The organism is Streptomyces pyxinicus (genome assembly GCF_024753135.1).
In the GTDB taxonomy this organism is placed as follows: domain Bacteria; phylum Actinomycetota; class Actinomycetes; order Streptomycetales; family Streptomycetaceae; genus Streptomyces; species Streptomyces pyxinicus.
In genome coordinates, this window is the sequence record NZ_JANUGP010000006.1 from 230687 (window position 1) to 287249 (window position 56563).

52 protein-coding genes, 3 tRNA genes and 1 pseudogene (1 of these 56 only partly in view) are annotated in these 56563 nt (G+C 72.0%); 33 read left to right on the forward strand and 23 right to left on the reverse strand.

Translation table 11 applies throughout. The features are described 5' to 3' along the window. From gyrA to NX794_RS10925, 3 genes are all read left to right on the forward strand, one after another. A protein-coding gene (gene gyrA, locus NX794_RS10915) for a DNA gyrase subunit A (protein ID WP_258778145.1) crosses the window boundary here: on the forward strand, positions 1-41 show its end. 2554 nt of this gene lie to the left of the window's left edge; the window shows 41 of its 2595 coding nt (coding positions 2555-2595); its start codon lies off the left edge, out of view; the stop codon is at positions 39-41. Positions 42-59: 18 nt separating this feature from the next. Continuing rightward, entirely contained in the window at positions 60-770 is a 711-nt protein-coding gene (locus NX794_RS10920; RefSeq protein WP_258778146.1) for a DUF3566 domain-containing protein, read from the forward strand. Positions 771-858: 88 nt separating this feature from the next. Continuing rightward, a tRNA-Ile gene (locus tag NX794_RS10925) sits at positions 859-932 on the forward strand. Positions 933-1118: 186 nt separating this feature from the next. On the opposite strand, the gene NX794_RS10930 is transcribed toward NX794_RS10925, so the two are convergent. Further along, positions 1119-5195, reverse strand: a complete 4077-nt coding sequence (locus tag NX794_RS10930; protein ID WP_258778147.1) for an nSTAND1 domain-containing NTPase — start codon at positions 5193-5195, stop codon at positions 1119-1121. A gap of 564 nt (positions 5196-5759) precedes the next feature. Here NX794_RS10930 and NX794_RS10935 point away from each other — a divergent pair. Next, on the forward strand, positions 5760-5948 hold the full coding sequence (locus tag NX794_RS10935; protein ID WP_258778148.1) for a ferredoxin: 189 nt from the start codon (positions 5760-5762) through the stop codon (positions 5946-5948). A 103-nt stretch (positions 5949-6051) separates the two neighbouring features. On the opposite strand, the gene NX794_RS10940 is transcribed toward NX794_RS10935, so the two are convergent. Next, positions 6052-6822, reverse strand: coding sequence for a glycosyltransferase family 2 protein (locus NX794_RS10940; protein WP_428985888.1), 771 nt, complete (start codon positions 6820-6822; stop codon positions 6052-6054). 183 nt (positions 6823-7005) lie between these two features. Beyond that, positions 7006-7392, reverse strand: coding sequence for a DUF6344 domain-containing protein (locus NX794_RS10945; protein WP_258778149.1), 387 nt, complete (start codon positions 7390-7392; stop codon positions 7006-7008). A 350-nt stretch (positions 7393-7742) separates the two neighbouring features. Between NX794_RS10945 and NX794_RS10950 the strand changes: the two genes are divergently transcribed. Both NX794_RS10950 and NX794_RS10955 read left to right on the forward strand, forming a co-directional pair. Then, positions 7743-7871 carry a DLW-39 family protein gene (locus NX794_RS10950; RefSeq protein WP_003999697.1) on the forward strand — a complete coding sequence of 43 codons (129 nt, stop codon included), beginning with the start codon at positions 7743-7745 and terminating at the stop codon, positions 7869-7871. Positions 7872-8162: 291 nt separating this feature from the next. Next, the gene (locus tag NX794_RS10955; protein WP_428985889.1) at positions 8163-9491 is read left to right on the forward strand and encodes a hypothetical protein; all 1329 of its coding nucleotides are present in this window, start codon (positions 8163-8165) and stop codon (positions 9489-9491) included. Here NX794_RS10955 and NX794_RS10960 read toward each other — a convergent pair. Continuing rightward, positions 9455-10714 (reverse strand): serine/threonine-protein kinase, encoded by a 1260-nt coding sequence (locus tag NX794_RS10960; protein ID WP_258778150.1) that lies wholly within the window; start codon positions 10712-10714, stop codon positions 9455-9457. The genes NX794_RS10955 and NX794_RS10960 overlap by 37 nt on opposite strands. A 109-nt stretch (positions 10715-10823) precedes the next feature. Next, positions 10824-11372: a helix-turn-helix domain-containing protein gene (locus NX794_RS10965; RefSeq protein WP_258778152.1), complete on the reverse strand. Its 549-nt coding sequence runs from the start codon at positions 11370-11372 to the stop codon at positions 10824-10826. Between the two features lie 184 nt (positions 11373-11556). On the opposite strand from NX794_RS10965, the gene NX794_RS10970 reads away from it, so the two are divergent. Next, positions 11557-11629: transfer RNA gene (locus tag NX794_RS10970), tRNA-Ala, on the forward strand. A 95-nt stretch (positions 11630-11724) separates the two neighbouring features. Here the strand turns inward: NX794_RS10970 and NX794_RS10975 are convergent. Next, complete coding sequence (locus NX794_RS10975; protein ID WP_258778153.1) at positions 11725-12141, reverse strand: TlpA family protein disulfide reductase; 417 nt, start codon at positions 12139-12141, stop codon at positions 11725-11727. A gap of 293 nt (positions 12142-12434) precedes the next feature. Between NX794_RS10975 and NX794_RS10980 the strand changes: the two genes are divergently transcribed. Beyond that, positions 12435-12893, forward strand: a complete 459-nt coding sequence (locus tag NX794_RS10980) for a DUF3515 domain-containing protein (protein ID WP_258778155.1) — start codon at positions 12435-12437, stop codon at positions 12891-12893. A gap of 208 nt (positions 12894-13101) precedes the next feature. Then, positions 13102-13806, forward strand: coding sequence for a Crp/Fnr family transcriptional regulator (locus NX794_RS10985; protein WP_258778156.1), 705 nt, complete (start codon positions 13102-13104; stop codon positions 13804-13806). Between the two features lie 345 nt (positions 13807-14151). Here the strand turns inward: NX794_RS10985 and NX794_RS10990 are convergent, their stop codons facing one another. Continuing rightward, on the reverse strand, positions 14152-14844 hold the full coding sequence (locus NX794_RS10990) for a DUF5324 family protein (protein WP_258778158.1): 693 nt from the start codon (positions 14842-14844) through the stop codon (positions 14152-14154). A 249-nt stretch (positions 14845-15093) separates the two neighbouring features. Here NX794_RS10990 and NX794_RS10995 point away from each other — a divergent pair, with 249 nt between their 5' ends. Both NX794_RS10995 and NX794_RS11000 read left to right on the forward strand, forming a co-directional pair. Further along, the gene (locus NX794_RS10995; RefSeq protein WP_258778159.1) at positions 15094-15624 is read left to right on the forward strand and encodes a peptidylprolyl isomerase; all 531 of its coding nucleotides are present in this window, start codon (positions 15094-15096) and stop codon (positions 15622-15624) included. A gap of 165 nt (positions 15625-15789) precedes the next feature. Next, positions 15790-16677 (forward strand): rhomboid family intramembrane serine protease, encoded by an 888-nt coding sequence (locus NX794_RS11000; RefSeq protein ID WP_258778160.1) that lies wholly within the window; start codon positions 15790-15792, stop codon positions 16675-16677. Positions 16678-16926: 249 nt separating this feature from the next. On the opposite strand, the gene crgA is transcribed toward NX794_RS11000, so the two are convergent. After that, positions 16927-17181 (reverse strand): cell division protein CrgA, encoded by a 255-nt coding sequence (gene crgA / locus NX794_RS11005; protein WP_258778161.1) that lies wholly within the window; start codon positions 17179-17181, stop codon positions 16927-16929. 151 nt (positions 17182-17332) lie between these two features. On the opposite strand from crgA, the gene NX794_RS11010 reads away from it, so the two are divergent. The 6 genes and pseudogenes from NX794_RS11010 to NX794_RS11035 form a co-directional block, all read left to right on the forward strand. Continuing rightward, the gene (locus tag NX794_RS11010; protein WP_258778162.1) at positions 17333-18157 is read left to right on the forward strand and encodes a DUF881 domain-containing protein; all 825 of its coding nucleotides are present in this window, start codon (positions 17333-17335) and stop codon (positions 18155-18157) included. A 220-nt stretch (positions 18158-18377) separates the two neighbouring features. Continuing rightward, entirely contained in the window at positions 18378-18539 is a 162-nt protein-coding gene (locus tag NX794_RS11015) for a hypothetical protein (protein WP_258778163.1), read from the forward strand. Beyond that, positions 18536-19174, forward strand: coding sequence for an aminodeoxychorismate/anthranilate synthase component II (locus NX794_RS11020; protein ID WP_258778164.1), 639 nt, complete (start codon positions 18536-18538; stop codon positions 19172-19174). The genes NX794_RS11015 and NX794_RS11020 overlap by 4 nt, the downstream gene beginning before the upstream one ends. Beyond that, the gene (locus tag NX794_RS11025) at positions 19171-20286 is read left to right on the forward strand and encodes a class E sortase (protein ID WP_258778165.1); all 1116 of its coding nucleotides are present in this window, start codon (positions 19171-19173) and stop codon (positions 20284-20286) included. Before NX794_RS11020 ends, NX794_RS11025 begins: the two co-directional genes overlap by 4 nt. Before the next feature lie 28 nt (positions 20287-20314). After that, positions 20315-21064, forward strand: coding sequence for a class E sortase (locus NX794_RS11030; protein ID WP_258778166.1), 750 nt, complete (start codon positions 20315-20317; stop codon positions 21062-21064). A gap of 124 nt (positions 21065-21188) precedes the next feature. After that, positions 21189-22841: pseudogene (locus NX794_RS11035) on the forward strand (IS1182 family transposase); the annotation flags it as partial. Between the two features lie 70 nt (positions 22842-22911). On the opposite strand, the gene NX794_RS11040 reads toward NX794_RS11035, so the two are convergent. From NX794_RS11040 to NX794_RS11070, 7 genes are all read right to left on the reverse strand, one after another. Beyond that, positions 22912-23775, reverse strand: coding sequence for an LLM class flavin-dependent oxidoreductase (locus tag NX794_RS11040; protein WP_258778167.1), 864 nt, complete (start codon positions 23773-23775; stop codon positions 22912-22914). 264 nt (positions 23776-24039) lie between these two features. Further along, complete coding sequence (gene pknB, locus NX794_RS11045; protein ID WP_258778168.1) at positions 24040-26049, reverse strand: Stk1 family PASTA domain-containing Ser/Thr kinase; 2010 nt, start codon at positions 26047-26049, stop codon at positions 24040-24042. A 170-nt stretch (positions 26050-26219) separates the two neighbouring features. Next, entirely contained in the window at positions 26220-27698 is a 1479-nt protein-coding gene (locus NX794_RS11050) for a peptidoglycan D,D-transpeptidase FtsI family protein (RefSeq protein WP_258778169.1), read from the reverse strand. Then, positions 27695-29119 carry an FtsW/RodA/SpoVE family cell cycle protein gene (locus tag NX794_RS11055; RefSeq protein WP_258778170.1) on the reverse strand — a complete coding sequence of 475 codons (1425 nt, stop codon included), beginning with the start codon at positions 29117-29119 and terminating at the stop codon, positions 27695-27697. Before NX794_RS11055 ends, NX794_RS11050 begins: the two co-directional genes overlap by 4 nt. Before the next feature lie 27 nt (positions 29120-29146). After that, entirely contained in the window at positions 29147-30643 is a 1497-nt protein-coding gene (locus NX794_RS11060; RefSeq protein ID WP_258778258.1) for a Stp1/IreP family PP2C-type Ser/Thr phosphatase, read from the reverse strand. Positions 30644-30783: 140 nt separating this feature from the next. After that, positions 30784-31317: an FHA domain-containing protein FhaB/FipA gene (locus tag NX794_RS11065; RefSeq protein ID WP_258778171.1), complete on the reverse strand. Its 534-nt coding sequence runs from the start codon at positions 31315-31317 to the stop codon at positions 30784-30786. Positions 31318-31327: 10 nt separating this feature from the next. After that, a complete protein-coding gene (locus NX794_RS11070) occupies positions 31328-32200 on the reverse strand; it encodes an FHA domain-containing protein (protein ID WP_258778172.1) in 873 nt (290 codons plus the stop codon). A gap of 483 nt (positions 32201-32683) precedes the next feature. Between NX794_RS11070 and NX794_RS11075 the strand changes: the two genes are divergently transcribed. The 4 genes from NX794_RS11075 (at position 32684) to NX794_RS11090 (ending at position 35771) form a co-directional block, all read left to right on the forward strand. Further along, a tRNA-Leu gene (locus NX794_RS11075) sits at positions 32684-32767 on the forward strand. A 232-nt stretch (positions 32768-32999) separates the two neighbouring features. Continuing rightward, positions 33000-34436, forward strand: a complete 1437-nt coding sequence (locus NX794_RS11080; protein WP_258778174.1) for a DUF2252 domain-containing protein — start codon at positions 33000-33002, stop codon at positions 34434-34436. 143 nt (positions 34437-34579) lie between these two features. Beyond that, positions 34580-35392, forward strand: a complete 813-nt coding sequence (locus NX794_RS11085; RefSeq protein ID WP_258778175.1) for a hypothetical protein — start codon at positions 34580-34582, stop codon at positions 35390-35392. Positions 35393-35441: 49 nt separating this feature from the next. Next, positions 35442-35771, forward strand: a complete 330-nt coding sequence (locus NX794_RS11090) for a rhodanese-like domain-containing protein (protein WP_258778260.1) — start codon at positions 35442-35444, stop codon at positions 35769-35771. A gap of 56 nt (positions 35772-35827) precedes the next feature. On the opposite strand, the gene NX794_RS11095 is transcribed toward NX794_RS11090, so the two are convergent. From NX794_RS11095 to paaA, 5 genes are read right to left on the reverse strand one after another with little or no spacing between them, the layout of a single operon-like run. Beyond that, positions 35828-36892 (reverse strand): 2Fe-2S iron-sulfur cluster-binding protein, encoded by a 1065-nt coding sequence (locus NX794_RS11095; RefSeq protein ID WP_258778177.1) that lies wholly within the window; start codon positions 36890-36892, stop codon positions 35828-35830. Beyond that, positions 36892-37419 carry a 1,2-phenylacetyl-CoA epoxidase subunit PaaD gene (gene paaD, locus NX794_RS11100; RefSeq protein WP_258778178.1) on the reverse strand — a complete coding sequence of 176 codons (528 nt, stop codon included), beginning with the start codon at positions 37417-37419 and terminating at the stop codon, positions 36892-36894. Before paaD ends, NX794_RS11095 begins: the two co-directional genes overlap by 1 nt. Further along, entirely contained in the window at positions 37413-38144 is a 732-nt protein-coding gene (gene paaC, locus NX794_RS11105) for a 1,2-phenylacetyl-CoA epoxidase subunit PaaC (RefSeq protein ID WP_258778179.1), read from the reverse strand. Before paaC ends, paaD begins: the two co-directional genes overlap by 7 nt. After that, on the reverse strand, positions 38141-38428 hold the full coding sequence (paaB, locus tag NX794_RS11110) for a 1,2-phenylacetyl-CoA epoxidase subunit PaaB (RefSeq protein WP_258778181.1): 288 nt from the start codon (positions 38426-38428) through the stop codon (positions 38141-38143). Before paaB ends, paaC begins: the two co-directional genes overlap by 4 nt. Then, on the reverse strand, positions 38425-39477 hold the full coding sequence (gene paaA, locus NX794_RS11115) for a 1,2-phenylacetyl-CoA epoxidase subunit PaaA (RefSeq protein ID WP_258778182.1): 1053 nt from the start codon (positions 39475-39477) through the stop codon (positions 38425-38427). The genes paaB and paaA overlap by 4 nt, the downstream gene beginning before the upstream one ends. Positions 39478-39890: 413 nt before the next feature. On the opposite strand from paaA, the gene NX794_RS11120 reads away from it, so the two are divergent. From NX794_RS11120 to NX794_RS11130, 3 genes are all read left to right on the forward strand, one after another. Beyond that, positions 39891-40913 carry a DUF5819 family protein gene (locus NX794_RS11120; RefSeq protein WP_258778183.1) on the forward strand — a complete coding sequence of 341 codons (1023 nt, stop codon included), beginning with the start codon at positions 39891-39893 and terminating at the stop codon, positions 40911-40913. Continuing rightward, positions 40910-42118: an HTTM domain-containing protein gene (locus NX794_RS11125; RefSeq protein WP_258778184.1), complete on the forward strand. Its 1209-nt coding sequence runs from the start codon at positions 40910-40912 to the stop codon at positions 42116-42118. The genes NX794_RS11120 and NX794_RS11125 overlap by 4 nt, the downstream gene beginning before the upstream one ends. A gap of 144 nt (positions 42119-42262) precedes the next feature. Beyond that, complete coding sequence (locus tag NX794_RS11130) at positions 42263-43012, forward strand: TrmH family RNA methyltransferase (RefSeq protein ID WP_258778185.1); 750 nt, start codon at positions 42263-42265, stop codon at positions 43010-43012. A gap of 7 nt (positions 43013-43019) precedes the next feature. Here the strand turns inward: NX794_RS11130 and paaN are convergent, their stop codons facing one another. After that, positions 43020-44711: a phenylacetic acid degradation protein PaaN gene (paaN, locus tag NX794_RS11135; protein WP_258778187.1), complete on the reverse strand. Its 1692-nt coding sequence runs from the start codon at positions 44709-44711 to the stop codon at positions 43020-43022. A gap of 159 nt (positions 44712-44870) precedes the next feature. Here paaN and NX794_RS11140 point away from each other — a divergent pair, with 159 nt between their 5' ends. Together NX794_RS11140 and NX794_RS11145 are read left to right on the forward strand one after the other, a co-directional pair. After that, positions 44871-46382, forward strand: a complete 1512-nt coding sequence (locus NX794_RS11140; protein WP_258778188.1) for a 3-hydroxyacyl-CoA dehydrogenase — start codon at positions 44871-44873, stop codon at positions 46380-46382. Beyond that, positions 46379-46966 carry a TetR/AcrR family transcriptional regulator gene (locus NX794_RS11145; protein ID WP_258778189.1) on the forward strand — a complete coding sequence of 196 codons (588 nt, stop codon included), beginning with the start codon at positions 46379-46381 and terminating at the stop codon, positions 46964-46966. Before NX794_RS11140 ends, NX794_RS11145 begins: the two co-directional genes overlap by 4 nt. 56 nt (positions 46967-47022) lie before the next feature. Here NX794_RS11145 and NX794_RS11150 read toward each other — a convergent pair whose 3' ends face one another. Continuing rightward, positions 47023-47520, reverse strand: a complete 498-nt coding sequence (locus NX794_RS11150) for an Lrp/AsnC family transcriptional regulator (protein WP_428985890.1) — start codon at positions 47518-47520, stop codon at positions 47023-47025. A gap of 175 nt (positions 47521-47695) precedes the next feature. On the opposite strand from NX794_RS11150, the gene pdhA reads away from it, so the two are divergent. The 7 genes from pdhA (at position 47696) to NX794_RS11185 (ending at position 55695) form a co-directional block, all read left to right on the forward strand. After that, complete coding sequence (pdhA, locus tag NX794_RS11155; protein WP_258778192.1) at positions 47696-48850, forward strand: pyruvate dehydrogenase (acetyl-transferring) E1 component subunit alpha; 1155 nt, start codon at positions 47696-47698, stop codon at positions 48848-48850. Further along, entirely contained in the window at positions 48847-49851 is a 1005-nt protein-coding gene (locus NX794_RS11160; protein ID WP_258778193.1) for an alpha-ketoacid dehydrogenase subunit beta, read from the forward strand. The genes pdhA and NX794_RS11160 overlap by 4 nt, the downstream gene beginning before the upstream one ends. Then, on the forward strand, positions 49851-51191 hold the full coding sequence (locus tag NX794_RS11165; protein ID WP_258778194.1) for a dihydrolipoamide acetyltransferase family protein: 1341 nt from the start codon (positions 49851-49853) through the stop codon (positions 51189-51191). The genes NX794_RS11160 and NX794_RS11165 overlap by 1 nt, the downstream gene beginning before the upstream one ends. A 72-nt stretch (positions 51192-51263) precedes the next feature. After that, on the forward strand, positions 51264-52184 hold the full coding sequence (locus tag NX794_RS11170) for an NTP transferase domain-containing protein (RefSeq protein WP_258778195.1): 921 nt from the start codon (positions 51264-51266) through the stop codon (positions 52182-52184). Then, on the forward strand, positions 52181-53554 hold the full coding sequence (locus NX794_RS11175; protein ID WP_258778196.1) for a molybdopterin molybdotransferase MoeA: 1374 nt from the start codon (positions 52181-52183) through the stop codon (positions 53552-53554). The genes NX794_RS11170 and NX794_RS11175 overlap by 4 nt, the downstream gene beginning before the upstream one ends. Then, positions 53551-54648, forward strand: a complete 1098-nt coding sequence (locus NX794_RS11180; RefSeq protein ID WP_258778198.1) for a potassium channel family protein — start codon at positions 53551-53553, stop codon at positions 54646-54648. Before NX794_RS11175 ends, NX794_RS11180 begins: the two co-directional genes overlap by 4 nt. A 66-nt stretch (positions 54649-54714) precedes the next feature. Continuing rightward, positions 54715-55695: an NAD(P)H-quinone oxidoreductase gene (locus NX794_RS11185; RefSeq protein WP_258778200.1), complete on the forward strand. Its 981-nt coding sequence runs from the start codon at positions 54715-54717 to the stop codon at positions 55693-55695. A gap of 26 nt (positions 55696-55721) precedes the next feature. On the opposite strand, the gene NX794_RS11190 is transcribed toward NX794_RS11185, so the two are convergent. Then, entirely contained in the window at positions 55722-56450 is a 729-nt protein-coding gene (locus NX794_RS11190; protein WP_258778201.1) for a hypothetical protein, read from the reverse strand. Between the last annotated feature and the right edge of the window lie 113 nt (positions 56451-56563).

Sequence of the window (56563 nt, forward strand, 5' to 3'; positions counted from 1 at the left end):
CCGCCGGCACGGACGAGGGTGAGGCGCCCTCGGCCGAGTAGCACGAGGAGAGAGTCATCGTGAGCGGAGCCACGGGCGCCGGATCGGCCGGTACCTCCACGGGTACGGAGACGGACGGCGGCGGCCGTGGCTCCGCCGCGCATGCGGGGGATCCGCACGACCCGCAGACGACGAATCTGAAGCCGGTCAAGGCTTCCGCGGCGGAGGACTCCCAGGGGGGAACCGTGAGGGACACGCGAGGCCAGACGGACGGGACGCGGCCCGGCTCCCCGCTGCCCGGTGAGCGCCGTCCGGAGCAGCCGGCCGGCCCGTACCACCCGCCGCAGGCCTACCCGGCGCAGGCCCAGACGGGCGCGGTACGGCGGCCCCGGACCGGCGCCGGGGCGCGGACCGCTCCGCGCACCCGCAAGGCGCGGCTGCGGGTGTCGAAGGCCGACCCGTGGTCGGTGATGAAGGTCAGCTTCCTGCTCTCCATCGCGCTCGGCGTCTGCACGATCGTCGCCTCGGCGGTGCTGTGGATGGTGCTGGACGCGATGGGCGTTTTCTCCACCGTGGGCGGCACGATCTCGGAGGCGACCGGCTCCAACGAGGCCAACGGCTTCGACCTCCAGTCCTTCCTCTCGCTCCCCCACGTCCTGATGTTCGCGACGATCATCGCGGTCATCGACGTCGTCCTCGCGACCGCGCTCGCCACCCTGGGCGCGTTCATCTACAACCTCTCCGCGGGCTTCGTCGGCGGTGTGGAACTGACCCTCGCCGAGGACGAGTGACGGCCCCCGGCAACCGATTTTGGGACTGACGTGGTCGTGCGCTAATCTTCAGGAGTCAGCGCGCGGGACATACACCGCAGAGCGCGGCGGGGCTATAGCTCAGTTGGTTAGAGCGCATCCCTGATAAGGATGAGGCCACAGGTTCAAATCCTGTTAGCCCCACAGAACGAAGACCCCCGGTCCGGATGGATCGGGGGTCTTTTGTTTCACGTGAAACGTGATCACGGCATGAGAAAAGACCCGACCGCTGGCGACGGGGGATGCACCAGCGATCGGGCCATGGCCAAGGGTAACAAGGTTGGGCGGGTTGTGGGGCCAAGTCGGCCGGTAATCACGAAGGTTGGCCGGTCAGGGGGTGCATGGGGGGTCGTAGGAGAGGCGGGGGAGGTACTCGTGCCACTTCTGGGGGGTCAGGACGCCCCGGGTGACCTGGCAGATGTGCTGGATCGCCGCGTCGGAGTCAAGGCGCCACAGCCGGACGGTGTCGGCGCCGCTGGAGACGCCCAGGACATGGCTGTTGGGGCTGAACGTCAGGAAGTTGCCCGTCTTGGCGTTCGGGCTCATCGACTGGCCGATCGCGGTCGCCGCGCCGGGATCCGTGACGTTCCACAGGCGCACGGTGTTGTCGCTGCCCCCGCTGGCCAGGGTGTGTCCGTCCGCGCTGAACGTCAGTGAGGTCACCGCCTCGGTGTGGCCGGTGAGCGCCTTGCCGAGCGTGGCCGCGGCGGCCGGGTCGGTGACGTTCCACAGCTGGACCGTGTCGTCATCGCTGCCGCTGGCCAGGGTGTGCCCGTCCGGGCTGTAGGCGAGCGCGTTGACGGGACCGGAGTGGCGGTCCAGCGGTGCGCCGAGCGGTGTGGGACGGGCCGGGTCGGTGACCTTCCACAACCGGATGGTGCTGTCCGCGCTGCCGCTGGCCAGGGTGCGGCCGTCCGGGCTGAACGTGAGGGTGTTGACGTAGCCGCGGTGGCCGGTGAGCGGCTTGCCGAGCGGGGCCGGGCGCGCGGGGTCGGAGACGTCCCAGAGCCGGATGGTGCGGTCGTCGTAGGCCGTGGCCAGGGTGTGTCCGTCCGGGCTGTAGGCCAGTGCGTCCGGGCCCATGAACCGGGTGCGCAGGGTCAGCGGTGGCCCTGCGGGGACCGGGTGCGCGGGGTCGGAGACGTCCCACAGGTACACGGCCCGGACCCCGGTGAGGACGGCGAGGGTGTGGCCGTCGGGGGAGAACAGCAGGGATCGCTGGTCGCCGTCCGCGCGCATGAAGGGCTTGCCCAGCGGCACGGGCCGGCCGGGACGCGTCACGTTCCACAGCCGCAGCCTGCCGTCCCGCGCGGCCGTGGCCAGCACCCGCCCGTCCGGCCGGAAGGCCCCGCTGCGGCCGACCATGTCCGAGGTCGGGACCGACCAGAGCCGCACCTTGCTGTCGCCGCTGCCGGTGGCCAGCGTCCGGCCGTCGGGGCTGAACCCCAGCGCGTACATCTCCCCGCTGCTGCCCGCGAGAGGCTCCCCCACCTGGGACGGGGCCGCCGGGTCGGTCACGTTCCACAGGCTCGCCGTGCTGTCCGCGCTCGCGGCGGCGAGCCTGCCGCCGTCCGGGCTGAACGCCACCGACCACACCGGACCGGTGTGCCCGGTCAGCGGCGCGCCGAGCGCGGCCGGCCGGTCCGGGTCGGCGACGTCCCACATCCTGACGGTGTCGTCCGCGCTGCCGCTGGCCAGCGTCCGGCCGTCGGGGCTGAACGCCACCGAGTGCACGAGGTCGGTGTGGCCCCGCAGCACCGCGCGGACCGGCTCGGGGCGGTCGGGATCGGCCGTGTGCCACAGCCGGATGGTGCCGTCGTCACCGCCCGCCGCCAGTGTCCGCCCGTCCGGGGCGAACGCCACCGAACGCACCGCCGCGGTGTGGCCGCGCAGTACCTTGAGGGCCTTCGCCCGGTGCGGGTCGGCGACGTTCCACAGCCGGACGGTGTGGTCCTCGCCGGCCGAGGCGAGGGTGCGGCCGTCCGGGCTGAAGGCGACCAGGTAGATGGTGCCGGTGTGCCCGGTCAGCGGCTTGCCGAGTGGCACCGGGTGCGCCCGGTCGGTCACGTCCCACAGCCGGACCGTGCCGTCGTCGCCCGCGCTGGCGAGCGTGTGCCCGTCCGGGCTGAACACCGCGCTGCTCACCCAGCTGGTGTGCCCGGTCAGCGGCTTGCCGAGGGCCTTGGGGCGGCTGGGGTCGGCCACGTTCCACAGCCGGACGGTGCGGTCGTAGCTGGCCGTGGCCAGGGTCTTGCCGTCCGGGCTGAAGGTGGTGAGGTAGACCGCGCCGGTGTGTCCGGACAGCGGGGTGGCCAGCGGGGCGTTGACGATCGAGATCAGCCTGCTGTACGTGCCCTCGTCCCCCGGGCGCAGCCGGTGCGCGACCAGGTCGAGCTGCGCGGCCAGCGAGGGGTCGGTGCGCTCCACCCGGTCCGCCTCGGCGAGGACCTGCGCGAACACGGCGTCGTCCCGCTGCTGCCAGGCGATCACCGCCGAACCGCCGGCCACCAGGGCCAGGACGACCAGCGTCGCGACCGCCGCCCGGCTGATCCACACCGTGCGCTTGCGCAGCCGTACCGAGGCGGCCAGGAACTCGACCGCGCTGCGGGTCAGGAAGGTGTCCCCGGCCGATCTGGCCCAGGTGCGAGCCTGTTCCAGCCGGGAGCCGCGGTACAGCAGCGAGGTGTCGCGGTCGGAGTCCTCCCAGGCCCGGCCGTCCTCCTCCAGGCGCTGGCGCAGCAGATGGTCGTTGCGGTTGTCGTCGATCCAGTGCCGCAGCCGGGGCCAGGCGTGCAGCAGCGCCTCGTGGGTGATCTCCACGGTGTCCGCGTCGAGCGTGACGAGCCGGGCCCGTACCAGCGCTTCCAGGGATTCCTCGGTCTTGTCCGGGTCCGAGGACTCGTCCGCGAGCTGCCGCCGGGTGCCGCGCCGCCGGGTGGCCTGGGTGTCCTCGCCGAGGCGGACCAGACGCAGCAGGAGCAGCCGGGCGGCGGTGCGGGCGGCCGGGTCGAGGCCGGACCAGGCGCGTTCGGCGGTCGCCGCCACCGCGCCCTGGATGCCGCCCGCCGCGCGGTAGCCGGCCAGTGTCAGCCGGCCGGCCTTGCGGCGCTGCCAGGTGGCCAGCAGGGCGTGCGACAGCAGGGGCAGCACGCCCGCGTCGTGCGCGCCGCGCGGGCCGTCGGCGCTCACCTCGCGCACGATCAGCTCGGCGAGCCCCGGTTCCAGCTCCAGGCCCACCGCCTTGGCCGGGCCGGTCACCGCGTCCCGCAGCTCGGCGCTGGTCAGCGGGCCGAGGACCATGTGCCGGTGCTGAAGGGCGTCGGCCAGTTCGCGGTAGCCGAGGCACTGCTCGTAGAAGTCGGCGCGGATGCCGAGGACGACCAGTGCGGGGGCGCCGGCGGTGCTGCCGGGGGGCGGGGTGCAGGCGGCGGCCAGGAGCTGTATGAAGGTGCGGCGGTCGGCCTCGTCGGCGCAGAGGGTGAACGCCTCCTCGAACTGGTCCACGATCACGACCGGCCGCTCGCCGGGGGCGCCGTCACGCCGGGCACACGCGGCGACGGCCTCCCGCACGGCCCGGGCGAGCCCGAGGGCGTCCGAGCCGGGCGCCGCGGGGTTCCCGGTGGCCTCCCGCTCGGCCCGGCGCGCGTCGGCGACGACGGGGGCGAGATCCGGTATGCGGCGGACCAGTTCCCCCAGGGGATCGGCGCCGGGGACCAGTTGGAGGACGGGGAGCTGCTCGGCGGGGGAGTCGGAGGGGTCGGCGGTGAACGCCGTCATGCCGGTCGCGGGGCCGGCGAGCGCGCCGTCCCGCAGGGCGGGCACCAGACCCGCGTTCAGGAGGGAGGATTTGCCGGCCCCGGAGGCGCCCACCAGCATCACCAGGCCGCCGGTCCGCCCGGCGCCCCGCAACTGGTCGACGAGGGCGTTCGTGCTGCGCTCCCGGCCGAAGAACCAGCGCGCGTCCTCCCGCCGGTACGGAGCGAGTCCCCGGTACGGGCACACGCCCCCGGTGACGGGCGGGGCCTGGTCCGGCGGCTCCTTCTCCTCCTGCTCGGGCGGGTCCGGCCGGTCGCCCACCGGTCCGGACAGCGCGCGCTCCCACAGCCGTTGCCAGTGACCGAGGTCGTACAGTCCGCCGGAGACCGGGGTGGGCCGCAGCCGCCGCGCCTCCGGGATCAGGATGTGCAGCACCGCCGCGAGGGCGGTGAACTGGGCCGGTACGTTCCGGGCCCGGCGCCAGTCGCTGATCCGCTGCGCGGACACCCGTACCGGCCGGCCGCGCTCGTCGACCCGCTGGAGCCGGACGACCGCCTCGGCGACGCTCTTGAGGGGCGGGTTGCCGGCCTCCCGGTACAGCAGCGCGAGACGCTCGGCGAAGGCTGTGCGTGCCCCTGAGTCGGAACTCAAGGTCCCACCCCTTTACTTCCCCCCGCATCTGGACGTCCGGACCGGAAAACTCACCTTATACGGCTGACCTGCGGAGAACGCCCTGTCCGGAGACCGGAACCTCCTCGCCGGGGGCGACAGATGGCAGGATCCGAACCGGGTAGCGGACTCGTCACGCACCGTCCGGACAGGCCACCGGCACAGTGCTCGGAGAGACGGCCCACGGCAGCGAACGTTCTCGGTCAACTTCTGCCGCGACCACGCGAGCGGATCCGGCCGGGGCGGAGAGCGGTGATCACGTACACGCCCGAGCCGGCGAGCGTCTCGTCCGGCTCCCTACTTCGACCCGTGCCGGCGCGCCGACAGGGTGCGGGTCGAACATCCCCTGTGCCGTTCGGTACCGGTCCCCACGAGGGGAGGGACCGGTGCCGGGCGGACAGGGGCTCTGCGTCCGTGCCCCGTCGGCGGCGCGTCCTCCGCCTCCCGCCGGTTCAGCGGCCGCCCCGGCGGGCAGTGACGTCCTGGAGGTCACCGAGTCGACCCGGCCGGACGGTCATGGCGGGGTCGCTGACGGCTGGAGGACGCATGAAGGTCTCTGTCGACCGCAGCCTGTGCTACGGCTCCGCCGAGTGCGCGTACCGGGTGCCGGCGGTGTTCGCCTTCGAGGACGGCTACGGCGTCGTACGGCCCGGACAGGAAGGGGCCGGGGAGGATCCGGAGGTGGCGGAGGCGGCGGAGAAGTGTCCTTCGCAGGCGATCGTGTTCGCGGAGTAGGGCGCTGACGGGGGCGGAGCGCTGACGGGGCGGAGCGCTCGTGCCGGTGGGACGGCACCCGGACAACGGGTGGGACGGCACCCGGACACCCGGGTGAGGCCGGTCAGGAGCCGGCCGGGTAGGTCCAGCCGAACTCCGCCAGTGCCCGGGCCCGCGCCTCGGCGACGGCTGTGCGGGCCTCGCGTTCGGCGGGGTCGGTGTGGGCCGCCTGGCCGGTGACCTGCCCCTCCCACTTGCGGTACAGCAGGCCGACGTCCGCCGAGAACCAGCCCCGGCTCACCGCGTTCAGCGCCAGCAGCAGCCCGGTGTCCTCGGAGGCCGGCAACGCCATCCAGCCGCCGAGGGCGGTCAGCAGGTCCCGCCGTACGCACAGGGTCGCGGGGTGCACCGGCGCCCGGAAGTCGTGGCGCTTCCAGTGGTCGAGCACGGCGCCGCGCTCCAGCGGGCCCTCCCGCGGGTCGCCGGGGAAGCCGGCCGTGGAGCCGTCGGGCAGCAGGTCGAGGGCGCGGGAGGTGGCCCAGCCCAGGGCGGGGTCGGCCTCCAGGGCGGCCAGGTCGCGGGCCAGCGCGCCGGGGGTGAGCCGGTCGTCGGCGTCGAGAACCTTCACGTACGCGCCCCTGGCGTGCGCCAGTGCGATGGTGCGGGCGACACCGGGGCCGCCGGGCCGGCCCTGACGGAAGGTCACGCGCGGGTCGTCCGGGACGTACGGGCGGACCTCGTCACTCTCGCCGTCCTGCTGGATCAGCCACTCCCAGGTCCAGCCCGGGGGCAGCCGCTGGGCGTCCAGGGAGGCGTGGGCCTCCGGCAGGAACCGGGCGGACGGGCCGTGGACCGCGGTGACTACGGTGACGCGCCGGTGCACGGCAGCGCTCACCACCTTTCCCTCTTCACGCTTCGCCTCGTGGTGTCGTGCCTCATCCTCGTACGGCGCGTACGGGTAACGCGCGAGACCCCCGGCCGATCCCGGCCGGGGGTCTTCTTCCGTGTCGACTGACGCGTACGCAAGTCGCCTGGTGTCGAGACGGCTGCGGTGCTGGTGAGCGGCTGAGCGAGCCGCTCAGCAGTCGAGGGCTGCTGGACTGCGGCGTTGGGCCGGGACCTCGGCGGCCTCGGCGCCGTCGGTGTGTTCCCTGCCGTTCTCGGTCTGCGTCTCGTCGAGGGGCCGGTGCCGGCAGCTCGGGGACTTTCCGTGGGCCTCGGCCCGGATGCGCTGCTTCATCGTGGGGGGCAGTGCCCTGCTGTGGGCCCAGGCCCAGTGGAACGCCGTCGGGATCGTCGGGGCCGGGCGGTGGGCCTTGTCACCGTCGGTGCGCGGGCTCTCGGTCCGCGGGGCGGCGGGCGCGGCCGTCGCGGAGGTCGCGGTGACGAGTCCGAGCGCCGTGCACAGCGCGAGGAAGGCGGTGACGATGGCGGTCCACAGCTGCATGACCTTGTTCTTGGCCATGACCCCTCACTTTCGGGTTGGGCGATTTGCGTACTTTGCTCATGATGTGTATGCGCACCGCGAAGTGGTGGACCGACGCCCGTGGCGCGGCGATGTTCAGATGAACACCACCCGTATGGCCGCACCGGGGTCGGAAAGCCGTCCAAACCTCGCAAGAGGGGGGCGAAGAGGGAGCAAAGTAACGGTGGGTGGAGGTGTGATCACCCTCCGATCGGAACGGCGTCCGACCTGGCCCAACGCGTTGACAGGGCCGGGAGTTGGGCGCCCCGGCAGGTCACCGATCGATATCGGCCGGTGTGTATAGTCGGGCGCCAGAGGTCCCCTACGTCAAGGAAAGACGAGGTCGCGCGGTGAAGAAGCTGCTCCTGGTCGCACTGGCCGCCATCGGCGGGCTCCTCGTGTACCGCCAGATTCAGGCGGATCGCGCCGAGCAGGACCTGTGGACGGAGGCGACCGACTCCGTGCCCACGGGTTCCTGAGTCCCGACACCCCATTTCTGCACAGACCCCGGCCGCCCCTCGCGGCCGGGGTTTCGCGTTGTCCGGAGCAACGGGTGGGGCCGGGCCTGTCGTGTTGCGGGCTCGCGAGAACCGAGGTAGCCGTACCGAGCGGGTCGCGGGTGGCGGGTCGTCGTGGAGCGATTCGGACGGCCGTACGCGTTGCCCGGATGACGCGGGGGCGCTCGGGGCAGGATGGGCCACGGCCCGGACGGCCGACGGGTACGGGGCGACAGGGGGTGGCGCGTGCGAGGGCGTACGGCGGGGTGGCGCGTGCGAAGGCGTACGGCAGGGTGGCGCGGTCAGCGGTACGTGCCCCTGCGGGTGGGTGCCGTCCTGCTCGCCCTGTGCGGGGTCCTCGCGACGGGTGGCGTGGCCGGTGCCGCAGGGCCTGACGGATACGGCTTCGCGCCCGGCGCCCGTACGGTCACCGGGGCCACTAACCCCGGCGGGGCGCAGCGGTTGGACGCCGGTCGCGTCTACCGCGGCGAGCTGCCGAGGAACGGCAGGCTCTACTACCGGCTGCACCTCGCCGCCGAGGACACGGCGTACGTCCCCGTCACCGCCGTACCGCCCGCGGACACGGCCGTCTCCGCCACCGACGGCATCCGCGTCTCCCTCCGGGACGCCGACGGCACGCCGTGCTCCTACGCCTCCGCCCGTTTCGGCGCCGGGCTCAGCCCGCGCCCGGTCACGGCCCTGGGCCGGCGCGAGGCCGGCCGGGCGCTGTGCCAGGGGAAGGGGACGTACTACCTGTTCGTGGAGCGCCTGGACGCCGAGGGCTCCGGTTCCGGCGCGGCGGGCTCCGCGCGGCCCTGGGGTCTGGAGATCGCGCCGGCCACCGAACCGGCTCGTGTCGCCGCGGGGCCCACGAGCGCGCCGGGCGGCTGGGACTCGGCCACCCCGCGACCGCTCACCGGCGAGGCCCGCGACCGTACCGGCGGCACCGGGTTCGCCTCGGCCGCAGCAGTCGGCCAGGGGGTCTGGCGCAGCGCGCTCACGCCCGGCGAGACGCGGTTCTACAAGGTGCCGCTCGACTGGGGCCGCCAACTGCACGCCTCCGCCGACCTGGGTCCCGCCGCGGGCCACGGTTACGTCGGCGGCGCCCTCACTCTCTCCCTCCACAACCCGGTACGCGGACCGGTGGACGACGCCGCGCTCGGCTACACCGGCACCCGCAAGACGGTCACCCTGGACCTGGTCCCGCCGGTCGAGTACGCCAACCGCTACGCCGCGCCGAGCGGGGTCGGCACGGTCCGCTTCGCCGGCGAGTACTACCTGGTCCTGCATCTCAGCGAGCAGCTGACCGGCGTCTTCGGACGGGGACCGTTCCCGGTGACCCTGCGGGTACGGGTGGACGGCCGGGCGCACGCGGGGCCGGAGTACGCGGGACGGCCCGTGCCGGCGGGCGTCTTCACGGTCACGGCCGGAGACCGGACGGCGGCCCTGACCGGGGGCGGCGACGAGGACGGCACGGCGATGCGACTGCTCGGCTTCGGCGGGGTCGGCATGGGCACCGCGCTGCTGCTGACGCTGGGCGGCTGGACGGTCGTGGCACGGCGGGCTCAGACCCGGGTCAGCGCCCAGAAGCCGACGGCGTAACAGGCCAGCGCCAGCAGCAGGACCGGGACGGCGACCCGGGCCGGGGGCCCGGGACGGCGCCGGTTCGGGCGCCGCCGGGCCCGGTGGCTCGGCGCCGGAGCCGGCACGCGGGGATCGCGGGCGGTGTAGGCGGCGGTGGGGGCCGTCGGACCGTTGGCGGCGGACTGCTGCCACGGGGGCGGGGGCGGAGGGGGCGGCGTGCTGTCGAACGGTGCCTGGGGTGGCGGGAGTCGGAAGCTGCCGGTGTCCGAGGGGGTGGAGCCGGTGTCCGAGGGGGAGGAGCCCGTGTCCGTGTCGGCCGGGGCCGCTGCCAGGGCGGTGAAGTCTGCCCCCGGGGACTTCCGTTCCGGCCCGTCGGGACCGAATCCCGGTGGCAGCGGGCCCAGTTGGTCGAAGATCTCGATCAACTCGTCGTCGGGGCCGGGCTCCGGCAGCAGTCGCACGGCGGCGGCCAGCTCCTTGCGTGCCCCCGTGGCGGTGCGGAAGCGGGCCGCCGGATCGGGTTGCAGCAGCGTGGCGACGACCTGCCACAGCGGCTCCGGGATGTTCTTGGGGGCTCCCGGCGTGCCGTGTTCCAGGAAGTACCGCACGAGCTCCTTGGCGTCCGGCTTCGCCCCTTCGAGGAGGTACAGGGCGACCAGGCCTACGGCGAACAGGTCGGCGGCGAAGTCGGGCTCGGCGCCTTGCAGTTGCTCGGGGGCCAGGTACCCGGGCGTGCCCACCACGAGGTCGGTCTCGGTCAGCCGGGGTTCGCCGAGCCGCATGGCGATGCCGAAGTCGGACAGCCGTAGCCGGGGCCGGCCGGTGCCGGTCGCCTCCAGCAGGAGGTTGGCGGGCTTGACGTCCCGGTGCACGACCCCCTCCGCGTGGACGGCGGCGAGCCCGGAGAGCAACTGGTCGAGCAGGACGCACACATAGCCGGCGGGCAGCGCGCCGTAGTCGTTGACGAGGTGGACGAGGGAGCCGCCGCCGACCAGGTCCATGGTGAACAGGACCTGGTCGTCGTCGGCCAGCCAACTGGCCGGAGCCAGGACGTGCGGGTGGTCGATCCGCAGCGCCTGCTCCCGGACGAAACGCAGCAGGGAGTGGGCGTCGCGTTGCTGGAGGACCTTGGCGGCGACATAGCGGCGCCGGCGGTGGTCCCAGGCGCGCCAGACGGCGCCCACGCCACCGCGTCCGATCGGGTCGGCCAGCTCGTACCGGCCGGCGAAGACCTCACCCATGGCAGTCCGCCGCTCCTCCCCTGGTCCCACGTTCCGCCTGCGCCCCGGCTGCCACCGGAGCCCCCCGGGTCCGGCGCCGGCCCCCCTTCCGAGCGCCGGGCCAGGGGTTTCAGTTCTGGTGGGACTGGTAGTGCGCGACCGCGTCCGAGGTGCGGCCGGCGCCGTAGACCCGGAGGAACTCGGCCAGCTCGGGGTGGGCCGGGGCGAGGGAGTCCGCGGCGTCGATGATGTCGCCGGCGGCGGCCACCGAGCGCAGCAGCGACTGGATCTCGCGCACCACCCGCTTGACCGTGGGGGCGCCGGAACCGCTGGTGGTCTGGGTGGTGTTGTTCAGCACGGAGCCCCCCTGGGACTTCTTGATCTCGTCCATCCGCTCGGTCGCCTCGGCGGCGCTGACGCTGCCGTCCGCCACCTGTGCCGCCAGCTCCTGCAACAGCTGCACCCGCTGGACCACGGCGGGGTTCCCGATCTTCGCGCGCTGGCCGCTCATCAGCTGCGAGAGCATCGGAGCGGACAGGCCCAGCACCCCCGCGAGCCGGGCCTGGTTCAGCCCGAGATCATCGATGAGCTTACGGAAGAGCGCCCCCAACGGCTCCCCATACCAGTTCCGCTGCAGCTCCCGCGCTCTGGCGGTGGCTTCCTGCTGTGCGGCGTCCATTGCGTCTCCCCATCGCTTCCCCTGAAAACCGCGGTTCGCTGCAGCGAACCACGCCGAGCATCTTACGGAGAGTGGTCATCCACGGGGACCCCCAATCTTTTTGCGGGATACGGGGGGTGACCCGGTACTCTGGTCCCCGACGCCCACCGGAGGTCATGTCCCTACGGCGGAGCGCACCCTTCCAGGGGCCTTAGCTCAGTTGGTAGAGCGCCGTCTTTGCATGGCGGATGTCAGGGGTTCGACTCCCCTAGGCTCCACACCGGGAGAGGCCCCCTGACCTGCGGAGACGCGGGTCAGGGGGCCTCTCTGCGCGCATCACCGGGAGCGCGGAGGCGCAACGGAGCCTGGGCCCCTATCCGGCCGCGAGCAGAGGCGTGACGACGTCCTTGACCTGCTCTTCCGTGAGGGCGCCGGACACCGAGGCGGCGATGCGGCCCGTGCGGTCGAGGAAGACCGTGTAGGGAAGGCCGACCTGGCTGACCGTCCCGCGGGGGATGCGCAGCGCCTGCTTGCCGCCCTTGTCCACGAGGGTCGGATAGTTCAGGCCGTGCTCGCGGATGAAGGAGAGCGGGTGGGACGCCGAGTCGCCGCCGTCGATGCCGACGATCTGGAGACCCTGTCCTCCCAGCTCTTTCTGGATTTGGGCCAGACCGGGAGACTCGGCGCGGCAGGGTCCGCACCAGGAGGCCCACGCGTTCAGTGCGACGACCTTTCCCTTGAACGCGTCCAGCCGCACCGGGCGGCCGTCGGCCCCTTCGCCCTGGAGCACCGGCACTCCGGCGGTGGGAGGCGGGCCGGCTGCTGACGCCGTTCTTCACGGTCGCGTCGCCGGTCGCGTCGCCGGTCGCGGGGTGGGAGCCGGTGCAGCCGGAGACGAGGGCCGCCGCGCAGACGGCCGCCCACGCGGCCCGTTTGATCGACATGAGCTGTGAGTATGGCAAGGGCTCAACTCCGCTTCGCAGGCGCCTCATTGCCCGGAGGGGCACCGGGTCGCTTCGTCAGGCCCCGCGGCGCCGGCGGTTCGGCGGCTGACCTACGGTTCCTCACGTGAGGAACCGATCTGTGCGTAACCGGATCCTGTCGGCCGGCGCAGTGACGCTGGGCTTGTGCCTGGCAGTCACCGGCTGCGAGAGCGGTCCCGAGGCCGCCCCGCGAGCCGGCGACGCGGCCTGTCGCGCAGCGGCCGGGAAGCTACCCGAGAAGATCGCCGGCCTGGAGCGCGGTGACGCGGACGCGGCCGGGGTCGCGGTGTGGGGCGACGGGAAGATCGTCGCCCGCTGTGGGATCCCGATGCCGCGCCCGACACCGGACCCGTGCACGACCGTGAACGGCGTGGACTGGGTGTGGCGCTATCGGCAGGGCGACGACGGTCACGACCTGCTGGTCACCTACGGCCGCTCCCCCGGCCTGGAGGTGACGGTCCGGTCCGGCGCCCCGTCGGAGGCGGCACTCGTCGAACTGACGAAGGCGGCCTATGAGCTGCCCCGGCACCGCAAGTGCCTGGACCGCGAGGGGAACTGACTCGGCCCGCGCTTACTCCCTCGGGACGGGTACTGCCAGTTCGATCGGAGGTTCACCGTAAGGACGCTTGTTCGGTCAATTCAGGCTGACAAGTGAGGGAACAGGCCACATCCCGGCCCGCCTGTTTCCTGGTGCCCGTTCCGGCGGCAGCATGTTCGGGCTTGAACGGCGCGCGGGCGCCGCGGAGCGGGAACGTCGGGGGGTTCTGGTGCATCAGACGTGGCTGTCGTCCACCTTTCTCGGCCGGTTACGGAACACGACGCGGGAAGAACTGCTGCGTCTGGGCACCCCGATCACCTATCCACCGCACCGCGCCCTGCTGGAGCAGGGCGACGACAGCCGGCACGTCCTGCTGATCACGAGCGGTGTCGTGAAGGTGGTGGGGAAAGCGGAGAGCGGCTACGACATGCTGCTCGCCGTCCGCCTGGCGGGTGACATGGTCGGGGAGATGGCGGCCTTCGAGGAGCGCCCCAGGTCCGGCACGGTGATCGCGTGCGGTGACGTGACCGCGCGGATCATCCAGGTGCGGGCGCTGGAGGCCTTCCTCTCCCGGTATCCGGACGCCATGCGGGCCGTCCGGCACATGCTGTGCGCCCGGCTGCGCTGGGCCAACCGGCGCCGGATCGACTTCCAGGCCTACGACTCGCTGACCCGACTGGCCCGCGTGCTGGCCGAGTTGTGCCAGGCGTACGCCCAGCCCGTGCCCGGCGGCGACGACAGGCGGCGCGACCTCGGTGTGACGCTGACCCAGAAGGAACTCGCGTCACTGGCCGGTCTGAAGCTCAACACGGCCGAAAAGAGCCTGGCCGCACTGACAGCCCAGGGACTGGTGGAACGCAGTTACCGAAACATCACCATCTGTGACGTTCCGAAGCTGCTCGAATTCGCCAAAGTCATGGCGGACAACCCGTAGCAGTACGGGATCGGTTTCGAGACTCTCTCCTAGCCTCTCGGGAAACACTCCGTGGGCGGTTTCCCCCACGGCCCGCCCAGAGAGGACAACACCGGGTGGCTGCGTGGCCTGACTTCTATCCCTGCACCTGTATCGCCGCACGGCCTTCCTCATCCTGACGGTCCTGGGCATCGTCGCGGGAGCATCAACCTGACGCACCTGCACACCAGACGTGACGCACCTGCACATCAGACGGCACGCGCCCGCACATCACCTGACCGGTCACTGTTTCACGTGAAACAGCGGGAAACAGAGCGGGGGGAGCGGCGCAGCGCCACTCCCCTCGGTCGGCCCGGCTCAGGTCGATCAGACCTGGTCGTCGCCGTCGTCCTCCGCCTGCTTGGCCTGGACCTCGGGGTCCAGCACCGAGGGGCCGGTGCCGTCCACGGAGCTGAGGCGGCCCGACTCGGGCACCTCGGTGGCGGCCGGCGGCTCGACCAGCCAGTCCGGGTTGGCCTGCTTGTCCCACCACTTCCAGGCCGCGAAGGCACCGCCGGCCACCACGGTCAGCAGCGCCAGCACCTTCACGGTCCGGCCGGCCCGGGACCGGCGTTCGTTCTTGCGGGCCAGCTTCTGGATCTCCTGCGCCGTGACATGACCGCGCAGGGCGGCCAGGGCGGCGGCACCGCGGACGGCGGCCTCGTCGGCCACCGGGGCCGCGGCGGCCACGGCCTGCTCGATCTTCGGACGGGAGTACAGGGCGGCCTGCCGGGCGGCCTTGCGCGTGCGCAGCGCGGCCTCCTGCGCGGCGAGGTCCACCTTCGGCGGCACATGCGCACGAGCCTGCTCCAGGCGCGGGGCGAGCCGGGCGTCGTACTGTTCGCGGGCCTGGTCTGCGGCCTGCGACACCACGGGCGCCAGCCGTACGCGTGCCTCCTGCGCGTAATGCGCGGCACGCTCCTTGGCCGTGTCGGCGTAGGGCGCCACCACTTCCGCGGCGTGCAGCACGCTGTCCTTCGCCGAGCCGGTCGCGGCGCGCACGCTGTCGATGCGGGTCACGGGTTTCCTCCTCCTCGGTGGCGTACGGTATTCGACTTTCCACCCTTTTACGGATCATGCCTTCCAACAGTCCCCGCGGCATGCGAGGACGGGCATTCGGGTGCCGGCGCCAGGTGCCGACCCTGCCACGCATACCCACCGCGCGCCGCTTTCCCACGCGAGTCCCCGCCGTCGGGCGATCCGAAGCCCCCGCCGTGCGAGGATCAGGGAAGTCACAGAAAGACGACGGAAGACAACGGAAGGCAGACCGTGGCCGAGCAGCTGTACGCCACCCTGAAGACCAACCACGGCGACATCGTCGTCCGGCTGTTCCCGGACCACGCGCCCGCCACGGTCAGGAACTTCGTCGAGCTGGCGGAGGGCACGCGCGAGTGGACCCACCCGGAGACCGGTGCCAAGAGCAACGCCCGGCTCTACGACGGCACGGTCTTCCACCGGGTCATCAGCGGTTTCATGATCCAGGGCGGCGACCCGCTGGGCTCCGGCATCGGCGGCCCCGGTTACAAGTTCGAGGACGAGTTCCACCCCGACCTGCGCTTCGACAGGCCGTACCTGCTGGCCATGGCCAACGCCGGCCCGGGCACCAACGGCTCCCAGTTCTTCATCACCGTCTCCCCGACGGCGTGGCTGACCCGCAAGCACACCATCTTCGGCGAGGTCACCGACCCGGCCAGCCAGAAGGTCGTCGACGCCATCGCCGCCGTGCCGACCGGCCGCAACGACCGCCCGGCCAGTGACGTGGTCATCGAGTCGGTCGCCGTCGAGAGGCGCCAGGGCTGAGCCCGCCGTCCCGTGGCCCGGGGCCACGGGAAAACCCCCGCGCAGGGAACCATTCGCCCCGCTCATCCGTAAGGATGGGCGGGGCGGGGTGTGTGCCCGGGTGGTCCCCGGGACGAGCCCCGGGCCACGAGGGCCGCGATGAGCCATGACGAGCAAGGGGATCCGATGGACCAGGCCGCAGGCAGCGCGCAGGACGCCGCCCGGGGCGTGCCCGTGTGCTACCGGCACCCGGACCGCGAGACCGGCGTGCGCTGCACCCGCTGTGACCGCCCCATCTGCCCCGAGTGCATGGTCAGCGCCTCGGTCGGCTTCCAGTGCCCCGACTGCGTCCGCGGCGGTTCCGGCACGGGGCACGCCCCCGCCGCGTCCCGGCCGCGCACGGTGGCGGGCGGCACGGTGACGTCCGACCCCCGGCTGCTCACCAAGATCCTCATCGGGATCAACATCGCGGTGTTCATCGCGATCCAGGCCGACACGTCGCTGCTGGACCACCTGGTGCTGTACGGCGCCTGGCCGCCGAAGCCCTTCGCGCCGACCTCGGGCGTGGCCGGCGGCGAGTGGTACCGCTTCGTGACGTCGATGTTCGCGCACCAGGAGTACTGGCACATCGGCTTCAACATGCTGAGCCTGTGGTGGATCGGCGGCCCGCTGGAAGCCGCGCTCGGCCGGGCCCGCTATCTGGCCGTCTACCTGGTCTCCGGGCTGGCCGGCGGCGCGCTGACCTATCTGCTCGCCTCGCCGACGCAGGCCTCGCTCGGCGCCTCCGGGGCGATCTTCGGACTCTTCGGCGCCACCGCGGTCCTGATGCGCCGCCTGAACTACGACATGCGGCCGATCATCGCGCTGCTGGTGATCAACCTGATCATCACCTTCGGCGTGGGCCACATCGCCTGGCAGGCCCACATCGGCGGCCTCGTCGCGGGCGTCGTCACCGGCTACGCGATGGTGCACGCCCCGCGCGAGCGCCGAGCCCTGGTGCAGTACGGCACCTGTGCGCTGGTGCTGGTGCTCTCGGTGGCGCTCGCCCTCATCAGAACCGCTCAGCTGGGCTGATACCGAACCGTTGTCCACAGCGTGTGCCGGATCTTGTGCACACGGTGCGGATACAGCCGAGCCCCCGGCCGCTCGTCCGTGTTTCCACAGGTCAAGCCGGGGGCGAATGCGTGTGCGGGGGCCGGTAGTGCAGTCGTATCGGCGTCAACCCCCGATGAGTTATCCACAGATCGTAGTCTTTTCCCCAGGAGGGTGTGGATACGACGGGCGACCTGTGGATAACTCAGTGAACAGCCCTGGGCAGAGCTGCTACTTCCACTGCGTGGAGACACCGAAGCCGGCGGCGATGAAGCCGAAGCCGACCACGATGTTCCAGTTGTCCAGCGCGTCGATGGGCAGCGAGCCGTCGGTCACGTAGAAGACGACGATCCAGGCCAGACCGATGAGGAACATGGCCAGCATGACGGGGGCGACCCAGGCACGGCTGTTCAGCTTGATCGCCTGCGCCTGCTTGGCCGGCGGCGGAGTGAAGTCCGCCTTCTTGCGGATACGTGACTTCGGCACGAGGGTCTCTCCTGTCGATGCGCTGCGTGGCCGCGCAGGTAACTGGGTGGGCTCGGGGCAGCGTACAAGGGGCCAACATGACGACTCTGTGTGCTCCCCCGGGCGTCCGTTAGCGTAGTGCTTCCGCGGCGCCGAAGGAGATAAGGGTACGTTGAGCAATTCTGCCGACTCCCCCGGGACGGGATCAACGGGTCCCGGATCAGCGGGTCCCGGATCAACGGGTCCCGGTTCCGCTCCCCGCCGCGGCCCGCGCGTCCGGCCGGTGCGGATCCTGACGGCCGCCGTCTTCGCCCTCGCGGGGCTGATCTTCTTCACCAGCTTCGACACGGCCAAGGGCACCGACATCCGGCAGGACGCCTCCCTGCTCAAGCTGTCGGACCTGATCCAGGAGCGCAGCCGCAAGAACAAGGAGCTGGACGAGTCCAACGCGGCCCTGCGCGACGGCGTGGAGTCGCTCGCCGAGGGCGACGACGGCAGCACCAGGGCCCAGGACGAGAAGCTCGACGGCCTGGAGAAGAGCGCCGGCACCGACAAGCTGACCGGTAAGGCCGTCACCGTCACGCTGAACGACGCCCCGCCCAACGCCACCGCCAAGCTCCCCGGCTACCCCGAGCCCCAGCCCGACTACCTGGTCATCCACCAGCAGGACCTCCAGGCCGTGGTCAACGCCCTGTGGCAGGGCGGCGCCAAGGGCATCAAGGTCATGGACCAGCGGCTGATCTCCACCAGCGCCGTGCGCTGCGTCGGCAACACCCTGATCCTCCAGGGCCGCGTCTACTCACCGCCGTACAAGATCACCGCCGTCGGCGACCCCGACCGGCTCCAGCAGGCGCTCGCGGCCAGCAAGGCGATCCAGACCTACATGGTCTACGTCAACGTCTACGGCCTCGGGTGGAAGGTCACCGAGGACGGCACCGTCACCCTTCCCGGTTACACGGGCACGGTGGACCTGCACTACGCGAAGCCGTCGCCGTAGCGGCCGTCACCGCCGTCCCTAAGCAGGTCAGCCCCCGGCGCACGTATGGAGTCGACAAAGGGCGGCACAAGAGCGTGCCGCCGGACACCGTTGTGCCCGAGGCTGTCGCCGGGGCCCACCTCGCGGAGACAGGCCGGCGGAGGGCTCCGCGCCGTTAGTCTGGTGACGTACGGCGGGTGTCTGGTGCCGTAGGGACACGGAAGGGACGGCAAGGGACGGCATGTACGGCTGGATCTGGCGGCATCTGCCGGGGAACGCGTGGCTGAAGGCCCTCATCTCGCTCGTACTGGGCCTGGCCGTGGTCTACGTCCTCTTCCAGTACGTCTTCCCCTGGGCCGAGCCGCTGCTGCCCTTCAACGATGTGACGGTGGACAACCAGTGAGTGCGCGGATTCTCGTCGTCGACAACTACGACAGCTTCGTCTTCAACCTCGTCCAGTACCTCTACCAGCTCGGCGCCGAGTGCGAGGTGCTGCGCAACGACGAGGTGTCCACGGCGCACGCCCAGGACGGCTTCGACGGCGTCCTCCTGTCGCCCGGCCCCGGCACCCCGGAGCAGGCGGGCGTCTGCGTGGACATGGTCCGGCACTGCGCCGGCACCGGGGTGCCCGTCTTCGGGGTATGCCTCGGCATGCAGTCGATGCAGGTGGCGTACGGCGGCGTCGTCGACCGGGCACCGGAGCTGCTGCACGGCAAGACCTCGCCGGTCGAGCACGAGGGCAAGGGCGTCTTCGCCGGGCTGCCCTCGCCCTTCACGGCGACCCGCTACCACTCCCTGGCCGCCGAACCGGCCACCGTCCCGGCCGAGCTGGAGGTGACCGCCCGTACGCACGACGGCATCGTGATGGGCCTGCGCCACCGCGAGCTGCCGGTCGAGGGTGTGCAGTTCCATCCCGAGTCGGTGCTGACCGAGCACGGCCACCGGATGCTGGCCAACTGGCTGGCGGAGTGCGGCGACCAGGGTGCCGTGGCGAGGTCGGCGGGGCTCGCCCCGGTGGTGGGCAGGGCCACGGCGTGACCGCGCTGCGCCCCGAGCGCGAGGACGTGTACGGCGAGAGGCCGTACGGGTCCTACGACGGTGCGCCGAGCGCCGGCCCCCGCCCGAACCACCGCGGCGGGCGCCGGTCCGACCCGCCGACGGCACCGATGCCGGTGATCGGGGGACCCGGGCCCGGACCGGCGGAGGGACCCGGATCTCCGGCCGACGGCGAGACCATGGCGCTGCGCCGGATCGCCACGCCCGGCAGCGAGGGCCCTGGACGCCCCTCTGACGCCTCTTCAGCCGCCGCGCCCCCCGCACCAGCTCCGGGCGGCCGTGCGGCCCGGAGGAAGGCCGCCAAGCGCCGTGGCGGGCGGCACGGCGGCCACCACGAGCCCGCGCCCGCGCCTGCGGCCGCGCCACCGTCCGGACGGCCGCTGTCCCGGGTCGAGGCCCGGCGCCAGGCCCGGCAGCGCAAGCCCGGCCCGGCCGTCCTCGCCAGCCGGGCGGTCGGCGAGGTGTTCATCACCACCGGCGTGCTGATGCTGCTGTTCGTCACCTACCAGCTGTGGTGGACCAACGTCCGCGCGCACGCCCAGGCGGGCAGCGAGGCGCACCAGCTCCAGGACGACTGGGCCAGCGGCAAGCGCAACCCCGGCGTCTTCGAGGCGGGGCAGGGCTTCGCCATCCTGCACATCCCCAGGCTGGACGTGGTCGCGCCGATCGCGGAGGGCGTCAGCAACAAGAAGGTGCTCGACAAGGGCATGGTCGGGCACTACGGCGAGGCCCCGCTGAAGACGGCGATGCCCGACGCGAGGACCGGCAACTTCGGCCTCGCGGCGCACCGCAACACCCACGGCGAACCGTTCCGGTACATCAACCGGCTCACGCGCGGCGACGCGGTCGTGGTCGAGACGCAGGACACGTACTTCGTGTACAAGGTGACGTCGACGCTGCCGGTGACCCCGCCGTCCAACACCGCCGTGCTCAACCCGGTCCCGACCGGATCGGGGTTCACCGCGCCCGGCCGCTACATCACGCTGACGACCTGTACGCCGGAGTTCACCAGCAAGTACCGGCTGATCGTCTGGGGCAAGATGGTCGAGGAACGGCCGCGCAGCAAGGGCAAGCCGGACGCGCTCATCGAGTAGGGCTCATCGAGTAAGGGCAGAGGAAACTGTGGCAGCGACCGCCGACGAGACCGAAGCACACCAGGACGCGTCCGACCCGGAGCCCGGCCCGCGCCGGCGGCCCGGCCGGATCGCCCTGGCGGTCAGCGTCTTCGGGGAACTCCTCATCACGGCGGGCGTGCTGCTCGGCCTGTTCGTCATCTACTCCCTGTGGTGGACCAACGTCATAGCGGACCGCAAGGCCGACCGGGAGGCCGACAGGGTCCGCGACCACTGGGCGCACGCCACGGACACCGGCCCCGGCGCGCTGGACACCAAGGACGGCATCGGCTTCCTGCACGTCCCGGCGATGCGCAACGGCGAGGTGCTGGTCGAGAAGGGCACCGGCACGGACGTCCTCGACGACGGCGTGGCCGGCTACTACACCGACCCCGGCAGGGCCACGCTCCCCACGACCGGCAAGAAGGGCAACTTCACCCTCGCCGCGCACCGGGACGGCCACGGCGCCAAGTTCCACAACATCGACAAGCTGCGCGAGGGCGACCCGATCGTCTTCGAGACCAAGGACGACTGGTACGTCTACAAGGTCTACTCGATCCTCCCCGAGACCTCGAAGTACAACATCAAGGTGCTCTCGTCCGTCCCCCGGGAGTCCGGCAGGGAGAAGCCCGGCCACTACATCACCCTGACGACCTGCACCCCGGTCTACACGAGCCGCTACCGGTACGTGGTCTGGGGCGAGCTGGTCCGGGTGGACAAGGTCGACGGCAGGCGGACCCCGCCGGCGGAGCTGCGCTGACACGAAGAGCGGGCCCCCGCCGGAGCTTTCGACACTGTTGGCGAATCCTATGGCTGAACGTGACGTCGGCCTTCATGACCCGTTGTGGCTGTGAAGGCCGACGTTGTGTTTGGGGAGGGTGTCGGTGTCGTTGCACGCCAGGCAGATCGATGGGGTTCCTGAGGAAACGGCCCGGGTGGCGCGGGCTGCATTCCCGAAGGGCAGTCTGGCCATGCGGATTCGTGACGAGTTGGGCGAGCTGTTCTCGGACGCGGACTCGGCCGGGCTGTATCCGACCAGAGGGAAGCCGGCGTGGCCGCCGAGCAGACTGGCGCTCGTATCGGTCATGCAATTCGCTGAGGGCCTGTCGGACCGGCAGGCCGCGGACGCGGTCCGCGGGCGTCTGGACTGGAAGTACTTGCTGGGGCTGGAGCTGGTCGATCCGGGCTTCGATCACTCGGTGCTCACCGAGTTCCGGGACCGGCTGATCGCCGGAGGCGCCGGGATCCAGCTCCTGGACCGGGTCCTTGAGGCCGCCGCGGAGCACGGCTTACTCAAGGCCGGTGGCCGTGCACGCACGGACTCCACAATCGTGCTGGCCGCCGCGCGGCAGATCAACGGACTGGTACGGCTCGGTGAGACTCTGCGAGCCGCGCTGAACAGCGTGGCCACCCGCGAGCCGGAGTGGCTGGCGGACTGGGTTCCGCCTGAGTGGTTCGACCGGTACGCGATCCGGTTCGAAGACACCCGCCTGCCCAAAGGGAAGGCCAAGCAGACCGAGCTGATCGAGCAGATCGGCGCCGACGGACTGAGCCTGCTTGCAGCCCTGCACGGGCCGGACGCCCCTCCGTCCCTGCGCCTGCTTCCGCGGGTTCATACCCTGCGGCAGATGTGGATTCAGCAGTACTTCATCGATGACGGGCAGGTCCGTCGTCGGGACCTGAAGGACCGCCCGCCGGGCGCGCAGCGGCTGGTGACGCCTTACGACACCGACGCGCGGGGAAGCGTGAAACGCGGCAACTTCTGGGACGGCTACAAGGTCCACCTCACTGAGACCTGCGAGCCGGACGGCCCGAACCTGATCACGCACGTCGCCACGACCGACTCCACCGTTCAGGAGGTGCGCATGGTCGTCCCGATCCACGACCACCTCGCCAAGCGTGATCTGCTGCCCGCCCAGCACTTGGTCGACGCCGGCTACGCGACAGCCCGGGAAGTAGTCACCGCCCGCCGGGACCACAAAGTTGACCTGGTGGGCCCGATCCTCGCGTCCACCAGCTGGCAGACCAAGGACGGCGGCGGCTTCTCCCAGGCCGACTTCGTCATCGACTGGGACAACAGGCAGGTGACCTGCCCCAACGGCACCACCACCAGCCACTGGCGAGAAGACCGCTCCCAGTACGGGGCGGCCGTGGTCCGGGCACGGTTCCCGACAGCCGCCTGCCGTCCCTGCAAGCTCCGAGAGCAGTGCACTCGCTCCAACAACAAGTCGGACATGGGCCGCCGGATCACCCTCCGCCCGCAGGCGGAATATGAGGCGATCCAGCAGGCCCGGGCTCAGGAAGACACCCAGGAATGGAAGGAGCAGTACGCACACCGGGCCGGGGTCGAAGGCACGATCTCCCAGGGAGTGCGAGCCTTCGGCCTGCGTCGATGCCGGTATCACGGCCTGGCCAAGGCTCGGCTACAGCACCAGCTCGCCGCCACCGCGATGAACTTCCACCGCCTCAACGCCTGGTGGACCGAGACCCCACGAGCCCGCACGCGCACATCACACCTGTCAGCCCTCCGGCCCTCCGGCCCTCCGAGCGCGGTCACAATTTCCCAGGAAGATGCTAAACGCCCCCGGCACAATCTCGAATGGCTGATCAGACCACCGGCGGCCCCGCCTCAATGCGGCGCAGCACCGGAGGGAGGCGGTCCAGGTCGGGGCCGGTCTGGACCTGTCGCTCGTCCCACCAGGTGGCACCGGCGTCGTGCAGGGGACCGATCACGTCCCTGGCCTTCGCTGCGTCCGGGGGCGTGGCACCGCCGAGCACGAACTCGAAGGGGCGCTCGGCCCCGGCTGTACGGTGCTTGCGCACATAACCGACCAGCTCGCGTACCTCCGCCACGTCTGGCACATGCCCATGCCGGGCCGACTCGAAGAGCGGCACCGCGCCATCCCACCGCGCTGCCCGCCGCATGGGCGCACGACGCGGCCAGAACCCGCCGATCCACACCGGCGGACCGGGCCGTTGCGCGGTGGCGGGCAGCAGCGCCACATCCCGGACCTCGTAGTGCCGACCGTGGTGGTTCACCGGCTCGCCGGACCAGAAGCGGCCCAACAGCTCCAGTCCCTCGTCCAGCCGCTCGGCTAGTACGCGTGGCTCGACGGCGTCGCCGAAGCTGCGGTATTCGTCTTCGACCGGACCGCCTAGGCCGGCGGCGAAGATCACCCGGCCGCCGCTGAGGTGATCCAGGGTGGCCACCTGGCGGGCCAGTTGCTGCGGACGGTAACGGGGGACCGGCGTCAGCAGTGTGCCCAGCCGGATCCGGGAGGTCGCCAGCGCGGCCGCGGTCAGCAGCATCCAGGGATCTCCGAAGGGACGCCCTTGGTGCCGACGGTGTAGGACATGGTCCCAGACGAAGAGCCCGTCCCAGCCGGCCTGTTCGGCGGCCGCTGCCGCCGTCGCGATGTTACGGGGGTCGGCGAAGTCACCGAAGTTCGGGATGTTGACGGAGAAGCGCATCCCAGCAGGATGCGCAGCTGACCACGAAGCAGCAACCGGATTCGGATACAGGTGTCTTCACGGCAGGCTGCGGACCGCGCACGATGCATCAGGATCCCCGAACCAAAGCTGGACGGGCAAGACTGACCCGTCGGGCTCCGCATCACGTGCGGGCCCCGGTAGCTGCTACGCCCACCGCCTGGGGAATGCGTGACCGCCGACACGGATTCGCCAACAGTGTCGAGCTTTCGGCGGGGGCCCGCTCGTGGGCGCGGGACGTCCGCGTCAGCCGTTGATGCCGCCGAGGAAACCGCCGCCGTCGTCGTTGTTCCCACCGTTTCCGCCGTTCCCGTTGTCGCCTCCGCCGCCGAAGGTGACCAGAACGATCTGGGTGTTGGCCGGGTCGGCCTGGGTGCCCTGGCCCGGGGTCTGGCTCAGCACGCGCGCGTTGTCGTCGTTCGAGCCGGTGACCTGGATGTTGGTGAAGCCCTTGCCCTGGAGGATCTGCTTGGCGTCCTTCAGGGTCTGGCCCTGGACGTTCGGGACGTCCGTCTGCGTGGGCTGGTCCACCTTGCCGACGTTCACCGCGACCGGCGTGTTCTTGGAGACCTGCTGGCCCGCCGCCGGGTTGGTGTTGAGCACCTTGCCGTTGTCGTCGGGGTTGGTGCTGGAGGTGTCGTTGCAGGTGGGCACCAGGCCCTGCGCCTTCAGCTTGGCCTTGGCCTGGTCACAGCTCAGACCGGTGACGTCCTCGACGGAGACCTTCTCCTCGGCCTTGGCGACCGTGAGGGTGATCGTGGTGCCCTTCTGCTTCTTGACACCGCCCTGCGGGTCCTGCGCCGTGACGACCCCCGGCGTCTGGCTCGACACCTCGGTCTTCTTCTCGACGTCGAAGCCCTTGTCCTTCAGCTGGGACTCGGCCTGGTCGTACTGGATGCCGCGGACGTCGGGCACCGTGACCTTGGGCGCGCCGGTGGAGACCACGAGCCCGATGGAGGTGTTCTTCTCGACCTTGGTCTCCGGGTCCTGGTCCTGCGAGCAGACCTTGCCGGAGGGCTGGTCGTCGCACTCCTTCTTGGTGATCGACACCTTCAGGTCGACGTTGGCGGCCATCTTCCGGGCCGTCGCCTGCGTCTGTCCGACGAAGCTGGGCACCGACACCTTGTCGTCGCCTCCGCCGCTGCCGGAGAACGCCCATTTGCCGATCAGGATCGCCCCGATCAGCACCAGGACGCCCGCGACCACCAGGAGGATCGTGGAGGTGTTGGACTTCTTCTGCTGCTGGCGGCGCCGGCCCGGCTGGTCGTCGTAGCCGTAGCCGCCGTCGTCCGGGTTCATCGGCGGCAGCATGGTGGTGGCCGGGGCGCCGCCGTCGGAGCGCAGGGCCGTGGTCGCCTGGTGGTCCGGGTAGCCGCCGTAGCCGACCGCGCCGAGGGCGGCCGTGGCCGCGACCGGCTGGCCGTCGAGGCAGGCCTCGATGTCGGCGCGCATCTCGTCGGCCGACTGGTAGCGGTAGTTCGGGTCCTTGACCAGCGCCTTCAGGACGATCGCGTCCATCTCGGGGGTGATCTCGGGATCGAAGACCGACGGCGCCTGCGGTTCCTCGCGCACGTGCTGGTAGGCCACGGCCACCGGCGAGTCGCCGACGAACGGCGGCCGTACCGTCAGCAGCTCGTACAGCAGACAGCCGGTCGAGTACAGGTCGGAGCGGGCGTCGACCTGCTCGCCCTTGGCCTGCTCCGGGGAGAGGTACTGGGCCGTGCCGATCACCGCGGCCGTCTGGGTCATGGTCATGCCGGAGTCGCCCATGGCGCGGGCGATGCCGAAGTCCATCACCTTGACCTGGCCGTTGCGCGTCAGCATGACGTTGGCCGGCTTGATGTCGCGGTGGACGATGCCGCTGCGGTGCGCGTACTCCAGGCCCTGGAGGATGCCGATGGTCATCTCCATCGCGCGCTCGGGCAGCAGCTTGCGCCCGGAGTGCAGCAGCTCACGGAGCGTGGAGCCGTCCACGTACTCCATGACGATGTACGGGATCGAGACCTCGCCGATGTAGTCCTCGCCCGTGTCGTAGACAGCGACGATGGCGGGATGGTTGAGCGAGGCGGCCGACTGGGCCTCCCGGCGGAACCGGGCCTGGAAGGACGGATCCCGCGCGAGGTCCGCGCGGAGCGTCTTCACCGCCACGGTGCGGCCGAGGCGGGTGTCATGCGCGAGGTAGACCTCCGCCATGCCACCACGGCCGAGCACCTGGCCCAGCTCGTACCGGCCGCCGAGGCGACGCGGCTCTTCCATAGCTACCTACCAGCCCTCTCCGTCGGTCTCGGCCGTCACATCCGTGTGCGTCCGAGGCTGCCGTCCGGGCCTACCGTACCCGGCTCGCTTTGTATGACCTGGCCAAGCCCGGAACCCGATACAGGACCGGTATCGCAACGTGCGTCGATGTGCGGCGGATGTGAGGGGTCTCACTTCTTGGCGTTGATGACCGCCTCCATGACCTTCTTGGCGATCGGCGCGGCCAGACCGCCACCGGAGATGTCGTCACGGTTGGCCTGCTCGTCCTCGACCACCACGGCCACGGCGACCGGGGAGCTGCCGTCGGGGAGCTTGGCGTAGGAGATGAACCACGCGTACGGGTTCGCGCTGTTCGCCACGCCGTGCTGGGCGGTACCGGTCTTGCCGCCGACGACGGCGCCCGGGATCTGCGCGTTCTTGCCGGTGCCGTCCTTGACGACCGTCTCCATCATGCTCTGGAGGATCTGGGCGTTCCCCGGCGACAGCGGCCGGCTCATCTCCTCCGGCTCGGTCTTGGCGACCGGGTCCACGTTGGAGGACTGCAGCTCGTCGACCATGTACGGCTTCATCAGCTTGCCGTCGTTGGCGACCGCCGAGGCGACCATGGCCATCTGCAGCGGGGTGGCCGCGGTGTTGTACTGGCCGATCGAGGACAGCGCGGTCTGCGACTGGTTCATGTCGTCGGAGAACACCGAGGCGTTGGAGCGCACCGGCGTGAACTGCTCGGAGTCGAAGCCGAACTTCTTCGCCTCGGCCAGCATCTTGTCGTTGCCGAGGTCGGAACCGATCTTGCCGAAGACGGTGTTGCAGGAGTACTGGAGGGCGGTCCGCATGGTGGCGTCCTCACACGGGATGTTGCCCTCGTTCTTCAGCTGGGTCGTGGTGCCCGGCATGGTCCAGGGCAGCGGCGACCGCGTCTTGTCATTGGCGCTCTTGTACAAGCCGTTCTCCAGCGCCGCCGCCGCGGTGACGACCTTGAACGTGGAGCCCGGCGGGTAGGTCTCGCGCAGCGCCCGGTTCTGCATCGGGTCGGCCGAGTTGTTCTTCTTCTGGAGCTTGTTCCATGCCTTCGTGTCGGTGTCGAGCGAGTTGCCCGCGAAGGACGAAGGGTCGTACGAAGGGTAAGAGGCCAGCGCCAGTATCTTGCCGGTTGACGGGTCGAGGGCGACGACGGCGCCCTTGCCCTTCTGCTGGGACAGCCCCTCGTACGCCGCCTTCTGGGCGGCGGCGTTAAGGGTGGTGACGACGTTGCCGCCCTGCTGGTCCTTGCCGGTGACCATGTCGAGGGTCTTCCGGAAGAACAGACGGTCGTCGTTGCCGGTGAGGATGCCGTCCTCGATGGACTCCAGCTGGGTGGCGCCGAAGGCCTGCGAGGCGTAGCCGGTGACCGGGGCCCACATGGGGCCGTCCTTGTATGTGCGCTTGTACTTGAAGTCGCTCCCCGAAGATTCCTTGGACCCGGTGATCGACTTTCCGTCCACGATGATGTCGCCGCGCGGATGCGAGTAGCGCGCGATGGAGACACGGCGGTTGTGGGTGTTCGTCTGCAGCGCGTCGGCCTGGACGTACTGGAGCCAGTTGTCGCGGATGAGCAGCGCGAGGACGAGCAGCCCGCAGAAGATCGAGATTCGGCGCAGTGGCTTGTTCACGGGCGGACCACCTGGGTCATCTCGACGTCGGGATTCGGATTGGGGGCGGGGGCCGGGCGGCGCGCCGTGTCGCTGATGCGGAGCAGAATGCCGACGAGGGCCCAGTTCGCGATGACGGATGAACCGCCGTACGCGACGAACGGCATCGTCATGCCGGACAGCGGGATGAGGCCCATCACACCACCGGCGACCACGAAGACCTGAATGGCGAAGGCGCTGGACAGGCCTACTGCGAGCAGTTTTCCGAACGGGTCGCGGGCGGCCAGCGCGGTGCGGATGCCCCGCTCGACGATCAAGCCGTAGATCACCAGAACCGCCATGACGCCGGCCAGGCCCATCTCCTCGCCGAAGGTGGCGAAGATAAAGTCGGAGTTGGCCGCGAAACCGATGAGGTCGGAGTTGCCCTGGCCGAGACCGGTGCCCATGACACCGCCCGAGCCGAAGGACATCAGCGACTGGGCGACCTGGTCGCTCTGTGCCATCACCTTGTCGGAGAAGGGGTGCAGCCAGGCCTGCACACGCTGCTGGACGTGCGGCTCGAAGGAGCCGACGCCGACCGCGCCGACCGCGGACATCAGCAGACCGAAGACGATCCAGCTGGTGCGCTCGGTGGCGACATACAGGACGACGACGAACATGCCGAAGAACAGCAGCGAGGTACCGAGGTCAGTCTCGAACACCAGGATGAGCAGGCTCATCGCCCACACGGTGAGAATCGGGCCGAGGTCACGGCCACGAGGCAGGTACAGCCCCATGAATCGGCGGCTGGCCAGGGCCAGGGCGTCTCTCTTCACCATGAGGTAGCCGGAGAAGAAGATCGCGATAATGATCTTCGCGAACTCACCGGGCTGGATGGTGAAGCCACCGATGCTGATCCAGATCTTGGCTCCGTTGACGGCGGGGAAGAAGACCGGAGCCACCAGCAGGACAAGGGCTGTGACCATCGAGATGTAGGTGTAACGCTGCAGGATCCGGTGGTCCTTGAGGAACACGATGATCACGGCGAAGAACGCGATGCCGAGCGCCGAGTACATCAGCTGTTTGGGGGCGTCCGGGCTGAACGCGTGAAAGAGGATCTTGGCCCGGTGCTGGAGCCGGGGAGACTGGTCCAGTCGCCAGATCACCACGAGGCCCAGCCCGTTCAGCAATGTGGCGAGCGGCAGCAGCAGCGGGTCGGCGTAGCGCGCGTACCGTCGAACGACTATATGGGCGACACCGGCCAGCAGGCCGAGCCCCAGGCCGTAGCCAAGCAAGCCTGTCGGGACCGAACCATCCATGGCCAGGCCCACGTTGGCGTACGCGAAGACCGGGATGACCACGGCGAAGGCCAGCAGGGCCAGCTCGGTGTTGCGGCGGCTCGGCGCGCCGATCGCGCCGATCGTGGACGTGTGGTGCGTCGGCGATTGGGAAGTGCTGCTCATCGTGTGACGGGGCCTCTCACGGCTCGCTTACTGCTTGCCGCACTGATCGACGACCTTCTGCTCATCCTCGGAGAGGCTCGGGCCGGGATTGGGAGTGGCGGTCGTGGACGGGTTCGGCGTCGGCGATGTCTTGGACGTGCCGGGCTTACGGGTGGTTCCCGCACTGTCCTTGGCCTTGTCCTGGTCGGTCTTCGCCTTGTTCTCGCGCTCGGCCGCGGCGCGCTCCGCCTGCTTGCGGCACGCGGACGCCTGCACGGTCAGCGCCTCGATCTTCGTCTGGGCCTGCTGGAGACCGCCCGCCGCGATCGTGTTCTTGACCTGCTTCTGCTGGTACGGCGGCAGGTACTTGAGTTCGATCTCGGGGTGGTCCTTCTCCACCTTGGACAGCGAGACCCACGCCAGGTCCTGGCTGATCCCGCGGTACAGCGCCACGTGCTCGTCCTGGGTGCCGACGTAGTACTGCGTCTGCGTCCAGCGGTAGCCGCCGTACAGGCCGCCGCCGATGACGGCGAGCGCCAGGACGCCGTAGAGCGAGCCCTTGAGCCAGCCGCGGCCCTTGCGGGGCTTGGTGAAGTCCTCGTCGCTGTAGTCGCCGTACCCGCCCGCCGGGACGTAGCCGGTGGTGTCACCGGAGCCGGGCGGCCCGAACTCGCCGTCGCCGTGCGCCCCGCGGCCGAGGTGGGAGGCGCGGCCGGCCGGGGTCTGCATGATGCCGTTGTCGTGCGGGTGGAGCTGGTTCTCGGCGACCGCGCCGACCACGACCGGCTGGTCGGAGAGCTGCCCGGCGAGGGTGTCCCCGGTGTCCAGGTCCAGGACGTCGGCGATGATCACGGTGATGTTGTCGGGGCCGCCGCCGCGCAGCGCGAGCTGGATCAGCTCCTGCACGGTCTCCTGCGGGCCCTGGTAGCTGGCGAGGGTCTCCTCCATCGTCTGGTGGGAGACGACGCCGGACAGACCGTCGGAGCAGATCAGATAGCGGTCGCCGGCCCGGACCTCGCGGATCGACAGGTCGGGCTCGACGTGCTCGCCGCTGCCGAGGGCGCGCATCAGCAGGGAGCGCTGCGGGTGGGTGGTGGCCTCTTCCTCGGTGATCCGGCCCTCGTCCACGAGCCGCTGCACCCAGGTGTGGTCCTGCGTGATCTGGGTGAGGACGCCGTCGCGCAGCAGATAGGCGCGCGAGTCGCCGACGTGCACGAGCCCGAGCCGCTGCCCGGTCCACAGCAGGGCGGTCAGGGTGGTCCCCATGCCTTCGAGCTGGGGGTCCTCCTCGACCATGGCGCGCAGCTGGTCGTTGGCGCGCTGCACGGCCACGCCGAGCGAGGTGAGGATGTCGGAGCCGGGCACGTCGTCGTCGAGGGTGACCAGGGTGGAGATCACCTCGGAGGACGCGACCTCGCCGGCCGCCTGGCCGCCCATGCCGTCGGCGATGGCGAGCAGACGGGGACCGGCGTAACCGGAGTCCTCGTTGCCCTGCCGGATCATGCCCTTGTGCGATCCGGCGGCGAAACGCAGTGACAGACTCATGCGCACCTCGCCCGTCGGCTCCGGGTACAGCCGGTCGTGTCGAGCCACACTGCCCACCCTCCGGTCGGGAGCGCGCCGGGGACCGGAGGGCGGCCTGCCGCTGCGTGCTCGCTCCGCTCGCGCTCACTCATGATGTAGCACTACTTCCGCAGCTCGATGACGGTCTTGCCGATGCGGATCGGCGCGCCCAGCGGGATCGGCGTGGGAGTCGTCAGCCGGGACCGGTCCAGATAGGTGCCGTTGGTGGAACCGAGGTCCTCGACGATCCACTGCCCGTCGCGGTCCGGGTAGATCCTGGCATGGCGGCTGGAGGCGTAGTCGTCGTCCAGCACGATCGTGGAGTCGTGCGCCCGGCCCAGCGTGACGGTCTGGCCCTGGAGCGCGACCGTGGTGCCGGTGAGTGTGCCTTCGGTCACGACCAGCTTGCTGGGGGCGTTGCGCCCGCGCCGGCCGCCGCCGCTCTGCTGGCCGCGCTGCGGCGGGGGCGCGGCCTGCTGCCGCTGCGCCTGCTGCCGGCCCGCCTGCTGCTGGCGCCCGGCCTCCCTACGCGATCCGCGCTGAGTGACGCGCGTACCGAACAGGTCGCTGCGGATGACCTGCACGGCCACGATCACGAACAGCCACAGTACGGCCAGGAAACCCAGCCGCATGACCGTGAGGGTCAGCTCTGACATTGCCCCCGCTTCACCCTTCGGCTTGCCTATAGATAACGGTGGTGCTGCCCACGACGATCCGCGAGCCGTCGCGGAGCGTAGCGCGGGTGGTGTGCTGCCCGTCCACCACGATGCCGTTGGTGGAGCCGAGATCCTGGATCGTCGGGGGCGTTCCGGTCCGGATCTCACAGTGCCGGCGGGAGACGCCGGGGTCGTCGATCCGCACGTCGGCCTCGGTGCTGCGGCCCAGGACCAGGGTCGGGCGGGAGATCTGGTGGCGGGTGCCGTTGATCTCGATCCAGTAGCGGGTGCGTCCGCCGCTCATCGGGGCGGCCGCGGGACGCTGGGTGGCGGGCTGCGGATAGCCGTAGCCGCCGGGCCGGGCGCCGGGCGGCGGCGCGGACGGCATCGGGGGCGCGCCCGTGGGAGCGGCCGGCGGGTAGCCGTAGCCGCTCGGAGCGCCCTGGCCGGGCCGGCCACCGGCCGCCGGGCCAGCGGGAGCGGCGCCGGGGGCGGCCTGCTGGTCGCTGGAGGAGGCGAGGGTGCGCGAACGCACCCGGTACAGCCCGGTGTCCAGGTCCTCGGCCTTCTCCAGGTTGACCTTGATCGGTCCCATGAAGGTGTAGCGCTGCTGCTTGGCGTAGTCGCGCACCATGCCGGCCAGCTCGTCACCGAGCTGCCCGGAGTAGGGGCTGAGGCGCTCGTGGTCGGGCGCGCTCAGCTCCACGATGAAGTCGTTGGGTACGACCGTGCGGTCACGGTTCCAGATGGTGGCGTTGTTGTCGCACTCCCGCTGGAGCGCGCCGGCGATCTCGACGGGCTGGACCTCGGACTTGAAGACCTTGGCGAAGGTGCCGTTCACCAGACCCTCGAGACGCTGCTCGAACTTCTTCAGGACTCCCATGGGGCACCTCCTCCGTCCCTGCCGTTGCCTTGCCCTGCTCTGCGCCGCTGCGTGCCGGGTACTGCTGGTACTGCTCGGTACTGCTCACTGATCGTATCTACGCGCCCGGCAATCAGCCGGTTCCCCCAGCGACCGCCCTTCGAACTCCTCCCCGGAACCCGCTCCGGGAACGCGTCCGCGTCGGCTGCGGGGGACCCGCCCGCCATCTGCGTCCGGCATGGATCGTAGAGGCGGTCGAAGTCCAGTGTCCCGCACCCGGCTGTGCGGCCGGCCCGTCTCCTGTGGAGATGGCCTGGACCGGTACGAGGTTGATACGTGAACCGATACTGCTTGAGACGTGCCAGGTGGGGGCGGTGCCGGCGGTGCCGGTTCCCCGGCCGGGGGCCGGGGAAGGGATGTGAATCCACCCCGTGGGCCGTGCTAATGTTCTGGATGTCGGAAGGGGCCAGCCCGAAAGGGCCGGGACCGGAAGACACACCCAATGCGCGGGTGGCGGAATAGGCAGACGCGCTGGATTCAGGTTCCAGTGCCCGCAAGGGCGTGGGGGTTCAACTCCCCCCTCGCGCACACAGTGGCTACGGGCCCATCGTGAAAACGGTGGGCCCGTAGTCGTTTTCGCTCTTCTTGTTGTGAAGAAGCTCTCACGCTCACATGGCAGTGGGTGGCTGTCTCCACAGGCGCCGAGTTGTCCACAGGCTCTGACGCGTTTCGGCCACCGGCGGTACGGTCTGCACCAGTTGATGTTCGTGCGGGGCGCGCCCGTTCGGGGCGTGCGGGGTGTTCGGGGGAGGCGGTCGTGATGACCGGAACCAGCGGGGAAGACGTGGCCGTCGCCGTGGCGGAGCGGGGTGCGCCCCGGCTGCCCCGGGTACGCGGGTTCGCCGCGTGGCCGGCACCGGGCTCCGCCAAGAAGGAGGGCAAGGCGCTGCGCGAGCGGGTGCCGCGCACCGCGCACGGCGGGCTCGGCCTGGACACCGGCCGCCCCGACGCGGTCAGCGCGGTGACCGAGTCCAACGCCGGCCGCATCCCCGGGCTGACCCCGATCCGGGTGGGCCGGATGGCGGCCACCCCCTTCGCCTTCCTGCGCGGCTCCGCCGGGCTCATGGCCTACGACCTGGCGCGCACCCCGGTGACCGGGATCGCCACCCAGATCTGCGGCGACGCCCACGCGGCCAACTTCGGCCTGTACGGCGACGCCCGCGGCGGCCTGGTCATCGACCTCAACGACTTCGACGAAACCGTGCGGGGCCCCTGGGAGTGGGACCTCAAGCGGCTCGTGGCCTCCCTGGTGCTGGCCGGGCGGGAGGCGGGCGCCGACGAGGACACCTGCCGGGCGGCGGCGCGGGACACGGCCGGTGCCTACCGGCGCACCATGCGGCTGCTGGCCAGACTGCCGGTGCTGGACGCGTGGAACGCGATCGCGGACGAGGAACTCGTCTCCCACACCGACGCCCACGACCTGCTCGGCACGCTCCAGCGGGTCTCGGAGAAGGCCCGCGCCAACACCAGCGGCCGGTTCGCGGCGAAGTCGACCGAGACGCTGGCCGACGGCGGACGGCGGTTCGTGGACGCCCCGCCGGTGCTGCGCGGGATACCGGACGCCGAGGCCGCCGCCGTCGCCGCGTCCCTGGAGTCCTACGTCCACACCCTCGGCGAGGACCGGCACCCACTGCTCGCCCGGCACACCGTGCACGACGTGGCCTTCCGGGTGGTCGGCACCGGCAGCGTCGGCACCCGCTCCTACGTGGTGCTGCTCCTCGACCACCGCGAGCAGCCCCTGGTGCTCCAGGTGAAGGAGGCGCGGCGCTCGGCCCTGGTCCCGCACCTGGCCACGGCCGGCTTCGAGGTCCCGGCCGAGGAGCACGAGGGCCGCCGGGTGGTGCTCGGACAGAAGCGGATGCAGGTGGTCAGCGACATCCTGCTGGGTTGGACCACGGTCGACGGGCGGCCCTTCCAGGTCCGCCAGTTCCGCAACCGCAAGGGCAGCGTGGACCCGGCCGCGCTCGCCGCCGACCAGGTCGACGACTACGGCCGGATGACCGGCGCCCTGCTGGCCCGCGCCCACGCGCACAGCGCCGACCCGCGCCTGATCGCCGGCTACTGCGGCAAGAACGGGGAGCTGGACGAGGCGATGGCCGACTTCGCCGTCGCCTACGCCGACCGCACCGAGGCGGACCACGCGGAACTGGTCGCGGGCATACGGGCGGGACGGATCGCGGCGGAGCTGGGCGTGTGAGGGGGCCTGCGTCGGCGGGCGCGGGGCGCACGGCGCCGGGCGTGTGCTGACAGCTGGGTGGGGTGGGGTGGGCGGGGAGGGGAGAGGGGGGAAGCCGGCTGAGGTGTGAACGGCTGGGGCCGGGTGTGGCCTAGGCTGGTCGCGTGACGACTCCGGAAGCCGATGAGCCGCAGGCACCGAGGCCCGAGGAACGGCTTGAGCGGGCCGTCCGGGCCGCCGAACAGGCGTTGATCGAGTACGAGATCGCGGTGGAGACCTTCCGCGTCGAGGTCGAGAATTTCTCCCGGCTGCACGAGCAGCGGCTCGGTCCCCTCTACCTGCGGATCGAGGAACTGGACGCGGAGATCGCCGAGGCGAAGGCCGCCCGCACCGGTGACCCGGAGGATCTTCGGCTGGCCGAGGAGGCCCGCGCCCGGGTGCTGCCCATCCCGGGCGTCGAGGAACTGCTGCACGGCTGGATGGATGGCGACGGCCTCTACCCGGAGGCCGCCGCCATGCTCACCGACCAGGCGGTACGGCCTCCGCAGCGGGTGCGGCCCAGCGAGGAGGCCCGCAAGCTCTACCGCGAGCTGGCCCGCAAGGCCCACCCCGATCTGGCGCAGGAGGAGGCGGAGCGCGAGCGGCGTGAGGAGTTCATCAGCCGCGTCAACGCCGCCTACGCCCGTGGCGACGAGACGCTGCTGAAGGAGCTGGCCGAGGAGTGGGCCGCCGGTCCGGTGCCGCCCGAGCGCCGGCCGAGCCCCGCCGAGGAGCTGTACGCCCGCCTGGAGTGGCTCGCCCAGCGCAAGGAACTGCTCACCCTCGTCGCCCGCGAACTGGAGGAGGGTGCCATCGCCGGCATGCTCCGCCTCGCCCCGGACGACCCGGACAGCCTGCTGGAGGAGATCGCCGGCCGGCTGCGCGCCGACATCGACCAGCGCGAGGCCGAGCTGGCCCGGCTGCGGGCTCAGGACTGAGTTCCGGCCCGTTTCGGGTAGCGTCGGATCCATGAATTTCGGAGCTGGTGTGCCGACGGCCGCGGTCGCGGACCTCAAGGACGGCGACTTCCTGCTGGACGTCCGGGAGGACGACGAGTGGGGGGCCGGCCACGCCGAGGGCGCGTTGCACATCCCCCTGAGCGATTTCGTGGCCCGTTACGGCGAGCTGACCGAGGCAGCCCCGCAGGACGGCCGTGTGCACGTCATCTGCCGCTCGGGCGGCCGCTCGGCCCAGGTCACCATGTACCTGGTCCAGCAGGGCATTGACGCGGTGAACGTCGACGGCGGCATGCAGGTCTGGCAGGCCGCCGGCCGCCCGGTCGTCACGGAGGACGGCAAGCCGGGCTTCGTGCTGTAGTCGTTTCCGGAGTTCGCGGGGTACCCGGAGTGCCGGGCTACCCCAGGGCGCCGGCGTCAGCGGTCGAAGTCCAGCTCCACCTTCTCCGTCACCGGATGGGACTGGCAGGCCAGTACGTACCCGGCCTCCGTCTCCTCCGTCTCCAGGGCGAAGTTGCGGTCCATGCGGACCTGGCCCGAGACCAGGAAGGCCCGGCAGGTCCCGCAGACACCGCCCTTGCAGGCGTAGGGGGCGTCCGGGCGGTTGCGCAGGACCGTCTCCAGCAGCGATTCCCCCTCGCCGACCGGCCAGGTGCCGGCCCGTCCGTCGAGCCGCGCGGTGACGGTGCTGTGCGTGGGCGCCGAGACGATGACCGCCCCGGGGGAGCCCGCGTCCACGTGGAAGATCTCCTGGTGGATCCGGGCCCGGTCCACGCCCAGTCCGCGCAGCGCCTTCTCGGCGCCCTGCACCAGTCCGTACGGCCCGCACAGGAACCAGCCCGCCACCCGCTCCACCGGCAGCAGCGCCGGCAGCAGTCCTGTCAGCCGCTCACTGTCGAGCCGGCCGGAGGGCAGCCCCGCCTGCTGTTCCTCCCGGGAGAGGACGGTCACCAGCTGGAGCCGCTCGGGATAGCGGTCCTTCAGATCGGCGACCTCCTCCAGGAACATCGTGGAGGCGGCCGTGCGGTCGCTGCGTATCAGGCAGAACCGGGCCTCGGGGTCGCGGGCCAGCAGTGTCGAGACGATCGACAGGACCGGGGTGATGCCGCTGCCGCCGACGACCGCCGCGTACAGGCCCGGCGCCGGTTCGAGGGTGAAGCGGCCGGCCGGGGTCATCACCTCCAGCTCGTCCCCGAGGTTGATCTCTTTCAGCGCGTAGGTGGAGAAGGCGCCGCCGTCCACCAGCCGGACGCCCACCCGCAGGGTGCCCGGCCCCTCGTCGGCCGGGTCGGGAGCGGGGGAGCAGATCGAGTAGGTGCGCCGGATCTCCGTGCCGTCCACCCGGCGCCGCAGCGCGAGGTGCTGGCCGGGCGTGTGCCGGTACTCCTCGCGCAGCTCGGACGGAACGGTGAGGGTGAGGGCGACGGAGTCGTCGGTGAGCCGGTCGACCGCGGCCACCGGGAGCGGGTGGAAGCGCGCCATCACAACTCCTTGAAGTGGTCGAACGGTTCACGGCAGGCGAGGCACCGGCGCAGCGCCTTGCAGGCCGTGGAGGAGAACCTGCTCAGCAGCTCGGTGTCGGCGCAGCCGCAGTGCGGGCAGCGGACGGGCTCGGTCTCCGGCTCCCGTGTCCGGATCGGGCCGAGGGCGAGCGGGACCGGGCCGGTGCCGTGGTGCACGCGGGGCGGCGCGATGCCGAACTCCTGGAGTTTGCGGCGCCCTTCGGGAGTGATGTCGTCGGTGGACCAGGCCGGCGCGAGCACCGTGCGCACCGTGACCTCGCGCATCCCGTGGGCGCGCAGCACCCGCTCGATGTCGAGGCTCATCGCCTCGACGGCCGGGCAGCCCGTGTAGGTGGGGGTCAGGTCCACCTCGGCCGTGTCCGGGCCGTCCAGGCGCACCGCGCGCACCACACCCAGCTCCTGGAGGGTGAGCACGGGAAGTTCGGGGTCGGGCACCGAGCCGGCCAGCTCCAGCAGCTCCGCCTCCAGGGCGGTGGCGGTCACCATGACGCTCCCGGGTGGCTGCGGTGCAGGTGCTGCATCTCGGCGAGCATCCGCCCGAACGGCTCGGTGTGCAGGCCCTGTCGGCCGGCGCCCGCGGACCAGGCTCCGGTGCGCGGGCCCTCGGGGACGGTGAGGGTGGCCCGGGTCAGGACGTCCCGGACGGACTCCAGCCAGCGCTCCTCCATGCCCGCCCAGTCGGCGTCCAGGCCCTCCACCGGCTGGAACATCTCTCCGGTGAACCGCCAGAGCGCCTCGCTGGCGCGCCGCATCCGCTCATGGCTGTCCTCGGTGCCGTCGCCGAGTCGCAGGGTCCACTGCTCGGCGTGGTCGCGGTGGTAGGCGATCTCCTTGACCGCCTTGGCGGCGAGTGGGGCGAACGGTCCGTTTCCTGCGGCGAGTTCGGTGTGCAGGAGAAGCTGGTAGGTGGAGAAGTAGAGCTGTCGGGCGATCGTGTGGGCGAAGTCGCCGTTGGGTTGTTCGACCAGCTGGAGGTTGCGGAAGGCCCGCTCCTCGCGCAGATAGGCCAGCTCGTCCTCGTCACCGGCCAGGGACAGCAGCACGCGGGCCTGGCCGAGCAGGTCGAGCGCGATGTTGGCGAGGGCGACCTCCTCCTCCAGCACGGGGGCGTGTCCGGCCCATTCCCCGAGGCGGTGGGAGAGCACCAGGGCGTCGTCTCCGAGGGCGAGCGCGGCAGTCGCCGGGACGGTGGCGGGGCCGGTGGCGGTCACAGGTGCTTCACCCCTTCCGGGATCTCGTAGAAGGTCGGGTGCCGGTAGGGCTTGTCGGCGGCCGGCTCGAAGAAGGGGTCCTTCTCGTCCGGTGAGGACGCGGTGATCGCGGCGGCCGGGACGACCCAGATCGAGACGCCCTCGCCACGCCGGGTGTAGAGGTCCCGGGCGTTGCGCAGGGCCAGCTCGGCGTCGGGCGCGTGCAGGCTGCCGGCGTGGGTGTGGGAGAGGCCCCGCCGGGAGCGGACGAAGACCTCCCACAGAGGCCAGTCGGTGGTGGTCATGCTCGCGCTGCTCCCGTCTCGTGCGTCTTGTGTCCTGCCGCACCGGCGGTGCCGGTGTGCTTGGCCGCGTAGGCGGCGGCGGCCTCCCGTACCCAGGCGCCCTCGTCGTGGGCTCGTCTGCGTTGGGTGATGCGCTGTTCGTTGCACGGGCCGTTGCCCTTGAGGACGTCGCGGAACTCCGTCCAGTCGATCACCCCGAAGTCGTAGTGCCCCCGCTCCTCGTTCCACCTCAGGTCCGGGTCGGGCAGGGTGAGGCCCAGGGACTCGGCCTGTGGGACGCAGATGTCGACGAAGCGCTGGCGCAGCTCGTCGTTGGAGTGGCGCTTGATCTTCCACTCCATGGACTGGGCGGAGTGCTGGGACTCGTCGTCGGGCGGGCCGAACATCATCAGCGAGGGCCACCACCAGCGGTCCACCGCGTCCTGCGCCATCGCGTGCTGCTCCGGGGTGCCCTTGCTCAGCGCCAGCAGCGACTCGTAGCCCTGGCGCTGGTGGAAGGACTCCTCCTTGCAGATCCGCACCATGGCGCGCGCGTACGGACCGTAGGAGCAGCGGCACAGGGGGACCTGGTTGGTGATCGCGGCGCCGTCCACCAGCCAGCCGATCGCGCCGACGTCGGCCCAGGTCAGCGTCGGGTAGTTGAAGATCGAGGAGTACTTCTGGCGGCCGCTGTGCAGCTTGTCCAGCAGCTCGTCCCGACCGGTGCCCAGGGTCTCGGCCGCGCTGTACAGATACAGGCCGTGGCCGGCCTCGTCCTGGACCTTGGCCATCAGGATGGCCTTGCGGCGCAGGGAGGGGGCGCGGGTGATCCAGTTGGCCTCCGGCTGCATGCCGATGATCTCGGAGTGGGCGTGCTGGGCGATCTGCCGGACCAGGGTCGCGCGGTAGGCGTCGGGCATCCAGTCGCGCGGTTCGACGCGCTCGTCGGCGGCTACGGCCGCGTCGAAGGCACGCTGGTAGGCCGCCGTGTCGGCCGTGTCGGCGGTGTCCGGTACGCCGTCGCCGTCCGGCTGCGTACCGGCCGTGCGCTGCGCGGCTGCTGTGGCCATGCGGTCCCCCTGACCTCGGGCTCTGCGGGCGAATACTGTCCCGACCGATCGTTCGGTCCGTGCGATGTCAATGGTTGCCGGACGTCGGGAGGGTGTCAACCGCTGTGGAAAACTCCACGGAGTTCCTGTGGACAACCCGTATGCGGCGCGCGGGCTCCGATCGGCCGGGGCCCGATCCGGACCGGTCGGGGGACGGAGGCTTCCGCCAGTGGCGGGGCCGCGTGGTGAGGACCATGGGCTCCGGCCCGTACCCGGGGCTGCGCCGGGAGGCCCCGGCTGAGTACCGTTCCGTGCGGGCGCCGTGTGGCGCTCGCGCATCGTGCGGTGCCTGTGGCGGGTGCCGCGCGTCGAGCTGACCCACTCAGGGGAAGCGATCAGCTGAACGAATGAGCCGAAACGGGGGACGGGGCGCGATGGACGCGAACGACGAGGACTCGGGGGCCCGGCGGAGCCCGGGCGCCTTGGAGCCCTTCGAGCCGCTGGCGCAGGCCCCGTCGGCGCGGTCGCACGACTCCGGGACCGGCGGGCCGGGCGAGCCGGTCCGGGGCGCGGATGTGGCTGGTCGTGCGGGTGCCGACGAGCCGGAGCGCGTTTCGGACGCGGGTGGGTCGGAGGACGCGGCCGACTCGGAGCGGGGGCGTACGCCCGGTGCCGGACAGGAGCACACGGCCGGTGCCCGGCAGGACAGTACGGGCGGCTCCGGGCAGGAGGGCACAGCCGGTTCCGGGCGGGACGGTACGGCCGGTTCCGGGCAGGACGGTTCAGGCGAGCCGCCCGCGCCGTCCCCCCGTACCGGTCTCGCCGCGCTCTCCTCCGGGTACCAGGTCGTCGCCGCGCTGGCGCTCGCCGTGGTAGTCGTCGCCGCCTGTGTGCACCTGGCCATGGTGTTCCTGAGCCTCGCGCCCTCGAACACCGTGTCCAAGCAGCACGGCAAGGCGATCGAGGAGTGGATCTACCCGGAGTTCGAACAGAACTGGAAGCTGTTCGCCCCGAACCCGCTCCAGCAGAACATCAACGTCCAGGCACGCGCCGAGGTGCGCCTGAAGGACGGCGATCTGCGCACCACCGGCTGGACCGACCTCTCCGCACTGGACGGCGCCGCGATCGAGCACAACCCGGTGCCCAGCCACACCCAGCAGAACGAGCTGCGCCGCGCCTGGGACTTCTTCACCGCCACGCACAGCGCCGACAACCGTGCCGTCGGCATGCGCGGCGCCCTCTCCGAGCAGTACGTGCGCCGGATCGTGGTGATGCGGCTGTACCGGGACGATCCGACCAGCAAGGAGGGCGTCATCCAGCGCGTGCAGGTCCGCTCCAGCACCACGAACGTGCAGCCGCCGAAGTGGAGCCGCGAGCGGGTGTCCGACAAGCCCGGGTACCGCCAGCTGCCCTGGTGGTCCGTGACGGCCGACGAGGCAGCGGGGGGTGTGCGGTGAACGGTCTCTCCCCGACTCTCTCGCGCGGCATCGCCCGGGTCACCGGTGCGGCTCTCGGGCCGTACCAGAGCGCCGTCATCAGGATCGGGTTCGCCGGTACCTGGCTGCTGTTCCTGCTCCGGGAGTTCCCGCACCGCCGGGAGCTGTACGGCCCCTCCGGGCCCTGGGGCTGGCAGCTCGCCAAGGACCTCACCGACGACAACCACGCCTTCTCGGCGCTGCTGTGGTCCAGGGGGGTGACCTGGTTCGAGTGCTTCTACCTGCTCGCGATCCTGGCCAGCGCGGCCCTGCTGCTGGGCTGGCGTACCCGGACCGCGTCGGTGCTGTTCATGGTGGGCGTGCTGTCGCTGCAGAACCGCAGCGTCTTCATGGGGGACGGCGGCGACAATGTCCTGCACCTGATGTCCTTCTACCTGCTGTTCACGCGCTGCGGCCAGGTGTGGTCCCTCGACGCCCGGCGCCGGGCCCGCGGCGAGGCGGCACGGGAGCGCGACGAGCGGGTTCCCGCCGACCGGGTGGGGCCCGTGCTGTGGGCGGTGCTCGGGGCGGCGCTCGTCACCGTGACGCTGACCGGCCGCTTCACCAGCGGTCCGCTGATCCCGGTCCTGCTGTGGACGGTGTGGGTGGCGCTCGGCGCCTGGTGGCTGGTGCAGCACCGGGCGAAGTCGGCGCAGCCGCGGATCCTGGTGGACGTGATCGCCAACGTCCTGCACAACGGCGCCCTGATGGTGATCATGGCGGAGGCGTGCCTCATCTACGCCACGGCCGGCTGGTACAAGATCCAGGGCTCGCGCTGGCAGGACGGCACCGCCGTCTACTACCCGCTCCACCTCAACTACTTCTCCCCCTGGCCGGCCCTGGCCGACCTGATGTCCAGCAGCGGCACGATCATGATGGTCGTGGCCTACGGCACGGTCCTGGTCCAGGTCGCCTTCCCGTTCACGCTGTTCAACCGGCGGGCCAAGAACGTCCTGCTGGTGCTGATGATGACCGAGCACGCGGTGATCGCGATCGTCCTCGGCCTGCCGTTCTTCTCGCTGGCGATGATCGCCGCGGACGCCGTCTTCCTGCCGACGTCGTTCCTGCGGCGGGTCGGTGATCTGGCAGCCCGCGCGCGGGGGCGCGTCGCTCGGCGCGGCGACCCCGCCGTGCCAGGGCCGCGGTCGCCGGAGGAGAGCACCGTCGGCCGGGTGGGCGCCGCCTAGTCCCGGCGGCGCTGCGTAGTCCCGTGAGGCAGGTGTAGTCCCCGGCGGCGCCGCGCAGTCCCGTGCTGCACGGGCAGTCCGGCGCGGCACCGGCAGTCCCGGCGGCGCCGCGAGCGGACACGGTGTCCGCGTAGGGTTCACCGCATGACCGACCCGCTGATCCGCTGGCGCGCGCACGCCGGTGCCGCCGTGCTGCTCGACGGTTTCCACACCCTCAAGCACGCGCTGCGCTTCGGCGCCGAGGTGCCGGTGGCGGTCACCACCGACCGGCGGGCCACCCTCGCTCTCGCCGGGGACCTGGCCGAGGACGTACGGGAGGCGCTGGACGCGCTGCTGACCGAGGTGCCCGAGACGACGTACGCCGCCCTGGTGCCCCGGCCGCACCCGACGGGCGTGGCGGCCCTTGCCCTACGGCCGCCCCGCGAGGCGCAGCTGCGGACGCTGGCCCGGGTGCCTCGCATCGCGCCCGTCGTGGTCCTGGACGATCCGCGCAACCTCGGCAACGCGGGGGCCGTGATCCGGCTGGCCGCCGGCTTCGGGGCGACCGGTGTGGTCACGACCGGGACGCTCGACCCCTGGCATCCCACGGTGGTGCGCGGCGGCGCGGGCCTGCACTTCGCGACCGCCGTGGAGCGGCTCGGCGTCGACGAGCTGCCCTCCGGCCCGCTGTTCGCCCTCGATCCGGAGGGCGAGGACATCCGGGGCACCGTGCTGCCCGACGACGCCGTGCTGGCGTTCGGCTCGGAGCGCAGCGGACTGTCGGCCGGGCTGCGCGCGCGGGCCGACCATCTGCTGCGGCTGCCGATGCGCCCCCAGGTCTCCAGCTACAACCTCGCCACGAGCGTGGCGATGACGCTGTACCACTGGAGCGTCACCGGGGGCACATCCCGCTGAGCGGCCGTCACGCCTCCCGGCGGACCTCCACCACCCGGAAGCGGTTGGCGACGAACGCGCCGTCGGTCAGGGCCGCGTTGGCCGCCGGGTTGCCGCCGGAGCCGTGGAAGTCGGAGAAGGCGGCCGTCTGGTTCACGTACACCCCGCCGGTGAGGTTGAGCGACAGCTGGGCCGCCTCCTCCAGGCAGACCTCTTCGATGTCCCGCTCCACCTCGGGGTCCGTGGTGTAGGCGCCGACCGTCATGGCGCCCTTCTCGCGGACCGTGCGGCGCAGCAGCTCCAGTGCGTCGGCCGCCGAGTCGACCGCGACGGCGAAGGAGACGGGACCGAAGCACTCGCTCATGTAGGCGGCCTCGTCGTCCGGCTTGGCGCCGTCCAGCTTGACGATGACCGGGGTGCGGACGACCGCGCCCGGGAACTCGGGGTTGCTGATCTCGCGGGAGGCGAGAGCCACCTCGCCGAGGCCGGCGGCGGCCTCCAGGCGGGCCTTGACGTCCGGGTTGACGATGGCGCCGAGCAGCGCGTTCGCGCGCGCGTCGTCACCGAGGAGGCCGTCGACCGCGCGGGCGAGGTCGGCGGCGACCTCGTCGAAGGGCTTGGGGCCCGCCTCGGTCCCGATGCCGTCCCGGGGGATCAGCAGGTTCTGCGGGGTGGTGCACATCTGGCCGCTGTACAGGGACAGCGAGAAGGCCAGGTTGGAGAGCATTCCCTCGTAGTCGGCCGTGGAGTGCACGAGCACCGTGTTGACGCCGGCCTTCTCCGTGTAGACCTGCGCCTGGCGGGCGTTGGCCTCCAGCCAGTCGCCGAAGGACGTCGAGCCGGTGTAGTCGATGATCCGGATCTCGGGACGGGTTGCGAGGGCCTTGGCGATGCCCTCGCCGGGGCGCTCGGCAGCCAGCGCGACCAGGTTCGGGTCGAAGCCGGCCTCGGCGAGCACGTCACGGGCGACCTGGACGGTCAGCGCGAGCGGCAGTACCGCGCGCGGGTGCGGCTTGACGAGCACCGCGTTTCCGGTGGCCAGGGAGGCGAACAGGCCCGGATAGCCGTTCCACGTCGGGAAGGTGTTGCAGCCGATGACCAGGCCGATGCCGCGCGGGACCGGTGTGAACCGCTTGACGAGGGCCAGCGGGTCCCGCTTGCCCTGGGGCTTGCTCCACTCCGCCGTGTCGGGGGTGCGGACCTGCTCCACGTACGCGTAGGCGACCGCTTCGAGGCCTCGGTCCTGGGCGTGCGGGCCGCCCGCCTGGAACGCCATCATGAAGGCCTGGCCGCTGGTGTGCATGACCGCGTGCGCGAACTCGTGGGTGCAGTCGCTGATCCGCTTGAGGATCTCCAGGCAGACCACCGCGCGGAGTTCGGCGCCCGCGTCGCGCCAGGCGCGCTGCCCGGCCTTCATGGCGGGCAGCAGCACGTCGATGTCCGCGTGCGGATAGCTCACGCCCAGCTCGATGCCGTACGGGGAGACCTCGCCGGTCACCCAGTCGTCCGTGCCGGGCTGGCCGAGGTCCAGGCGGGTGCCGAGGACGGCGTCGAAGGCGGTCTTGCCCGCCGCCGCGTCCAGGCTGCCGTGCTCGCCGTAGGCCTTGGGGTGCTCGGGGTGCGGCGACCAGTACGCGCGGGTGCGGATCGCCTCCAGGGCCTGGTCGAGAGTGGGCCGGTGCTTCGCGATCAGCTCGTGCGCGGACAGTTCGGCGGCCATGCGGGACCAACTCCTCGTCTGGAGAACTCTTCGTCGAGTTCACGGCCTGGCGGAAAGAGCAGCGGGACGGGTCAGTGAGAGCTAGAGTAACCGAACGATCGGTCGGGACAAGGGGGACCGCCGCATCTGTGGAAAACCCCGTGCGGGAGGATCGCGCACATGACAGCACTCGACCTCAGCAGCCCCGTGGCCGTCGTCGGCACCGGCACCATGGGCCAGGGCATCGCCCAGGTCGCGCTCGTCGCCGGCCACCCCGTGCGGCTGTACGACGCAGCCGCCGGGCGGGCCCACGACGCGGCCGAAGCGATCGGCACCCGTCTCGACCGGCTCGTGGCGAAGGGCCGGCTCACCGCCGCCGACCGGGACGCGGCCCGCGCCCGGCTGCGGCCGGCGGACAGCCTTTCGGAGCTGGCCGACTGCGGGCTCGTCGTGGAGGCGGTACTGGAGCGGCTGGACGTGAAACAGCAGCTCTTCGGCGAGCTGGAGGACCTCGTCGCCGAGGACTGCCTGCTCGCCACCAACACCTCCTCGCTGTCGGTCACGGCCATCGGCGGCCGGCTGCGCCACCCCGGCCGCCTCGTCGGCCTGCACTTCTTCAACCCCGCCCCGCTGCTGCCGCTGGTGGAGGTCGTCTCCGGGTTCGCCACCGACGTCACGTCGGCCACGCGCGCGTACGAGACCGCGCGCGCCTGGGGCAAGACGCCGGTGGCCTGCGCGGACACCCCCGGCTTCATCGTCAACCGGATCGCCCGGCCCTTCTACGCCGAGGCCTTCGCCGTCTACGAGGCCCAGGCCGCCGACCCGGCCACCATCGACGCGGTGCTGCGCGAGTGCGGCGGCTTCCGGATGGGCGCCTTCGAACTGACCGACCTGATCGGACAGGACGTCAACGAGTCCGTCACCCACTCGGTGTGGCAGTCCTTCTTCCAGGACGTGCGCTTCACGCCCTCCCTGGCCCAGCGCCGCCTGGTGGAGTCCGGCCGGCTCGGCCGCAAGACCGGCCACGGCTGGTACGACCACACCGAGGGCGCCGAGCGGCCCGAGCCGCACACCGCCGACAAGGAGCGGCCGCCCGCTCACGTCGTCGCCGAGGGTGACCTCGGGCCGGCCGCCGAACTGCTCGCGCTGATCCGCGAGGCGGGCATCCGGGTCCGCGAGGAGGACGAGGACAACGGCACCCGGCTGGTGCTGCCCAGCGGCGGCCAGCTGGTCCTCGCCGACGGCCAGACCAGCGCGGAGTTCCGCGACGTCGTCTACTTCGACCTCGCCCTGGACTACCGCGAGGCCACCCGCGTCGCCCTGTCCGCGAGCCAGGACACCGCGCCGGCCACCCTCGCGGAGGCGATCGGCCTGTTCCAGGCGCTCGGCAAGGACGTCAGCGTGATCGGCGACGTCCCGGGCCTGATCGTCGCCCGGACGGTCGCCCGCCTCGTCGACCTCGCCCACGACGCCGTCGCCAAGGGTGTCGCCACCGAGGAGGACATCGACACCGCGATGCGCCTCGGCGTCAACTACCCGCTCGGCCCCTGTGAATGGAACCGCGGGCTCCCGCGCGGGTGGGCCTACGACCTGCTGGACGAGATGCACCACCGCGACCCCTCCGGCCGCTACGCACCCTCCCTCGCCCTGTACCGACACTCGTCCACCGACCCGCGGGAGGGCACCCCATGACCACGGCGAAGCGCGACACATACACCCCCGAGACACTGCTGACCGTCGCCGTGCGGGTCTTCAACGAGCGGGGCTACGACGGCACGTCCATGGAGCACCTGTCCAAGGCGGCCGGCATCTCCAAGTCGTCGATCTACCACCACGTCAGCGGCAAGGAGGAACTGCTCCAGCGGGCCGTCAGCCGCGCCCTGGACGAGCTGTTCGCGATCCTGGACGAGGAGCACGCGCGCGCGGGACGCTCCGTCGACCGCCTGGAGCACGTCGTACGGCGCATGGTCGAGGTGCTGATAGCCGAGCTGCCGTACGTGACGCTGCTGCTGCGGGTGCGGGGCAACACGGCCACCGAGCGGTGGGCCCTGGAGCGGCGCCGCGATTTCGACCACCGGGTCGCCGAACTGCTGAAGGCGGCTGCCGCCGACGGGGACGTGCGCGGGGACATCGAGGTCAGACTGGCCACCCGGCTGGTCTTCGGGATGATCAACTCCATCGTGGAGTGGTACCGCCCGGAGGCACGCGGCGCGAGCGGCCGGGAGGTGGCCGACGCGGTCACCCGGCTGGTCCTCGCGGGGCTTCGGCAGGCGTAGCGCCCGGGCCGGGGGCGCGGGCGGGCTGGGGGTCGAGCCCCCCGCCCGGGCCGGGGTCAGGCCTCCGGCTCCACGTCCTCCTCCTCGAACACCAGCAGGGTGCGGGTGCTGAGCACCTCCGGGATCGACTGGATCCGGGTGAGCACCAGCTCGCGCAGCGCCCTGTTGTCGGGCGTGTGGACCAGCAGCAGCACGTCGAAATCGCCGCCCACGAGGGCGATGTGCGAGGCGCCGGGCAGCCGGCGCAGCTGCTCGCGGACCGTGCGCCAGGTGTTCTGCACGATCTTCAGCGTGATGTACGCCGAGGTGCCGTGTCCCGCACGCTCGTGGTCCACGCGCGCGCTGAACCCCCGGATCACCCCGTCCTCGACGAGCCGGTTGATGCGCGCGTAGGCGTTGGCGCGCGAGACGTGGACGCGTTCGGCGACGGACCGTATCGAGGCCCGGCCGTCCGCCTGGAGGATGTTCAGGATGTCCTGGTCGATGGCGTCCAGCGGGCGCGGCGGCAGGGTCACGTCGGCCTGCGCTCCGTCGGCCATTTGTTCAGGTCCCATGTCCCCCCGCTCTGCCGCTGTGGACGCCCTGCGTTCATTCCAGGTTGTGGAGAACCGTTTGTCCACAGCCTGGAGGTGCCTGTAGCCAAATTGTGCCGACGACCGAACAATCGGTAGGTGAGGCGCCTCACAGCCGACGCGCCTCCCGTAGCCGCTCCCACGAGGAGGTGCCGTCATGACGGTTCTGGAGCAGCGGGGCGCGTACCGGCCTTCGCCGCCGCCCGCCTGGCAGCCCCGTATGGACCCCGCGCCGCTGCTGCCCGACGCCGAGCCCTACCGCGTCCTGGGCACCGAGGCGGCCGGCGAGGCCGACCCGGACCTGCTGCGCCGGCTGCACGCCCAGCTGGTGCGCGGACGCCGCTACAACACGCAGGCCACCGCGCTGACCAAGCAGGGCCGGCTCGCCGTCTACCCCTCCAGCACCGGTCAGGAGGCCTGCGAGGTCGCCGCCGCGCTCGCCCTGGAGGAGCGCGACTGGCTCTTCCCGAGCTACCGCGACACCCTCGCCGTCGTCGCCCGCGGCGTCGACCCGGTGGCCGCCCTCACCCTGCTGCGCGGCGACTGGCACCACGGCTATGACCCCCACGAACACCGGGTGGCCCCGCTCAGCACCCCGCTGGCCACCCAGCTCCCGCACGCCGTCGGCCTCGCCCACGCCGCCCGCCTCAAGGGCGACGACGTCGTGGCGCTCGCCATGGTCGGCGACGGCGGCACCAGCGAGGGCGACTTCCACGAGGCGCTGAACTTCGCCGCCGTCTGGCAGGCACCGGTCGTCTTCCTGGTGCAGAACAACGGCTTCGCGATCTCCGTCCCGCTCGCCAAGCAGACCGCGGCGCCCTCCCTCGCCCACAAGGCCGTCGGCTACGGCATGCCGGGCCGGCTGGTCGACGGCAACGACGCCGCGGCCGTGCACGAGGTCCTCGCCGACGCCGTCCGGCACGCCCGCGCGGGCGGCGGCCCGACCCTGGTGGAGGCGGTGACCTACCGCATCGACGCCCACACCAACGCCGACGACGCCACCCGCTACCGGGGCGACGCCGAGATCGAGGCCTGGCGCGCCCACGACCCGGTCCAGCTGCTGGAGCGGGAGCTGACCGGGCGCGGGCTGCTGGACGAGGCGGCGATCGAGGCCGCCCGGCAGGACGCCGAGGAGATGGCCGCCGACCTGCGCGAGCGCATGAACCGCGACCCCGAGCCGCACCCCATGGACCTCTTCGACCACGTCTACGCCGGGACCACCTCCCAGCTGCGCGAACAGCGGGCCCTGCTGCGGGCCGAACTGGAAGCGGAGCATGAGCGGCACGGCGAACCGGAAGGCGGCGCCCGATGACCACCGTGGCCGTCAAGCCCGCCACCATGGCACAGGCCCTCACCCGCGCGATGCGCGACGCGATGGCCGCCGATCCCACCGTGCACGTCCTGGGCGAGGACGTCGGCACCCTCGGCGGTGTCTTCCGGGTCACCGACGGCCTCGCCAAGGAGTTCGGCGAGGACCGCTGCACCGACACCCCGCTCGCCGAGGCCGGCATCCTCGGGACCGCCGTCGGCATGGCCATGTACGGGCTGCGCCCGGTGGTGGAGATGCAGTTCGACGCCTTCGCCTACCCGGCGCTCGAACAGCTGATCAGCCATGTCTCCCGGATGCGCAACCGCACCCGCGGCCGGGTCCCCCTGCCGATCACCGTGCGTGTTCCCTACGGCGGCGGCATCGGCGGCGTCGAGCACCACAGCGACTCCTCCGAGGCCTACTACATGGCCACGCCCGGCCTGCACGTCCTCACCCCGGCCACCGTCGCCGATGCCTACGGGATGCTGCGCCAGGCCATCGCCTCCGACGACCCGGTCGTCTTCCTGGAGCCCAAGCGGCTGTACTGGTCGAAGGACACCTGGAACCCCGAGCAGCCCACCGAGGTGGAGCCGGTCGGCCGCGCGGTGGTCCGCCGCCCCGGCACCAGCGCCACCCTCCTCACCTACGGCCCCTCCCTTCCGGTCTGTCTGGAGGCCGCCGAGGCCGCCCGCGCGGAGGGCTGGGACCTGGAGGTGCTCGACCTGCGCTCCCTGGTGCCGTTCGACGACGAGACGGTGTGCGCGGCCGTCCGGCGCACCGGACGCGCGGTCGTCGTCCACGAGTCCACCGGCTTCGGCGGGCCCGGCGGCGAGATCGCGGCCCGTGTCACCGAGCGCTGCTTCCACCACCTGGAGGCGCCGGTGCTGCGCGTGGCCGGCTTCGACATCCCCTACCCGCCGCCGATGCTGGAGCGGCACCACCTGCCCGGCGTCGACCGCGTCCTGGACGCCGTGGCCCGTCTGCAGTGGGAGGCCGAGGGCTGATGGCACAGGTGCTGGAGTTCAAGCTTCCCGACCTCGGCGAGGGCCTCACCGAGGCGGAGATCGTCCGCTGGTTGGTGCGGGTCGGCGACGTGGTCGCCATCGACCAGCCGGTCGTGGAGGTCGAGACGGCCAAGGCCATGGTCGAGGTCCCCTGCCCCTACGGCGGCGTGGTCACCGCCCGCTACGGCGAGGAGGGCACCGAACTGCCCGTCGGCGCCCCGCTGCTGACGGTCGCCGTCGGCGAACCGGCGGCAGCGCCGGAGGGCTCGGGCAACGTACTGGTGGGATACGGCACCTCGGAAGCGCCGACCCGGCGCCGCCGGGTACGGCCGGCGCCCCTGAGGTCCGTGAACGGCGCCGACACGGGCACCCCCAGCGCCTCCGCGCCGCCCCCGGCGCCCACCGTGACGGCACCCGCGCGCGGAACCCCGCTCCCCGACCAGGGCCCCGTGCCGGTCATCTCACCGCTGGTCCGCCGGCTGGCCCGCGAAGGTGGTGTCGATCTGCGGCGGCTGGCGGGCTCGGGCCCGGACGGCCTGATCCTGCGCGTGGACGTCGAGCAGGCGCTGAAGGGTGGGACGGGTCAGGGCACGGCCGAGCCCGCCACGGTCACGCCCGCACCGGCTCCCGCCACTTCCGGCACGGGTGCCGAAGGCGTGCGCATCCCGCTCAAGGGTGTGCGTGGAGCCGTCGCCGACAAGCTGTCCCGCAGCCGCCGGGAGATCCCGGACGCGACCTGCTGGGTCGACGCCGACGCCACCGAGCTGATGCGCGCCCGCACGGCGATGAACGCGGCGGGCGGGCCGAAGATCTCCCTCCTCGCGCTGCTCGCCCGCGTCTGCACCGCGGCTCTCGCCCGGTTCCCCGAGCTGAACTCGTTCGTGGACACCGAGGCCCGCGAGATCGTCCGGCTCGACCGGGTCCACCTCGGGTTCGCCGCACAGACCGAGCGCGGCCTGGTCGTGCCGGTCGTCCGGGACGCCCACGCGCGGGGCGCCGAGTCGCTGACCGCCGAGTTCGCCCGGCTCACCGAGGCCGCCCGCACCGGAACGCTCACCCCCGGGGAACTCACCGGCGGCACCTTCACGCTGAACAACTACGGGGTCTTCGGCGTCGACGGCTCCACGCCGATCATCAACCACCCCGAGGCGGCCATGCTCGGCGTCGGCCGGATCGTGCCCAAACCCTGGGTGCACGAGGGCGAGCTGGCCGTGCGCCAGGTCGTCCAGCTGTCGCTCACCTTCGACCACCGGGTCTGCGACGGCGGCACGGCCGGCGGCTTCCTGCGGTACGTGGCCGACTGCGTCGAACAGCCGGCGGTGCTGCTGCGCACGCTCTGACTCACCGACGGACCGCCCACCCAGCGCCGCACGGGTTCCGGTGGGCGGGAGCCGACAGGACATACTCGGAGGGTGACCGACAACGCTTCCGCCGGGGCCGGGACCGCCGTGCCGTACGACGCCGTCGTACCGGCCGGTGGTGCCGCCCGGCGGCTCGGCGGCATCGACAAGCCCGGCGTGCGGGTCGGCGGCCGCGCCCTGCTCGACCGGGTGCTCGCGGCCTGCGCGGACGCCCGGACGACCGTGGTCGTCGCCGCGCCCCGGCCCACCGTCCGGCCGGTGCGCTGGGCGCGCGAGGAGCCGCCCGGCGGCGGGCCGGTGGCCGCGCTGGCGGCCGGACTGCGGCACACCACGGCCGAGCACGCCGTGGTCCTCTCCGCCGACCTGCCCTTCCTCGAACCGGTCACCGTGCGGCGCCTGTTGGCAGCCCTGCGGGCGTCCGGCGCCGACGGTGCGCTGCTCACCGACGCCGACGGCCGTGACCAGCCGCTCGTGGCCGCCTACCGCACTGCCGCGCTGCACCGGGAACTGGCCGCCCTCGCCGCCGCGCACGACGGCCTGGCCGGGCTGCCCCTGCGCCGGCTCACCGGTGCCCTGCGCCTCATCCGCGTCCCGGACCCGCTCGCCTCCTTCGACTGCGACACCTGGGACGACATCGCCGACGCCAGGGCACGCATCAGGGAGCATGGACACGTGTTGGATGAATGGATCTCCGCAGTCAAGGACGAACTGGGCATCGACCTGGACGTCGACACCCGCGCCCTGCTCGACCTGGCCCGGGACGCCGCGCACGGCGTGGCCCGCCCGGCCGCCCCGCTGACCACCTTCCTCGTCGGCTACGCCGCGGCACGGGCCCAAGGAGGCCCCGAGGCCGTCGCGGAGGCCACCCGCAAGGCCGCCGCGCTGGCCCTGCGCTGGGAGGAAGAGAACGAGAAGGACGACGCGGGCACGACGGGCAAGAGCGGGGGCCCGAGCGCCCCGGACGCCGGATGACCGCCCCCGGGACCCAGGCCGGCGCACCCGCGGACGGTGACGACCTCGACGTGGAGGAGGCGCTGGCTCTGGTGCGGGAACCCCAGGACGACGGCACCGCCCCCGCCCCCGCCCCGCGCCGCGAGGAGGCGCCGCACGGCCGGCCCGAGCGGCACGGCGGGGACGGGCACCGCGCCACCCCCTGGCCGGAGGCGCGCGAGATCGCCGCCCGCGCCGCCCGCTCCGGCACCCGCCGCGCGCCCGTCTCCGTGCCGCTCGGCGACGCCCTCGGCCTGGTCCTGGCAGCCCCTCTCGACGCGCTCACCGACCTGCCCTCCTTCGACACCTCCGCGATGGACGGCTGGGCCGTCGCCGGGCCCGGCCCCTGGCAGGTGCGCGGCGAGGGAGCCCTCGCCGGGCACGCCCGGCCCGAGCCGCTCACCGACGGCGAGGCGGTCCGGATCGCGACCGGTGCCCGCATCCCCGCCGACACCACCGCGGTCCTGCGCAGCGAGCACGGCCGCTCCGACGCCCAGGGCCGGCTGCACGCCCCCCGGGAGCTGACGCACGGGCAGGACATCCGCCCGCGCGGCCAGGAGTGCCGTATCGGGGACCAACTGCTGCCCGTGGGCACCCTGATCACCCCCGCCGTACTGGGCCTCGCCGCCGCGGCCGGGTACGACACCGTCACCGCCGTACCCCGCCCTCGCGTCGAAGTCCTCGTCCTCGGTGATGAGTTGCTGACCGAGGGACTGCCGCACGACGGACTGATCCGGGACGCGCTCGGCCCCATGCTGCCGCCCTGGCTGCGCGCACTCGGCGCCGAGACCGTCGCGGTGCGCCGGATCGGTGATGACGCGAAGGCCCTGCGCAGGGCGGTCGCCGCCTCGCTCGCCGACCTGATCGTCACCACGGGCGGCACCGCCGGCGGCCCCGTCGATTATGTCCACCCCGTCCTGGAGCGCATCGGCGCCGAACTCCTCGTCGACGGCGTCAAGGTGCGCCCCGGGCACCCCATGCTGCTCGCCCGCACCGAGGACGGCCGGCACCTGGTGGGACTGCCCGGCAACCCCCTCGCCGCCGTCTCCGGGCTGCTCACGCTCGCCGAGCCCCTGCTGCGCACCCTGGCCGCCCGCCCCGCCCCCGAGCCGTACACACTGCCGCTGCGGGACGGGGTGCCGGGACATCCGTACGACACCCGGCTCGTTCCCGTGGTGCTGCGCGGCGACAGCGCCGTACCGCTGCACTACAACGGGCCCGCCATGCTGCGCGGGATCGCGGCCGCCGACGCGCTGGCCGTCGTACCGCCGGACGGGGCCCGGCCCGGCGAGGAGGCGGAACTGCTGGACCTGCCATGGGCGGCCGCGGGGATCGGGGTGTGTTTCACGTGAAACTTCCGGGCCAGGACGTCATGGCCCGCCCTGCGGGCGAGCATCTGGTGACCCATCGGGTGAAACTCCCGAGGAAGGCGCTGGAGCGCCCCATCCGGCAGGTCGGCAAGCGGGTGCTCATGGCGCTGCTGGTGCTGGTCGCCACCGCGTTGATCGTCTACGCCGACCGGGGCGGCTACACCGACAACTCCGACGACTCCGTCGACCTGCTCGACGCCTTCTACTACGCGACCGTCACCCTCTCCACCACGGGATACGGTGACATCACGCCGGTCAGTGACGGCGCCCGGCTCACCAACATCTTCGTCATCACGCCCCTGCGCGTGCTGTTCCTGATCATCCTGGTCGGCACCACGCTGGAAGTCCTCACGGAACGCACCCGGGAGGAGTGGCGCCTGAATCGCTGGAGGTCCGCCTTGCGCGATCACACCGTTGTCGTCGGCTTCGGCACCAAGGGGCGGTCGGCCGTCCAGACCGTCTGTGCCACCGGGCTGAAGGCGGAGCAGGTGGTCGTCGTCGACCCCAGTTCGAAGGCGATCGACGCGGCGACCGCCGAGGGGTACGCGGGCGTCATAGGCGACGCGACCCGCAGTGACGTCCTCAAGCGGGCCGAGGTGCACAAGGCGCGCCAGATCATCATCGCCCCGCAGCGCGACGACACCTCGGTTCTCGTCACCCTCACCGCCCGCCAGCTCAACCGGGGCGCGAAGATCGTCGCCGCCGTCCGCGAGGAGGAGAACGCCCCCCTGCTCAAGCAGTCCGGCGCCGACGCGGTCATCACCAGTTCCGGCGCGGCCGGCCGGCTGCTCGGCCTGTCCGTGCTCAGCCCCGCCGCCGGCATGGTCATGGAGGACCTGATCCAGCAGGGCAGCGGCCTGGACCTGGTCGAACGCCCGGTCGTGCGCGCCGAGGTGGGCAAGAAACCGCGCGAGACCGACGACCTCGTGGTGAGCGTCCTGCGCGGCCACCGGGTGCTCGGCTACGACGACCCGTCCATCGGTCCCCTCCAGCTGACGGACCGCCTGATCACCATCGTCCGCGCCTCCCCCAGCGCCCAGGTCGCCCCGCACCTGCGGCCCCTGTCCGGCGACTGAGCGGACGGCCCGGCGGCAGGCGAGGCAGCCCCGAGGACCGGGGCCCCGGGGAGTAGCGTCGCGTACATGCATGCGATCACGATTCCCGAACCTGGTGGTCCCGAGGCGCTGGTGTGGGCGGAGGTCCCCGATCCGGAGCCCGGCGAGGGCGAGGTGCTGGTCGAGGTGGTGGCCGGCGCCGTCAACCGCGCCGACGTCCTGCAACGGCAGGGCTTCTACAACCCGCCGCCCGGCGCCTCCCCCTATCCGGGCCTGGAGTGTTCCGGCAGGATCGCCGCGCTCGGCCCGGGTGTGTCCGGCTGGGCCGTCGGCGACGAGGTGTGCGCGCTGCTCGCCGGCGGCGGTTACGCCGAGAAGGTCGTCGTGCCGGCCGGGCAGTTGCTGCCCGTGCCCGAGAGCCTCGATCTGAAGCAGGCGGCCGCGCTGCCCGAGGTGGTCTGCACGGTGTGGTCCAACGTCTTCATGGTCTCCCAGCTGCGCCCCGGGGAGACCCTGCTGGTGCACGGCGGCTCCAGCGGCATCGGCACCATGGCGATCCAGCTCGCCAAGGCCGTCGGCGCGAAGGTCGCGGTGACCGCGGGCACCAAGGAGAAGCTCGACCGCTGTGCCGAGCTGGGCGCGGACGTCCTCGTCAACTACCGCGAGCAGGACTTCGTCGCCGAGGTCAAGCGGGCCACGGACGGTGCCGGAGCCGATGTCATCCTCGACAACATGGGCGCCACGTACCTGGACCGCAACGTGCAGGCGCTCGCCCCCAACGGCCGGCTGGCGATCATCGGCATGCAGGGCGGGGCCAAGGGCGAGCTGAACATCGGCACGCTGCTGAGCAAGCGGGCCGCGATCAGCGCGACCTCGCTGCGCGCCCGGCCGCTGGGCGAGAAGGCAGCCATCGTCGCCGCCGTACGCGAGCACGTGTGGCCGCTGCTCGCGAGCGGGCGGGTCCGGCCGGTCGTGGACCGGGAGCTGCCGATGCCGGAGGCGGCCGAGGCGCACCGGGTGCTGGAGGCGAGCGGGCACGTGGGCAAGGTGCTGCTGGTCGCGCCGTAGCGGCGGAGGCAGGGTCCCGGGGGGCCTCAGGTCCGGCGGATCCGGAACGCCAGCAGTGCCAGTCCCAGCCCGAGGCCCATGAGGACCAGGCCGCTGCCCAGCGGGAGGATCTGCAGGACCGGCTCACTCGGGGCCGCCTCGCCCCGCTGTGCCTGCTGCCGGTCGTCGGGCTGTGCCGGGAGCCGCGCGGGGTCGAGACCGGCCTCGTCGGGCGGCTGGGAGGCGCTCGGCGTCACCCCCGGGACCTCCGCGATCTCGGGTTCCTCCGGCCGGACGGCGTCGAAGTCCCCGGTCGGTGCGGCCTCCTCGTCCTCCGCCTCGGCCGCGGGGTCGTCCGGCCGCCCCGGCCGCATCCGCCCCTCCCCCGCGCGGCTGCCGGCCCGCGAGGGCTGCCCGGCCGGACCGGAGGGGTGAGCGGAGCCGGAGGCGGAGGCCGAGACGGCGTGGGACGGCTCGCCCGAGCCCGGGGGGCCGGCGTCCGGGGAGTCCTGAGAGGGCCGTCCGTGCCCCGGACGCCCGGTCTCCTCAGGGCCCTCCCGGACCGGGCGTCCGTGCGCCGGGTGCGCCCGGCCCGCCTGGTGCCCGCGGCCCGGGGGGCGCTCGGCCGGGGAGGCGGCGTACGCGCGGGGAGCGCCGTACACGGTGAGCGCGCAGGGCACGGGCGGCAGCACCGCGAGCGCGAGCAGCAGCCGTGCGCAGCCCGCCGTGAGCCGCGGTCGTCCGCGGTGCGGTGTCAGTCGCAGACATGGAGTCACGTCGGTGACCTCCCGGAGCCCGGATGCCGTGATCGATGGGTATCGATGGACGTCGACGGGAACCAGCCTCACACCGGGCGGCCAACAGGGCATTCCGGGTTGGTCCGATGGGT

Excerpts from the sequence above, each read along its gene's own strand:
- NX794_RS10945 (WP_258778149.1), bottom strand. The coding sequence starts at position 7,392 with ATGGCCAAGAACAAGGTCATGCAGCTGTGGACCGCCATCGTCACCGCC.
- NX794_RS11165 (WP_258778194.1), top strand. The coding sequence starts at position 49,851 with ATGGCACAGGTGCTGGAGTTCAAGCTTCCCGACCTCGGCGAGGGCCTC.
- pdhA (WP_258778192.1), top strand. The coding sequence starts at position 47,696 with ATGACGGTTCTGGAGCAGCGGGGCGCGTACCGGCCTTCGCCGCCGCCC.
- NX794_RS11175 (WP_258778196.1), top strand. The coding sequence starts at position 52,181 with ATGACCGCCCCCGGGACCCAGGCCGGCGCACCCGCGGACGGTGACGAC.
- NX794_RS11055 (WP_258778170.1), bottom strand. The coding sequence starts at position 29,119 with ATGAGCAGCACTTCCCAATCGCCGACGCACCACACGTCCACGATCGGC.
- NX794_RS10935 (WP_258778148.1), top strand. The coding sequence starts at position 5,760 with ATGAAGGTCTCTGTCGACCGCAGCCTGTGCTACGGCTCCGCCGAGTGC.
- NX794_RS11150 (WP_428985890.1), bottom strand. The coding sequence starts at position 47,520 with ATGGGACCTGAACAAATGGCCGACGGAGCGCAGGCCGACGTGACCCTG.
- NX794_RS11040 (WP_258778167.1), bottom strand. The coding sequence starts at position 23,775 with ATGCGCTTCTCCGTCAACATCCCGAACTTCGGTGACTTCGCCGACCCC.
- NX794_RS11095 (WP_258778177.1), bottom strand. The coding sequence starts at position 36,892 with ATGGCGCGCTTCCACCCGCTCCCGGTGGCCGCGGTCGACCGGCTCACC.
- paaN (WP_258778187.1), bottom strand. The coding sequence starts at position 44,711 with ATGGCCGCCGAACTGTCCGCGCACGAGCTGATCGCGAAGCACCGGCCC.
- NX794_RS11130 (WP_258778185.1), top strand. The coding sequence starts at position 42,263 with ATGACCGACCCGCTGATCCGCTGGCGCGCGCACGCCGGTGCCGCCGTG.
- NX794_RS11160 (WP_258778193.1), top strand. The coding sequence starts at position 48,847 with ATGACCACCGTGGCCGTCAAGCCCGCCACCATGGCACAGGCCCTCACC.
- paaB (WP_258778181.1), bottom strand. The coding sequence starts at position 38,428 with ATGACCACCACCGACTGGCCTCTGTGGGAGGTCTTCGTCCGCTCCCGG.
- NX794_RS11065 (WP_258778171.1), bottom strand. The coding sequence starts at position 31,317 with ATGTCAGAGCTGACCCTCACGGTCATGCGGCTGGGTTTCCTGGCCGTA.
- NX794_RS11145 (WP_258778189.1), top strand. The coding sequence starts at position 46,379 with ATGACCACGGCGAAGCGCGACACATACACCCCCGAGACACTGCTGACC.
- pknB (WP_258778168.1), bottom strand. The coding sequence starts at position 26,049 with ATGGAAGAGCCGCGTCGCCTCGGCGGCCGGTACGAGCTGGGCCAGGTG.
- paaD (WP_258778178.1), bottom strand. The coding sequence starts at position 37,419 with ATGGTGACCGCCACCGCCCTGGAGGCGGAGCTGCTGGAGCTGGCCGGC.
- NX794_RS10960 (WP_258778150.1), bottom strand. The coding sequence starts at position 10,714 with ATGGGTGAGGTCTTCGCCGGCCGGTACGAGCTGGCCGACCCGATCGGA.
- NX794_RS11060 (WP_258778258.1), bottom strand. The coding sequence starts at position 30,643 with ATGAGTCTGTCACTGCGTTTCGCCGCCGGATCGCACAAGGGCATGATC.
- NX794_RS11070 (WP_258778172.1), bottom strand. The coding sequence starts at position 32,200 with ATGGGAGTCCTGAAGAAGTTCGAGCAGCGTCTCGAGGGTCTGGTGAAC.
- NX794_RS10965 (WP_258778152.1), bottom strand. The coding sequence starts at position 11,372 with ATGGACGCCGCACAGCAGGAAGCCACCGCCAGAGCGCGGGAGCTGCAG.
- paaA (WP_258778182.1), bottom strand. The coding sequence starts at position 39,477 with ATGGCCACAGCAGCCGCGCAGCGCACGGCCGGTACGCAGCCGGACGGC.
- NX794_RS11080 (WP_258778174.1), top strand. The coding sequence starts at position 33,000 with ATGACCGGAACCAGCGGGGAAGACGTGGCCGTCGCCGTGGCGGAGCGG.
- NX794_RS11120 (WP_258778183.1), top strand. The coding sequence starts at position 39,891 with ATGGACGCGAACGACGAGGACTCGGGGGCCCGGCGGAGCCCGGGCGCC.
- NX794_RS11185 (WP_258778200.1), top strand. The coding sequence starts at position 54,715 with ATGCATGCGATCACGATTCCCGAACCTGGTGGTCCCGAGGCGCTGGTG.
- NX794_RS11015 (WP_258778163.1), top strand. The coding sequence starts at position 18,378 with ATGTACGGCTGGATCTGGCGGCATCTGCCGGGGAACGCGTGGCTGAAG.
- NX794_RS11000 (WP_258778160.1), top strand. The coding sequence starts at position 15,790 with ATGGACCAGGCCGCAGGCAGCGCGCAGGACGCCGCCCGGGGCGTGCCC.
- NX794_RS11140 (WP_258778188.1), top strand. The coding sequence starts at position 44,871 with ATGACAGCACTCGACCTCAGCAGCCCCGTGGCCGTCGTCGGCACCGGC.